This is a genomic window from Mesorhizobium sp. M0139, assembly GCF_040322455.1.
Lineage (GTDB): Bacteria > Pseudomonadota > Alphaproteobacteria > Rhizobiales > Rhizobiaceae > Mesorhizobium.
The window spans coordinates 111,500-167,820 of record NZ_JAMYTN010000011.1 but is presented as its reverse complement, the minus strand read 5'-3'; the positions used below and the strand labels follow the sequence as shown (position 1 = coordinate 167,820).

General features: G+C 62.6%; 52 protein-coding genes and 1 tRNA gene (2 of these 53 running past the window's edge). 28 read left to right on the top strand and 25 right to left on the bottom strand.

The genetic code is table 11. From position 1 onward, the window contains the following. Positions 1-151: the 3' portion of a GNAT family N-acetyltransferase gene (locus tag NKJ58_RS20160; RefSeq protein WP_023715014.1), read on the top strand. The gene continues 149 nt to the left of window position 1, outside the view; 151 of the gene's 300 nt are visible here — the last part of the coding sequence; its start codon lies off the left edge, out of view; its stop codon occupies positions 149-151. Positions 152-400: 249 nt separating this feature from the next. Beyond that, positions 401-1,459: a dipeptidase gene (locus tag NKJ58_RS20155; protein ID WP_023715013.1), complete on the top strand. Its 1,059-nt coding sequence runs from the start codon at positions 401-403 to the stop codon at positions 1,457-1,459. A gap of 3 nt (positions 1,460-1,462) precedes the next feature. On the opposite strand, the gene NKJ58_RS20150 is transcribed toward NKJ58_RS20155, so the two are convergent. From NKJ58_RS20150 to NKJ58_RS20135, 4 genes are read right to left on the bottom strand one after another with little or no spacing between them, the layout of a single operon-like run. Further along, a complete protein-coding gene (locus NKJ58_RS20150) occupies positions 1,463-1,708 on the bottom strand; it encodes a hypothetical protein (RefSeq protein ID WP_023715012.1) in 246 nt (81 codons plus the stop codon). 2 nt (positions 1,709-1,710) lie between these two features. Further along, positions 1,711-2,937 (bottom strand): aminomethyl transferase family protein, encoded by a 1,227-nt coding sequence (locus NKJ58_RS20145; protein ID WP_352520064.1) that lies wholly within the window; start codon positions 2,935-2,937, stop codon positions 1,711-1,713. 51 nt (positions 2,938-2,988) lie between these two features. After that, the gene (locus NKJ58_RS20140) at positions 2,989-4,554 is read right to left on the bottom strand and encodes a phytoene desaturase family protein (RefSeq protein ID WP_023715010.1); all 1,566 of its coding nucleotides are present in this window, start codon (positions 4,552-4,554) and stop codon (positions 2,989-2,991) included. Next, entirely contained in the window at positions 4,541-6,160 is a 1,620-nt protein-coding gene (locus tag NKJ58_RS20135) for a phytoene desaturase family protein (protein WP_023715009.1), read from the bottom strand. Before NKJ58_RS20135 ends, NKJ58_RS20140 begins: the two co-directional genes overlap by 14 nt. A 201-nt stretch (positions 6,161-6,361) precedes the next feature. Here NKJ58_RS20135 and NKJ58_RS20130 point away from each other — a divergent pair, with 201 nt between their 5' ends. The 5 genes from NKJ58_RS20130 (at position 6,362) to NKJ58_RS20110 (ending at position 11,496) form a co-directional block, all read left to right on the top strand. Beyond that, positions 6,362-7,162, top strand: coding sequence for a class I SAM-dependent methyltransferase (locus NKJ58_RS20130; RefSeq protein ID WP_352520065.1), 801 nt, complete (start codon positions 6,362-6,364; stop codon positions 7,160-7,162). Positions 7,163-7,189: 27 nt separating this feature from the next. After that, entirely contained in the window at positions 7,190-7,870 is a 681-nt protein-coding gene (gene betI, locus NKJ58_RS20125; RefSeq protein ID WP_023715006.1) for a transcriptional regulator BetI, read from the top strand. A gap of 58 nt (positions 7,871-7,928) precedes the next feature. Then, positions 7,929-9,011, top strand: a complete 1,083-nt coding sequence (locus tag NKJ58_RS20120) for an ABC transporter substrate-binding protein (protein ID WP_023696413.1) — start codon at positions 7,929-7,931, stop codon at positions 9,009-9,011. Between the two features lie 116 nt (positions 9,012-9,127). Then, positions 9,128-10,204, top strand: a complete 1,077-nt coding sequence (locus NKJ58_RS20115) for an extracellular solute-binding protein (RefSeq protein WP_023715005.1) — start codon at positions 9,128-9,130, stop codon at positions 10,202-10,204. Continuing rightward, positions 10,201-11,496 carry a flavin monoamine oxidase family protein gene (locus NKJ58_RS20110; RefSeq protein WP_023715004.1) on the top strand — a complete coding sequence of 432 codons (1,296 nt, stop codon included), beginning with the start codon at positions 10,201-10,203 and terminating at the stop codon, positions 11,494-11,496. The genes NKJ58_RS20115 and NKJ58_RS20110 overlap by 4 nt, the downstream gene beginning before the upstream one ends. 40 nt (positions 11,497-11,536) lie before the next feature. Here the strand turns inward: NKJ58_RS20110 and NKJ58_RS20105 are convergent, their stop codons facing one another. The 3 genes from NKJ58_RS20105 to NKJ58_RS20095 all read right to left on the bottom strand — a co-directional run bounded on the left by NKJ58_RS20105 (position 11,537) and on the right by NKJ58_RS20095 (position 14,440). After that, positions 11,537-12,610 carry an ABC transporter ATP-binding protein gene (locus tag NKJ58_RS20105; RefSeq protein ID WP_352520066.1) on the bottom strand — a complete coding sequence of 358 codons (1,074 nt, stop codon included), beginning with the start codon at positions 12,608-12,610 and terminating at the stop codon, positions 11,537-11,539. Positions 12,611-12,701: 91 nt separating this feature from the next. Continuing rightward, positions 12,702-13,526 carry an ABC transporter permease gene (locus NKJ58_RS20100; protein ID WP_352520067.1) on the bottom strand — a complete coding sequence of 275 codons (825 nt, stop codon included), beginning with the start codon at positions 13,524-13,526 and terminating at the stop codon, positions 12,702-12,704. Continuing rightward, positions 13,523-14,440 carry an ABC transporter permease gene (locus NKJ58_RS20095; RefSeq protein ID WP_023816431.1) on the bottom strand — a complete coding sequence of 306 codons (918 nt, stop codon included), beginning with the start codon at positions 14,438-14,440 and terminating at the stop codon, positions 13,523-13,525. The genes NKJ58_RS20100 and NKJ58_RS20095 overlap by 4 nt, the downstream gene beginning before the upstream one ends. A gap of 292 nt (positions 14,441-14,732) precedes the next feature. Here NKJ58_RS20095 and NKJ58_RS20090 point away from each other — a divergent pair, with 292 nt between their 5' ends. Beyond that, positions 14,733-16,145: an aminotransferase gene (locus NKJ58_RS20090; protein WP_023670068.1), complete on the top strand. Its 1,413-nt coding sequence runs from the start codon at positions 14,733-14,735 to the stop codon at positions 16,143-16,145. Positions 16,146-16,160: 15 nt separating this feature from the next. On the opposite strand, the gene NKJ58_RS20085 is transcribed toward NKJ58_RS20090, so the two are convergent. Continuing rightward, positions 16,161-17,363: an aromatic ring-hydroxylating oxygenase subunit alpha gene (locus NKJ58_RS20085; RefSeq protein ID WP_023696407.1), complete on the bottom strand. Its 1,203-nt coding sequence runs from the start codon at positions 17,361-17,363 to the stop codon at positions 16,161-16,163. Between the two features lie 503 nt (positions 17,364-17,866). Here NKJ58_RS20085 and NKJ58_RS20080 point away from each other — a divergent pair. After that, positions 17,867-18,247 (top strand): hypothetical protein, encoded by a 381-nt coding sequence (locus tag NKJ58_RS20080; RefSeq protein WP_023670066.1) that lies wholly within the window; start codon positions 17,867-17,869, stop codon positions 18,245-18,247. Between the two features lie 235 nt (positions 18,248-18,482). Here NKJ58_RS20080 and NKJ58_RS20075 read toward each other — a convergent pair whose 3' ends face one another. After that, positions 18,483-20,573 (bottom strand): hybrid sensor histidine kinase/response regulator, encoded by a 2,091-nt coding sequence (locus NKJ58_RS20075; protein WP_023670065.1) that lies wholly within the window; start codon positions 20,571-20,573, stop codon positions 18,483-18,485. 222 nt (positions 20,574-20,795) lie between these two features. Further along, positions 20,796-21,524 (bottom strand): response regulator, encoded by a 729-nt coding sequence (locus NKJ58_RS20070; protein ID WP_352520068.1) that lies wholly within the window; start codon positions 21,522-21,524, stop codon positions 20,796-20,798. Positions 21,525-21,618: 94 nt separating this feature from the next. Between NKJ58_RS20070 and NKJ58_RS20065 the strand changes: the two genes are divergently transcribed. After that, positions 21,619-22,323, top strand: coding sequence for a response regulator transcription factor (locus tag NKJ58_RS20065; protein ID WP_352520069.1), 705 nt, complete (start codon positions 21,619-21,621; stop codon positions 22,321-22,323). Between the two features lie 71 nt (positions 22,324-22,394). On the opposite strand, the gene NKJ58_RS20060 is transcribed toward NKJ58_RS20065, so the two are convergent. After that, complete coding sequence (locus NKJ58_RS20060) at positions 22,395-22,565, bottom strand: hypothetical protein (RefSeq protein ID WP_023670062.1); 171 nt, start codon at positions 22,563-22,565, stop codon at positions 22,395-22,397. Positions 22,566-22,598: 33 nt separating this feature from the next. Next, positions 22,599-22,931 carry a hypothetical protein gene (locus tag NKJ58_RS20055; RefSeq protein ID WP_023670061.1) on the bottom strand — a complete coding sequence of 111 codons (333 nt, stop codon included), beginning with the start codon at positions 22,929-22,931 and terminating at the stop codon, positions 22,599-22,601. A 330-nt stretch (positions 22,932-23,261) separates the two neighbouring features. On the opposite strand from NKJ58_RS20055, the gene NKJ58_RS20050 reads away from it, so the two are divergent. After that, the gene (locus tag NKJ58_RS20050) at positions 23,262-23,723 is read left to right on the top strand and encodes a L,D-transpeptidase (protein ID WP_023683946.1); all 462 of its coding nucleotides are present in this window, start codon (positions 23,262-23,264) and stop codon (positions 23,721-23,723) included. Between the two features lie 164 nt (positions 23,724-23,887). On the opposite strand, the gene NKJ58_RS20045 is transcribed toward NKJ58_RS20050, so the two are convergent. Both NKJ58_RS20045 and NKJ58_RS20040 read right to left on the bottom strand, forming a co-directional pair. Continuing rightward, the gene (locus tag NKJ58_RS20045; RefSeq protein ID WP_023696405.1) at positions 23,888-26,971 is read right to left on the bottom strand and encodes an efflux RND transporter permease subunit; all 3,084 of its coding nucleotides are present in this window, start codon (positions 26,969-26,971) and stop codon (positions 23,888-23,890) included. Further along, on the bottom strand, positions 26,968-28,272 hold the full coding sequence (locus NKJ58_RS20040; RefSeq protein WP_023683944.1) for an efflux RND transporter periplasmic adaptor subunit: 1,305 nt from the start codon (positions 28,270-28,272) through the stop codon (positions 26,968-26,970). Before NKJ58_RS20040 ends, NKJ58_RS20045 begins: the two co-directional genes overlap by 4 nt. 148 nt (positions 28,273-28,420) lie before the next feature. On the opposite strand from NKJ58_RS20040, the gene NKJ58_RS20035 reads away from it, so the two are divergent. The 8 genes from NKJ58_RS20035 to NKJ58_RS20000 all read left to right on the top strand — a co-directional run bounded on the left by NKJ58_RS20035 (position 28,421) and on the right by NKJ58_RS20000 (position 36,091). Then, positions 28,421-28,957 carry a TetR/AcrR family transcriptional regulator gene (locus NKJ58_RS20035; protein WP_023683943.1) on the top strand — a complete coding sequence of 179 codons (537 nt, stop codon included), beginning with the start codon at positions 28,421-28,423 and terminating at the stop codon, positions 28,955-28,957. A gap of 332 nt (positions 28,958-29,289) precedes the next feature. Beyond that, complete coding sequence (locus NKJ58_RS20030; protein WP_023683942.1) at positions 29,290-30,078, top strand: 3-hydroxybutyrate dehydrogenase; 789 nt, start codon at positions 29,290-29,292, stop codon at positions 30,076-30,078. A gap of 140 nt (positions 30,079-30,218) precedes the next feature. Beyond that, entirely contained in the window at positions 30,219-31,037 is an 819-nt protein-coding gene (locus tag NKJ58_RS20025) for a chromate resistance protein ChrB domain-containing protein (RefSeq protein ID WP_023683941.1), read from the top strand. Beyond that, entirely contained in the window at positions 31,034-32,425 is a 1,392-nt protein-coding gene (gene chrA / locus NKJ58_RS20020; protein WP_023683940.1) for a chromate efflux transporter, read from the top strand. The genes NKJ58_RS20025 and chrA overlap by 4 nt, the downstream gene beginning before the upstream one ends. Before the next feature lie 288 nt (positions 32,426-32,713). Beyond that, positions 32,714-33,649: a methyltransferase gene (locus NKJ58_RS20015; protein ID WP_502902318.1), complete on the top strand. Its 936-nt coding sequence runs from the start codon at positions 32,714-32,716 to the stop codon at positions 33,647-33,649. A 379-nt stretch (positions 33,650-34,028) separates the two neighbouring features. Beyond that, positions 34,029-35,234, top strand: coding sequence for a pilus assembly protein TadG-related protein (locus tag NKJ58_RS20010; RefSeq protein ID WP_352853675.1), 1,206 nt, complete (start codon positions 34,029-34,031; stop codon positions 35,232-35,234). Positions 35,235-35,238: 4 nt separating this feature from the next. Further along, on the top strand, positions 35,239-35,691 hold the full coding sequence (locus NKJ58_RS20005; RefSeq protein ID WP_031209425.1) for a TadE/TadG family type IV pilus assembly protein: 453 nt from the start codon (positions 35,239-35,241) through the stop codon (positions 35,689-35,691). A gap of 58 nt (positions 35,692-35,749) precedes the next feature. After that, the gene (locus tag NKJ58_RS20000) at positions 35,750-36,091 is read left to right on the top strand and encodes a TadE/TadG family type IV pilus assembly protein (RefSeq protein ID WP_245275403.1); all 342 of its coding nucleotides are present in this window, start codon (positions 35,750-35,752) and stop codon (positions 36,089-36,091) included. A 280-nt stretch (positions 36,092-36,371) separates the two neighbouring features. On the opposite strand, the gene NKJ58_RS19995 is transcribed toward NKJ58_RS20000, so the two are convergent. Both NKJ58_RS19995 and NKJ58_RS19990 read right to left on the bottom strand, forming a co-directional pair. Continuing rightward, a tRNA-Arg gene (locus NKJ58_RS19995) sits at positions 36,372-36,448 on the bottom strand. A 106-nt stretch (positions 36,449-36,554) separates the two neighbouring features. After that, positions 36,555-37,718 (bottom strand): M20 aminoacylase family protein, encoded by a 1,164-nt coding sequence (locus NKJ58_RS19990; RefSeq protein WP_023745796.1) that lies wholly within the window; start codon positions 37,716-37,718, stop codon positions 36,555-36,557. Between the two features lie 233 nt (positions 37,719-37,951). Here NKJ58_RS19990 and NKJ58_RS19985 point away from each other — a divergent pair, with 233 nt between their 5' ends. Together NKJ58_RS19985 and NKJ58_RS19980 are read left to right on the top strand one after the other, a co-directional pair. Continuing rightward, on the top strand, positions 37,952-39,130 hold the full coding sequence (locus NKJ58_RS19985; protein ID WP_023685373.1) for a D-alanyl-D-alanine carboxypeptidase family protein: 1,179 nt from the start codon (positions 37,952-37,954) through the stop codon (positions 39,128-39,130). Positions 39,131-39,133: 3 nt separating this feature from the next. Further along, positions 39,134-40,237, top strand: coding sequence for a CobW family GTP-binding protein (locus NKJ58_RS19980; protein WP_023686739.1), 1,104 nt, complete (start codon positions 39,134-39,136; stop codon positions 40,235-40,237). A 3-nt stretch (positions 40,238-40,240) separates the two neighbouring features. On the opposite strand, the gene NKJ58_RS19975 is transcribed toward NKJ58_RS19980, so the two are convergent. The 5 genes from NKJ58_RS19975 to NKJ58_RS19955 form a co-directional block, all read right to left on the bottom strand. After that, positions 40,241-40,498 carry a sulfurtransferase TusA family protein gene (locus NKJ58_RS19975; RefSeq protein WP_031193210.1) on the bottom strand — a complete coding sequence of 86 codons (258 nt, stop codon included), beginning with the start codon at positions 40,496-40,498 and terminating at the stop codon, positions 40,241-40,243. Between the two features lie 59 nt (positions 40,499-40,557). Then, positions 40,558-41,853, bottom strand: coding sequence for a L,D-transpeptidase family protein (locus tag NKJ58_RS19970; RefSeq protein ID WP_352443961.1), 1,296 nt, complete (start codon positions 41,851-41,853; stop codon positions 40,558-40,560). A gap of 234 nt (positions 41,854-42,087) precedes the next feature. Then, positions 42,088-43,038, bottom strand: coding sequence for an acetyl-CoA carboxylase carboxyltransferase subunit alpha (locus NKJ58_RS19965; protein ID WP_023685389.1), 951 nt, complete (start codon positions 43,036-43,038; stop codon positions 42,088-42,090). Positions 43,039-43,126: 88 nt separating this feature from the next. Then, on the bottom strand, positions 43,127-44,038 hold the full coding sequence (locus NKJ58_RS19960; protein ID WP_352518513.1) for a site-specific tyrosine recombinase XerD: 912 nt from the start codon (positions 44,036-44,038) through the stop codon (positions 43,127-43,129). A gap of 21 nt (positions 44,039-44,059) precedes the next feature. After that, positions 44,060-44,212 carry a hypothetical protein gene (locus tag NKJ58_RS19955; protein WP_023670666.1) on the bottom strand — a complete coding sequence of 51 codons (153 nt, stop codon included), beginning with the start codon at positions 44,210-44,212 and terminating at the stop codon, positions 44,060-44,062. 172 nt (positions 44,213-44,384) lie between these two features. Here NKJ58_RS19955 and NKJ58_RS19950 point away from each other — a divergent pair, with 172 nt between their 5' ends. Genes NKJ58_RS19950 through NKJ58_RS19940 form a run of 3 tightly spaced genes read left to right on the top strand, consistent with a single transcriptional unit; the run spans position 44,385 to position 47,019 of the window. Then, positions 44,385-44,996: a shikimate kinase gene (locus NKJ58_RS19950; protein WP_023670667.1), complete on the top strand. Its 612-nt coding sequence runs from the start codon at positions 44,385-44,387 to the stop codon at positions 44,994-44,996. Further along, positions 44,993-46,126 (top strand): 3-dehydroquinate synthase, encoded by a 1,134-nt coding sequence (aroB, locus tag NKJ58_RS19945; RefSeq protein WP_352518512.1) that lies wholly within the window; start codon positions 44,993-44,995, stop codon positions 46,124-46,126. The genes NKJ58_RS19950 and aroB overlap by 4 nt, the downstream gene beginning before the upstream one ends. Beyond that, positions 46,123-47,019: an HlyC/CorC family transporter gene (locus NKJ58_RS19940; protein ID WP_352518511.1), complete on the top strand. Its 897-nt coding sequence runs from the start codon at positions 46,123-46,125 to the stop codon at positions 47,017-47,019. Before aroB ends, NKJ58_RS19940 begins: the two co-directional genes overlap by 4 nt. 41 nt (positions 47,020-47,060) lie before the next feature. Here NKJ58_RS19940 and NKJ58_RS19935 read toward each other — a convergent pair whose 3' ends face one another. From NKJ58_RS19935 to NKJ58_RS19925, 3 genes are read right to left on the bottom strand one after another with little or no spacing between them, the layout of a single operon-like run. Then, a complete protein-coding gene (locus NKJ58_RS19935; protein ID WP_352518510.1) occupies positions 47,061-48,611 on the bottom strand; it encodes a SpoVR family protein in 1,551 nt (516 codons plus the stop codon). Between the two features lie 9 nt (positions 48,612-48,620). Beyond that, a complete protein-coding gene (locus tag NKJ58_RS19930; RefSeq protein ID WP_023686733.1) occupies positions 48,621-49,928 on the bottom strand; it encodes a YeaH/YhbH family protein in 1,308 nt (435 codons plus the stop codon). Positions 49,929-49,945: 17 nt separating this feature from the next. After that, positions 49,946-51,895 (bottom strand): PrkA family serine protein kinase, encoded by a 1,950-nt coding sequence (locus NKJ58_RS19925; protein WP_352518509.1) that lies wholly within the window; start codon positions 51,893-51,895, stop codon positions 49,946-49,948. Between the two features lie 536 nt (positions 51,896-52,431). Here NKJ58_RS19925 and NKJ58_RS19920 point away from each other — a divergent pair. Further along, positions 52,432-53,985, top strand: a complete 1,554-nt coding sequence (locus NKJ58_RS19920) for an acetolactate synthase large subunit (protein WP_023701378.1) — start codon at positions 52,432-52,434, stop codon at positions 53,983-53,985. A gap of 11 nt (positions 53,986-53,996) precedes the next feature. On the opposite strand, the gene NKJ58_RS19915 is transcribed toward NKJ58_RS19920, so the two are convergent. Next, on the bottom strand, positions 53,997-54,299 hold the full coding sequence (locus NKJ58_RS19915) for a BolA family protein (RefSeq protein ID WP_023670675.1): 303 nt from the start codon (positions 54,297-54,299) through the stop codon (positions 53,997-53,999). 167 nt (positions 54,300-54,466) lie between these two features. Between NKJ58_RS19915 and NKJ58_RS19910 the strand changes: the two genes are divergently transcribed. The 3 genes from NKJ58_RS19910 to cobT form a co-directional block, all read left to right on the top strand. Beyond that, positions 54,467-55,096 carry a J domain-containing protein gene (locus tag NKJ58_RS19910; RefSeq protein WP_032887126.1) on the top strand — a complete coding sequence of 210 codons (630 nt, stop codon included), beginning with the start codon at positions 54,467-54,469 and terminating at the stop codon, positions 55,094-55,096. 123 nt (positions 55,097-55,219) lie between these two features. Further along, positions 55,220-56,206: a cobaltochelatase subunit CobS gene (gene cobS / locus NKJ58_RS19905; protein ID WP_023670677.1), complete on the top strand. Its 987-nt coding sequence runs from the start codon at positions 55,220-55,222 to the stop codon at positions 56,204-56,206. Positions 56,207-56,217: 11 nt separating this feature from the next. Next, positions 56,218-56,321, top strand: partial view of a cobaltochelatase subunit CobT gene (gene cobT / locus NKJ58_RS19900; RefSeq protein WP_023735203.1) — the 5' end (the start) only. It continues 1,795 nt past the right edge of the window; 104 of the gene's 1,899 nt are visible here — the first part of the coding sequence; the start codon lies at positions 56,218-56,220; its stop codon lies off the right edge, out of view.

Here is a 56,321-nt window from a genome sequence, read left to right as displayed (position 1 = left end):
CGTGTTTCGCGGCCAGGGCGCCGGCCTTCGGCTTGTCACACGCGCCGTCGAGGACGCGCGGGCAGTGGGCAAGAAGATCATCCCGCTCTGCCCCTTCGCCAACGCCCAGTTCCGCCGCCATCCGGAATGGGCGGATGTGCTGAAGCAATAGACCTTTTTCCCTTCTCCCCTTGTGGGGTGAGTTGCCGGTCGCCGAAGGCGAATTCATCGTGCCGGTGGCACGATGAAAGGCCGGCGAACGCCGGGACGCTGCGAAGCAGCGGGGACCCGGCAGGTGGTCGGAGTCGCTCAGCCACAAGAGCGAACACCTCTCTGGCATTTGCGCAGTTCGGCCTTCTTGCCTAAGTACACAGTTCGCTGCGGTTCGTCCGCTCCTGCCAACTGACCGAATGGCTTCCTGATGACCGAATCCGATCTCGTCCCCGTCTTCGACGGCCACAACGACACGCTGCTGCGACTGTACCAGTCGAAAGACACCGACGTCGAAAAGCTGTTCATCGAGGGGACGCAGGGCGGTCATATAGATCTGCCGCGCGCCAAGAAGGGCGGCTTTGCCGGCGGCATGTTCGCGATCTTCCCGCCGCCGGTAGAGAAGAGCAAACGCTCTGCGGTGCCGCCGGCGCCGAGCGACAATGAGCCATTGCCGCCGGAACTGCCACGCGCTGATGCGCTCAATTCCACCATCGGCATGGCCTCGATCCTGTTTCGGCTGGAGCGAGCGGGGGCGCTGACCGTCTGCCGCAGTGCCGGTGACATTCGCGAGGCGATGGCGAAAGGTTCGATCGCGGCGGTGTTTCACATCGAAGGCGTCGAGGCGATCGATCCCGAACTTACCTTGCTCGACGTGCTCTACGAAGCCGGCCTGCGCTCGCTCGGCATTGTCTGGAGCCGACCCAACGCCTTCGGCCATGGCGTCCCGTTCCGCTTTCCGTCGTCGCCCGATACCGGACCGGGGCTGACCGATGCCGGCAAGGCGCTGGTCAAGGCCTGCAATCAGCTCAAGATCATGGTCGACCTGTCACATCTCAACGAAAAAGGCTTTCGCGATGTCGCCGCACTCAGCGATGCGCCGCTGGTCGCCACCCATTCCAACGTGCATGCGCTGTGCACCCATTCGCGCAACCTGACGGACTGGCAGCTCGGCGCTATCCGCGAGACCGGCGGCATGGTCGGGCTCAACTTCGCCACCGGCTTCCTGCGTGAAGACGGACGGATGAATTCGGACACCAGCCTCGACATCATGGTGCGCCATGTCGACTCGCTGCTGCAGGCGCTGGGCGAGGACGGCGTCGGTCTCGGCTCCGATTTCGACGGGGCGATGATTCCGGCCGTCATCGGCGACGTTGCCGGCTTGCCGAAGCTGATAGATGCGCTGGCCGCGCGCGGTTTCGGACGCGCGTTGATCGAGAAGATCGCCTATCGCAACTGGCTGAGCGTTCTCGAAAGAACCATAGGCTGAGGCTTAAGCGCCCATGCGCTTCAGCCAATCCTGGCCGCCGCGATCCCTGATCATCGGCAACGGGTTCTCCCAGTCCAGCCGCGCGCAGATGCGGTAGACTTCGAGCGTCTCGGCGCTCATCTCGCCGCGCTTGTAGAAGTACATGGCGGCGGCATAGCGGGCGCGACCCGACCATTTTTCGCCGAGCGGCGTGTTGACCAGCTGCCACTGTTCGGCGGCTTCCGCCCCATCATCCGGTTCGTCGGCCATGATCAGAAATCCGCCGGCGGATTGGCGGTGCGGCGGTCGAGCTTGATGAAGGGACGGGCCACCACCTTGGCCCGCTTCATCAGCTTCTGGTACTGCAACTCGCGCATGGCGTAGATCTCGACCCAGAGGTCTTCCACCATCCTATCACCATAGGGACGCGTCAGCGAGGCGATGGCGATATTGCGCTTGGCCATCGGCGACCACATGGCGGCGCTGACCAGCCCGACCTCCTGATGCTTCTTGTGATAGACGATGGCGTGTTCGGCCGGGATGTTGCCTTCGATCTCCAGCCCGACCAGCACGTAAAGCAGCTTGCGTTTGGCACGGGCTTCGAGGATGGCGCGGCGGCCATTGAAATGGCCTTTTCCCAGGTCGACCATAAAGCCGAGACCGATCTCGTCCGGCATGCGCAGACGGTCGGCGCGAATGGCATGGTCTGCGGTGGTGAAGTCGGCATTGGCGACGATCAGGCCGGCTTCCAGCCGGGCGCGATTGAGGGCGGCGTAGCCGATGGCGCGGATGCCGCGCAGCTCGCCTGCCGTCATCAGGCGGTCCCAGAGGCTGAGCGCTTTTTCGGCCGGCATGAACAGTTCGTAGCCGAGATCGCCGGTGAAGCCGGTGCGCGAGATGGTGATAGTGCCGCCATCGTGCGGGAATTCGGCGAGATCGAACACTTTGAGTTTTTCAACGCCGGCGAAACCCGCCTCGTGCAGCACGGCGAAGGAGGTTGGGCCTTGCAGAGCGAGACCAGCGACGCTTTCAGTCTCTTCCTCGACGGTCACTTCGAAACCGATGGCGCTGTCGAGCAGCCAGGGCAGGTGCCGCTCCTGCGAACACAGGCGGAAGCGGGTCGGCGACAGCCGGAACAGCGTGCCGTCATCGAGGACAAAACCTTCGTCGTCGCACCATGCGGTGTAGTGGACGCGGCCCGGTTTCAGCTTGGTGACATCGCGCAGCGTGACGCGATCGAGGAAGGCTTCGGCATCCGGCCCCTCGATGCGGTATTTGGTCATCGGCGAGATGTCGAACAAAGCCGCCTGGCTGCGGATGGCGAAATATTCGAGTTCCTCGTCCCACAGCGAATGCGGCGCGCGATAGCCGGCCCAATTGTACCAGTCCTGAGTTTTGGCCAGCGCATCGATGCGCGGCTGGAACGGCGTGCCGAGACGCAGTGTGCGGAAATGCGACTGCGCTGTGGTGCGGGCGGCGTTGTTGATCGGACTCGTCATGACGGCATTCCTTCGCCGTAAAGTGCGGCGTTGACTGGCTGAAACATCCGATCATCCCTTCATCGCGCTGATGCGCCGCGCCGCATTCAAACCGGGAGCACCCGAAACGCCGCCGCCCGGATGCGAACCGGCGCCGGCCAGGAACAGCCCCTCGATCGGCGTGTCGTAGCCCGACCAGCCGGAGACGGGCCGCGACATCAACATCTGGTCGGCCTGCAATTCGCCGTGGTGCCAATGGCCCCCCGGCATGCGGTAGTTGGCTTCGATATCGGCTGGCGTCAAAAGCTCGGCATGCAGCACGGACTTGCCGATACCGGGGGCGTAGGCTTCGAGCTGCGCCATAACAGCCTTGAGGAATTTCGGCTTGCCGGCATCCCAACCCTCTTTCAGCGCATAAGGCGCGTATTGCACGATCGCCGAGAGCACGCAGGCGCCGCTTGGCGCGAGCGACGGGTCGGAGAGCGAGGGTAGTGTGATCTCCATCACCGGTTCGGCTGAGAACTCGCCATATTTTGACGGGTTGAACGCGCGCTCGACATGGTCGGCCGAGGGCGCGATGACCAGACGGCCCTTGTGATTATCGGCGCCGACGCCGGAAAATTGCGGTTGCCGTTCGAGCGCCAGATGGAGCTTCGCCGCGTCGCCCCTCATGCGGATGTTCTTTACCTTGCGCACGAAACCCGTGTCGATCTCGCGCGGGCCGACGAGATCGAGCATGGTCGTCGCCGGGTTGATGGCGGAGACGATCGTTCTGGCGTGCAGCACCTCGCCGCCGTCGAGGGTCACGCCGAGGGCGCGCCCTTTTTCGACGACTATTCTGGCCACGGGCGCTGCCGTGCGGATGGTGACGCCGGCTTTCTCCGCCGCCGCGCCGATCGCGGCGACGACTGCACCCATCCCACCTTTCGGCAGCATCTGCGCGCCGGTTTTGCCGCCGGTCTCGCCGGCCAGCCGATAGTAGAGGCCGAGCAGGGAGGTCGGCGAACGCGGGCCGAGGTGGCTACCAAGCGTGGCGTCGAAGGCAAGCAGGCCCTTCAGCCTGATATCGGCAAGCTGCTCGTCGAGCAGGTCGGCGACGTTCATCAGGAGAACGCGCAGGAAGTCGCGCATGTCTTCCTTGCCGAGCTTTTTCAGCGCCACGGCCGTCTGGCCGAGCGCTGCGGTTTCAAGCAGGGACATGCCACCGAGATCGGGCGGGCGCCGCGACAGGAACGGTTTCAGGATGCCGGCGTAGCGCATGAGTTGCGCGCGCAATTCCTTCCAGTCGGACTGCTCGGACGGAGTGGAGCCGGTCAGCACTTCGCCATAGGCGCCATGCAGGACAAGCGGCGGGCCGTCCTTCGCCAAGGCGACCGACGGCATGAAGTCTGCGCGGGTGACCTGCAGCCCGTGTTTCTCCAGCTCCAATGTCTTTACCACGTCGGGATGCAGACGGTTCAGCACATGGGCGATCGAGGAGACGCGAAAGCCAGGGGCGAACTCTTCGGTGCGCGCGGCCCCGCCGACTTCGGTCCCGGCTTCCAACACCAGCACCTTGCGGCCGGCCTTGGCCAGAGTGGCGGCAGCGACAAGGCCGTTATGGCCGCCGCCTATGATGATGGCATCAAATGACGTCATGGGCCGCGCTCATATGGGAGGTCGATTTGGCGAGGTCGCGCAGGATCTCGGCTGCTGCATTGCGGCCGGGTGCGCCCATGACGCCGCCGCCGGGATGGGTCGAGGAGCCGCACATATAGAGCCCGCCGACCGGCGAGCGGTATTGTGCGTAGCCCGGCACCGGCCGGTTGAACAGCAACTGGTCGAAGGTCAGCTCGCCCTGAAAGATGTTGCCTTCGGTGAGGCCGACCTCGGCTTCGATCTCGCGCGGCGTGCGAACCTCCATGTGGACGATGCGGTCGCGGAAGCCCGGCGAGTATTCCGCGATCTGCGCGACCACGCTTTCAGCGAAACCGTCGCGGTCGGCATCGGTCCAGTCCTGGCCATTCACCTTGGGCGGCGCGTACTGCACGAAGCAGCTCATAAAATGCTTGCCCGGCGGCGCCATGGTCGGGTCGAGCGTCGTTGGGATGACCATGTCGAGGAATGGGTCGGCCGACCAGCGACCGGCCTTCCAGTCGTCATAGGCGCGCTCCATGCGCTCCATGGAATCGGTGAAATGCATGTCGCCGCGATAAACGGGTGAATCCTTCGGCAGTGCCGGGAATTCCGGCAGAGAATCCAACGCGATGTTGACCTTGCCGGAGGAGCCGCGGATCTTGAAGTTCCTGACCCGCCGCAGGAAAATGTCGGGCAGTTCCTTCTCCTCGACCAGTTTCAGGAATGTGCGTTTGACGTCGGCGTTGGAGACGACGAGCTTGCCGTAAATCTCCTCGCCGCCAGCCAGCACCACGCCCTTGGCCTTGCCTCGGCTCACCAGCACATGGTCGACCTCGGCGCCGGTACGGATGGTGCCGCCGGACGCCTTGAAGGAACCGGCGAGCGCCTTGGCGACGGCGCCCATGCCGCCGCGCGCATAGCCCCAGGCGCCGACCGAGCCGTCGACCTCACCCATATAATGGTGCAGCAGCACGTAGGCTGTGCCGGGCGACATCGGCCCGAGCGCGGTACCGATGATGCCGGACAAAGCGAAGTTCGCCTTGATGACATCGGTCTCAAAATATTCGTCGAGGAATTCCGAGATCGACATGGTCCAGAAGCGCAGCGTCAGCGCCATTTCTTCTGATGACAGGCCGGCGAATTTCTTGCCGAGATAGAGAAGCTCTCCGAGGTCACGCGGCTTGAGACTGGTCGGGTCCGGTGCGGTGCGCATCAGCAGCGGCTGGATGAAGCGGCACTGCCGCGTCACGTCGCGCGAATAACGGTCATAGGCCTCGGCGTCGCGCCTGGAGAAGCGGGCAAATTCGCGCCGGTGCGCATCGTGGTCACGGTAGTTGGCGAGGTAGTCGCCATCGCGCGTGAACACGGCGCCGCCCTCATAGGAAATCACCTGCAAGCCGAAGCGCGGCAGTTCGAGGTCGCGCATGATTTCGGGGCGAAACAGCGAGCAGACATAGGAGCAGTTGGAGTACAGGAAGCCCGGCGTTAGCTCGCGGCTGGTAGCGGCGCCGCCGACCCAGTCGTTCTTTTCCACCACCAGCACGTCGAGCCCGGCGCGTTGCAAATAGCTGGCGTTGACCAGGCCGTTGTGTCCGCCGCCGATGACGATCGCATCCCAAGCTTTCATTCGCGCCCAGCCTTCATGGTGCTCGACCCTTCATTTTCGCGTGATTTGTCGCCGAATGCGCGGAATTTGGCACGGCAGCGGCTATTCTGTCCAGCCATTCTGAATGAATGTTCAACAAATGATATTGCGTTTTCCTGTTAATACGCTACGCTTTGCCGGCATTCGAACCTGCGCAATTCGGCTGATGGGACTTAAGGTCTGATGATCGAAACGGCAGATGGCGAGCCGGAATATGACGCTGCCGCGATCCGCTTCCTCGAGGCGCTGTGGGGCGAGGGTTATCTGTCGCCGGGCGGACCCGACGAGGTCGACCGGGTGGTCGAAGGGCTGTCGCTCAGGGGCAAGACGATCCTCGACATCGGCTGCGGCTCCGGCGGCATCGCGCTGCATCTGGTGGAGCGCCACGGTGCTGCTCATGCCACCGGCTTCGACATCGAGCGGCCGGTGATCGAGGCGGCCAGAAAGCATGCCGCTGCACGAGGGCTTTCAGACCGCGCCAGCTTCGTCCAGGCGCCGCCGGGGCCGCTGCCTTTTGCCGACGCTTCGTTCGATGTCGTCTTCTCCAAGGATGCGCTGGTGCACGTGTCCGACAAGGACGCGCTGTTTGTGGAAATCTTCCGCGTGCTGAAGCCGGGCGGCGTCCTTGCCGCCTCCGACTGGCTGATCGGCCATGACGGCGAGCCGTCATCTGAGATGAAGGCCTATGTCGCGGCCGAAGGCCTGTCCTTCGCCATGGCCTCGCCGGCACGCTATGCGCGAGCGATGCGCAGCGCCGGCTTTGCCGATGTCACTGTGAAGGACCGCAATTCTTGGTACCGCGAGGTCGCACGCGGCGAGCTGGAAAGGCTGAAAGGCCCGCTCTACGAGACGGCGGCAGTCGCGGTCGGAGCGGCCTATGTCGACAAGAACATCAAGACCTGGGAAGCCATGCAGAAGGTGCTTGACAGTGGCGAGCACCGTCCCACTCATCTTCGCGGGTGGAAGCCGGCTGTGGTGGGATAGCCGGCAATGTGGAGCATGACGGCACCGATGAAAGCTGCAGCGCGCGAAGAGCGATCCTCCGACACGTCTGGAAAAACCGAGCCGGAAAAACGCGGCCGCAAGGCGTCGAAGGAGGTCAGGCAACAGCAGCTGATCGAAGCGACCATCGATTCGCTGGCCAAGCGCGGTTATTCGGAAACGACGATGGCCGATGTCGCTGACGGCGCCGGCCTGTCGCGCGGCATCGTCAACTTCCATTTCGAGAGCAAGGAGAAGCTGCTCGTCGCCACGCTGGCCTATATGGCCGACGAATATGCGGCGCATTGGCGCGTCGCGCTGACCAAGGCCGGCGAGGATCCAGCCCGGCAGCTGCGGGCGCTGGTCGCCGCCGATTTCGACCGTTCGATCTGCAACAAGCGCAAGCTCGCGGCGTGGTGCGCGTTCTGGGGCGAGGCCAAGTCGCGGCCGACCTACCAGGCGCTGTGCGGCGCGCGCGACGCGGCCTACCAGAAGATCTTCATCGACCTCTGTGCCACGCTCAAGCAGGGCGGTGGTTACGCCTATGAGCCGCAGGGCATGGCGCTGGCGCTCAGCGCCATGCTGGAGGGCTTGTGGCTGCGGCTGATGATGGGGACCGAGGACGTCACCCGTGAAAGCGCGCTACAGGCGGCAAACGAATTCCTGTCGGCCGCCTTTCCGAAGCACTACCCGCCGGACAGCGGACGTTGACAACAACCGGCGGATCCAAGCCGGAGCGAACAATCAGAAACAAAGAGGATGGAACAGCATGAAAAGAATAGCCCGACGCCTGACACTGACATTGGCGCTGACGGCGACGCTGGCTGGTTCGGCCGCGGCGATTGCGGTCGCCGCCGACAAGGACCTGATCGTGTTCGACTGGTCCGGCTATGAGGACCCGAGCTTCCACCCCAAATATGTCGAGAAGAACGGCGACTCGCCGACCTTCGCCTTCTTCGGCGACGAGGACGAAGCCTTCGAAAAAGTGCGCTCCGGCTTCAAGGCCGATCTTGGTCATCCCTGCTCGCAGAGCGTGACAAAGTGGCGCGAGGCGGGGCTGCTGCAGCCGCTCGACACCTCGAAGATCACCGGCTGGAAGGATCTCAATCCCGGCATCATGGCGATGAAGGATCTGGCCACCACTTCGGACGGCAAGGCCTGGTTCATGCCGTGGGACTGGGGCAACACCCAGCTCACCTACAACTCCGACAAGATCGACGCGAAGGATGTGCAGTCGCTGAAGGCCTTCGCCGATCCCAAGTTCAAGGGGCGGGTCTCGATCGGCGACAATGTCGACGACGCCTATGCGCTGGCCAGCCTTGCCATGGGGCTCAAGGACTGGACCAAGATGACGGACGACCAGTTCAAGCAGGCGTCCGACTTCCTGCGCCAGGTGCACAAGAATGTCCGCTCCTACTGGACCGATACCACGGACGTCGTCCAGTTGCTGAGCGGCGGCGAGGTCGATCTCGCCTGGGCATGGAACGATGCCACGGTACAATCCGTCGCTGCCGGTGTGCCGATCAAGTCCAAGAAGGATACGGACGAAGGCATCTCGACCTGGGTCTGCGGCTACGTGCTGTTCAAGGACGCACCCGGCAATGTCGACAAGGCCTATGACTACCTCAACGCGATCAACGATCCCGAGACCGCCAAGGTGCTGGTCAAGGACTGGGGTTATGGCCAGGCCAACGCCAAGGGCATGGCCGGCGTCGACCCGGCGATCCTGAAAGAAAAGGGCTATGACGATGTGCAGAGATTCGTCGACAAGACCCTGTTCCAATCGCCCGTGCCGTCGTCGCTCAAGCTCAAGATGATCGCCGAATTCGAGAAGATCAAGGCGGGGTACTAAAGCTCTGTCCGGCTTCCTCCGTCTGCCTGTCAGTGCGCCGGGCAGACGGTCTCGCCAAGGCCGCTGAAATTCCGTAACGTCGCCCGGCCGCTTTTCGCGATGAGGAGTTTCGCGCCATGAATTCCATGCTTCGCCGCCTTGCTCTTGCTGCCGCCCTTACGGTCGGCGCAGGCGCCGTGCTTGCTTATGCCGAAGGCGGCGGAGACCTCGTCGTGTTCGACTGGTCGGGTTATGAGGATCCGTTGCTGCACCCCGACTACACCGCCAAATACGGCGCCGAGCCGACCTTTGCTTTCTTCGGCGACGAGGAGGAAGCGTTCCAGAAGATGCGCGCCGGCTTCAAGGCCGACATCGCCCACCCCTGCTCGCAAAGCGTGACCAAGTGGCGCGCGGCCGGCATTCTGCAGCCGCTCGACACCTCCCGGATCGCCGGCTGGCAGGATCTCAATCCCGGCATCATGGCGATGAAGGATCTCGCCGTCACCGCCGACGGCAAGGCCTGGTTCATGCCGTTCGACTGGGGCAACACTTCGCTGCTCTACCGCACCGACAAGGTCACGGCGGAGGAAGCGCAGTCGCTGAAGATTTTCGCCGATCCCAAATTCAAGGGCCGCGTCACCATCGGCGACAATGTCGATGACGCCTATGCGCTGGCCAGCCTGGTCATCGGCCTCAAGGACTGGACCAAGATGACCGACGCGCAGTTCCAGGAGGCGTCCGCGTTCCTGCGTGACGTCCACAAGAACATCCGCTTTTACTGGACCGACGACACCGACCTCAACCAGGCCTTTACCGGCAATGAGGTCGACCTCGTCTGGGGCTGGAATGAGACCTTCGTGACGCTCAAGGGCCAAGGCATGCCGATCGCCATGAACCGCGACACCAGGGAAGGCATATCCACCTGGGTGTGCGGCTATGTGCTGATGAAGGATGCGCCGGGCAAGCTCGATCAGGCCTATGATTTCCTCAGTGCGGTCAACGCGCATGCCGTTTCCGATTACTTGGTCAAGACCTTCGGCTACGGCCACGGCAACAGCGCCGGGATGGCCGCGGTAGACCATCAGGTGCTGAGCGACCGTGGCTTCGACAATCTCGACAAGTTTTTGGACAAGACGCTGTTCCAGCAGCCGGTGCCGCCTGAGCTCAAGCAGCGCATGGTCACGGAATTCGAGAAGATCAAGGCCGGCTATTGAGCGACAGGACTGAAAGAACCGATGTCGTCATCGTCGGCGCCGGTTTCACGGGCCTGTCGGCTGCGCTTGAGCTGAGAAAGGCCGGCATCGATGTCGTGCTGCTCGAAGCACGCGACCGCGTCGGCGGCAGGGTCGAGGCTATTCGCAACGGGCTTGGCGAGCGCATCGACAGCGGCGGCCAGTTTTTCTGCGAAGACATGCCGGAGGTGACGGCGCTGGCCGCGTCCCGTGGCAAGGCCTTCGTCGAAACCTATGTGAATGGCGATTTCATCACCCATCCATCGCTGTCGGTCGAAGAGGCCGAACGGACCTATCATGGCGCGATGGCAATCCGCGAGCGGATGAATGCGATCGAGCCGGACGATCCCTCGATCGCCGGCATGAGCGCTGCCGCCTGGCTCGAATGCCAGCATGATCCCACTGACGCCAAGACGGCTTTCCGCTCGATGATCGAAGGCCTGTGGTGCCTGGCGATGGACAAGGTGCCGCTGTGGTACCTCATCGACAATGACCGCCGCATCACCAACGAGGTGCCCGAGCTGCAATATTCGCTGCTCGAAACCATGCAGTCGCTGGCCGAGGACATGGCGGGAGATCTCGGCGATAGCGTTCGGCTGAACGAGCCGGTTACGCGCATCGAGCACGGGCCGCAAGGGGTTCGTGCCGTCTCGGCAGGCAGCGCCATCGAAGCGCGAAGAGTGCTGGTCGCGCTGCCGCCGGCGAGGGCCGCGAAGCTGGATTTCGCGCCCGCTCTGCCGCCCGCTCTCGCAAAGGCGCTCGGCGTCTGGGAAAGCGGTGCGGTGATCAAGATCCTGGTGCGCTATCCCACGCCGTTCTGGCGCAAGCGCGACCTGTGCGGCATGGTGATGTGGCGCGACCTGCCGGGCCTGTTCGCCTGTGACGCCAGCAAGGATGCGCAACATGCTGCGCTGGTCGTCTTCGTCGGCGGACCGCTGGCCTTGCATTGGCGTCCGCTCGCGGACGCGGCGTTGCGTGCGGAGGTCACGGCAAGGCTCGTTGATGCCCTTGGCCCGGAGGCGGCCGACATTGTCGATTTCAGCCAGCGCGACTGGATCGATGACCGCTGGAGCGGCGGCGCCTACAGCGACCTTATTGTCGATGTGACGGCACGGGATGCCGAGCGCACGATCCGTGCCGGCGCAGATCCTGTTCATTTCGCATCGTCGGAACTGTCGCCGTCATTCCCGGGCTATGTCGAAGGCGCCATCGTGATGGGGCGGATCGCAGCCAAACAGATCGCGACGGAACTTAAAATTCTTAGTGGAGCATGATCTTATTCCGAAAATCGGTTCCCACTTTTCGGGATCATGCTCAGTCCGCCATCGCCACCAGGGCCTCCGGATCGTAGCCGAGGCGGATCGAAGTGCCGACGGGGATATCGTCGGCGCCGAAGTCGTTGGTCTCGGTGACCGACAGTGGCTTTTCCAATCCGGGTATCTCGACGATGAGATGGGTGATCTCGCCAAAATAGTGGCGTTCGACCACCTTGCCAGCCACTTCGAATTTCGCCGTCGCATTGTCCCACAGCACGCGCAATCGCTCCGGCCTGATGCCCAGCGTGGCGCCGCCGCCATTGCGCACGAAAGCTTTCGGCTTGTCGGTCCGGACGCGGCCGAAGCCCAGCGTGTCGACGACCAGCGAGGCGGCATTCTCCTCGACGATCTCAGCTTTTACGAAATTCATGCCGCCGAGGAAGTCGGCGACCTGGCGGTTGACCGGCCGCTGGTAAATTTCCTTGGGCGAGGCGACCTGGGCGATCTTGCCGCCGAACATTACGGCGATGCGATCGGACATAGCGAGCGCCTCATACTGGTCATGGGTGACCAGCACGAAGGTGATGCCGACCGCCTGCTGCAGGCGGCGCAGTTCGACCTGCATCTGCTCGCGCAATTTCTTGTCGAGAGCCGACAGCGGCTCGTCGAGCAGCAGCACCTTGGGCCGCATCACCAAGGCGCGGGCGAGCGCCACGCGCTGGCGCTGGCCTCCGGAAAGCTCGGTGGCGAGGCGTTTGCCGAGGCCGGTGAGCGACACCTGCGCCAGCCCTTCCTCGACGCGGCGCTTTTCTTCCCTTCCTCCCAGCCTGAGCCGTTTCAGCCCATAGGCGACATTCTGCTCGACATTGAGATGCGGGAAGATGGCATAACTCTGGAATACCATGTTAGTCGGCCGGCGGTTGGCGGGGATGCCTTCCATCGACTGGCCGCCGACCGAGATCGAGCCGCTGGTCGGGTTGTCGAAACCGGCAATCATGCGCAGCAGCGTGGTCTTGCCGCAGCCGGAAGGGCCGAGCAGCGAAAAGAACTCGCCCTCCTTGATTGTCAGCGAGGCGTCGTCGAGCGCCTTGAACGCCCCATAGCTGCGGGAAACGCTGCGGATTTCGATCATTGCTCGGTCGGTTTGGGGTCGATCAGATTGGGCCCGCTCGGACTTATCTTGCTTGGATGGCTCATCCTGAGGCCGTTCGGCCCGGGACTGCTCAGGCATAGAGGCCTCCCTCGCTCTGGGTGCGTCTGGCCGCATGGCGGCGCAGGATCTCGGCAACAGTCATCAAACCGAAAGAGGCAACCAGCAGCAGCGTGCCCAGCGCCAACACACCCGGCAGCTTGGCGGCAAAGCGCAACTGGCCCCAGATATAGATCGGCAGCGTCGTCTCGGTGCCGGTCAGGAAGAAAGCGATGACGAACTCGTCGAGCGAGATGGTGAAGCAGACCAGGAGGCTGGAAATGATCGCCGGCGCCACCATCGGCAGCGTCACCCGCCGTAAGGTGCCGAAGGCACTCTCGCCGAGATCGGCGGAGGCTTCTTCGAGGCTGCGGTCGAAGCCCTCGAAGCCGGCGGTCAGCACCGTCATCGAATAGGGAATGCAGATCAGGACATGGCCGAGCACGACGGTGAACAGCGACAGGCTCAGGCCTAACTGCAGCATGACCAGCAGCATGGAGATGGCGAGGATGATTTCCGGCAGCACCAGCGGCGCCATGATCAGGCCATTGATTGTGCGGCGGCCGGGATAGCGGTAGCGGGTGATCGAGCGGGCGGCGAGGATGCCGAGCAGCGTCGACAGCACCGATGCCGAGATACCGACGATCAGGCTGTTCCAGGCGGCGTCAAGCAGCGCCGGCGTCTTCGGCAGGTCTTGGTACCATTTCAGCGTATAGCCGGTGAGAGGAAATTTTGGCGTCGGCGCGGTGTTGATCGAGAAGATCGGCAGGAAGATCACCGGCAGATAGAGAAAGACGACGTAGAGGAGGGCGTAGGCGGACAGCCAGCCGCCGGGGAAAAGGCGCCGCCTCGCCGTCATCGCGCCAGCCTCTGCAGCGCGCGGATGATGAGCACGGTGGCGCCCGCCATCAGCGTCACGACCAGCATGGTGGTCACGGACAATGCCGCGCCGAGTGGCCAGTTGGAGGCCTTATGGAACTGCGACTCGATGGCATTGGCGATCATCACGCCATCCTTGCCGCCGACCAGCTTTGGGGTGACGTAGTCGCCGACAGTGGGGATCATGACGATGAGAGCGGCCGAGATGACGCCCGGCGCCGACAGCGGCAGCGTCACGCGCAGGAAGGAGCGCAGCGGGCCGTCGCCAAGATCGGTGGCAGCCTCGACCAAGGTGCGGTCGACCTTCTCGAGCGAAACGAAGATCGGCAGGATGGCGAAGGCCGCCCAGGCGTGTGTGAGCGTGATGATGACGGCGCTGGAATTGTAGAGTAGCGCGGTCGATGGTTCGTCGATGATGCCGAGGCCCATCAGGCCGGAATTCAGCACGCCATTATAGCCGAGGATGACTTTCCATGACATCACGCGCAGGAGATAGCTGGTCCAGAACGGGATGGTAATCAGGAACAGCCACAGGCTCTTGTGGCGACCGCCATGGAACGAGATGAAATAGGCGATCGGATAGGCGAGGATGACGGTGAAAAAGCTCACCGTCAGGGAAATGTAGAGCGAGCGCCACAGAAGATCGCGGTAGATCGGCTCGGTCAGCGCGATGCGATAGTTCTCCAGCGTGAATGTGTGGTCGATGGTGAGGTAGTTCTGCGTCCAGAAGGAGTGGGCGAAGACCACCAGGATCGGCACCAGCAGCAGGATCAAAGCGTAGACCAAGGTCGGGCTGATCAGGGCAAGGCCCTGGACGGATTCGGACTGCAGAAGGGCGTTTCGCCTTGCTCGCGTCATGCGTCGCGTGGGCACCCCTTCGGCAGCTACCGTCATTGCAGCGACCCGGGCGTGATCTCGGTTGCTGGCTCGAACTGTTCCGCCATGATGCTCCCATTGACCGGGCCGGCTGCCTGTTCCCAATTTTTGCGGAGCGCGCTTTGCTGGTTGCGCTCCAAGCTTGCCGGCTTTCTTTCATCATGAGCGCATCCGTGCATTGAAATCAAGCGCTATTTCTGCAATATTGATTGAACGGACATTCAAAATGAAGTGAAGAAAGCCGGCTTTCCTGCCCTTGGCGCTTCGCTTTCTGTCCGGTGAAATTACGCTCAGACGATGCGAGGCAATGATGGCGGCTGCAAGAGACCTAAGAGCGATGGAAATGGCTGACGGTGGCGATGCGGTCGAGCTGGCCAAGCGCCATCTCATCCAGCCCTGGCCTTATGCCGGCTCGGTCGGCAATGAAGCGCGTGCGCTGATTGGCGAGGGCGATGGCATCTACATCACCGATGTAACAGGCAAGCGACTGATCGACGGGCCGGCCGGCATGTGGTGCATCAATGTCGGCCACCGCCGCGAGGAGCTGGCCAGGGTGATGTACGACCAGGCGATGATGCTGTCCTACAACACGCCCTGGTATACGATGAATGCGCCGTCGGCCGAGCTCGCCAAGCGCCTCGCCGATCATGCGCCGGGCGATCTCAGCCATACCTTCTTCACCACCGGCGGATCGTCGGCTGTCGAGACGGCGCTGCGCTTCATGCAGTTCTACAACAATGTGCGCGGGCGGCCGGAAAAGAAGCTGATCCTCAGCCGCGGCGGCGCCTATCACGGCTCGACCTATCTGTCGGCCTCGCTCAACGGCCGGCCGCGCGACCGCGACTGGATGGACGGCGCCGACGATCTGGTCGTCAAACTGTCCTCGCCAGACCCGTTCCGGCGGCCGAAAGGCATTGACATCGCCGCCTTCTGCGATTTCCTGGTCGATCAGTTTCGCGATACGGTCGCCCGCGTCGGCGCAGAGAAGATCGGTGCTTTCGTCGGCGAACCGGTGCAGGCATCCGGCGGCGTCGTCGTGCCGCCGGATGGCTATCTCAAGCGCATTCGCGAAATCTGCAGGGACAACGATATCCTCTATATCTCCGATGAGGTGGTGACCGGCTTCGGGCGGCTCGGCCATGTCTTTGCCTCCGGCGATGGCTTCGGCATCGACCCCGACATGATCACCTTCGCCAAGGGCGTTACATCAGGCTATTTCCCGCTTGGCGGCGTCATCATCTCGGAGCGGCTGCTTCAGGAAATGCGCCGTTCCAACCATCCCGATGCGATGTTCGGCCATGGCCTGACCTATACCAGTCATCCCATCGGCTGCGCGGTGGCGCTGAAGAACCTCGATATCCTGGAAGACAGCGTGCTGGCCCACACGCGCGATGTCGCGCCCTATTTCCAGGCGCAGTTGAAGACGCTGGAGGAACTGCCGCTGGTTGGCGAAGTCCGCGGCATGGGCCTGATGGGCTGCGTCGAGTGCGTAGCCGACCGCGAAAGCAAGGATCCGCTGCAGCTCGACAAGGATGTCGGCAAGCGCATCGACGCGCATTGCCACGAACTCGGCCTCCTGGTCCGGCCGCTGATCAACATGTGCGTGATGTCGCCGCCGCTGATCATCACGCGAGAGCAGATCGACGACATGGTGGCGATCCTGCGCGAAGGCATTTCGCGGACCATGGATGATCTGCGCAAAGAGGGCGTGTGGCAGGGGTGACTGGCAGTTCCGCCCCTACACCTGCGAGCGCATAGCCTCATTGAGGTTCCACATGTCCTTCTCCTCCGGCGCCGTCTCCAGGCCCAGCACCGGGATCTGCTTGCGCAGATGGTCGTGGTGGGTCCGCACACCGTATTCGAGGTCGGAGAGATAAAAACCCTCGAAGGCCTCCGAGATCATGGACTCGTTTGACCAGACGGAAAGCTGCACGTCCTCGTTCATGGTATCGCGGTCGATGCGGTAGGCGAGATAGCGGGCGGCCGCCTGTTCCCGGGTCTCGTCGGGGTAGCGGTAGATGGCGCCGCGCAGCAGCGTCTCGCCGGTCGACAGCGGGAACTCCTGATAGAACTGCACCGATTCCGGCATGATCGACAGCGCGTTGTTGGGGAAGATGCCGTAATAGATCCAGGCCCTGCGCAGATGCTCCGGCAGGTGTGAGGCATCGGGCGTGAGCTTGATGTATTCGCGCACGCTCCAGCGCCGGCCGGCATGCGGATTGTAGGTGGCAAACGAGCGCGACACGCCGTTGATGAACGGCTCGTCGAAATAGGTCGAGCCGTAGAGATCCTGCAGCGCCGGATGCGCCATGGCGACGTGGTAGCCTTCATTGTCGACGTCGCGCACCGACTTCCAGTTGACCGGCGTTTTCTGTGTCCAGATGCCCCAGGACGGCACCATCTCGGCCACGTTGTAGTGTGCCATCTCGGCCTCGATCGGCTTCAACAGTTCGGCCACCGAAGGCTGCGGGCCGCCCTTGCGAAAGCGGACAAAGATGAAGCCCATCCATATCTCAAGGTCGAGCGGCATCAGGCCGAATTCGGTCTTGTCGAGCTCGGGGAAGGAGCGCGGCCGGGCGGCGCCGCGCAGCGTGCCGTCGAGATTGTAGACCCAGCCATGGAACGGGCAGACCAGCGCGTTCTTGCAGGTGCCCTGGCTGTCGGCGACGACGCGGCTGCCGCGATGCCGGCACATGTTGTTGAAGGCGCGCACGACGCCGTCCTTGCCGCGCACGATGAGCGCCCGCTCGCCGACCACGTCCATAGTCAGATAGTCGCCGGCATTCGGCACGTCGCAGACATGGCCGGCGATCTGCCAATGGTTGCGGAAGACGTATTCCTTCTCAAGTTCGAGAAGCGCGTCGGAGTGATAACTCCAGCCCGGCAGACCCCGCCGGTCCCAATCATTGGGGATCGCCACGTCACGGAGATGCGGGTTCATAAAAAAGCTCTTCTTTTATTGAATACTCATTCAATAAAACCATATTTTACATTGAAATGCAATGGCTTGTAGAAATCACAACTTTTCAAGTCGGCACAACAGGACCAGCTGAAAGCCAGAAAATCCCGGAATATCCGGGCGTTAACCGGGGGCGTGAAATAGCTGTCCGGCATGCGGATTTGGCCGTGCCGAGCTTGCAAACACGGCCCGCTCCGAGACGAAAATACCTGGCGTCCGCAAATTCGATCCGCAGTGTGAGCTTGTTCATAGTGCGGCCGACAGGAAGCGGGCTTGGTGCGTTCGCGGCCCGCCTGTCGTCAACATTTGATTGCCCGGATGAAACAGCTTCGCAAACGCATCTTGCCGTCGGCACATGACCGGATCTGTCCGGATATGCCCGAATTTCTTGTTTCAAACCTGTTACGCGGGCAAGCCAAGCGCATCATTCGCCCGTTACCAGGCGCGCTTAGGTTCGTTTCATAAGAAAACGAAGGGGAGCAGCAATGCATACGAAAGTCGAGATCACTAGCAACGAACGACGCGCCAAACTGGCACTGCGTCAGCGCGCCAGCGACCATCCGGTTGCGATGTTCTCCATGCTGGGCGCCTGCGCTCTGGCCGTCATGTTCCTGACACCGGCTTCCGGTCCGGCTTTTGCTTCGCTCAACCCGCCGGCCAATGTTGTCCAGGGCGCGCCGACCACCATCAAGACCGCCCGGCTGCCGGAGCCGGAAATCGATTTTGCCTGCCAGGGTCAGGCCTGGGGCGCCGAGAGCGCGGAGTGCCTGCGCGTCATCGCCGCCCAGTCCGGCGTGCACAAGGCGCGTTCCGTCCGCATGATCGCCAACGCAGCGCCGCTGACCACGACACCCAACGTTTTCTGAACCTCCCGAGCGCTTCCTCCCGCGCTCGTTCTTGGCTCCCGCCGCTTCCCTCGGTCGGGAGCCTCTTTTTTAGGGCCTATCGATATTCGGGTGAGGCCGGCCTGCGCATGGAGGTTCCCTGCGCTTCCGGTGCTCGCGTACTTCAAGTACGCTCCGCTCCGGTTCTCGGGAACCACCATTCTCGACTCGGCCTGACCCGAATCTCGATAGACCCTACATGGGTGCTTCCGAAAACTTAGCCGGCGGCGGCGACCTGGTCGGCTATTGCCGAGAGTACGCCGCGGACGTCCAGCGTCGAGAACGGCTTTTCCAGGATTTGCGGGCGCTGCGGCGCCGGCAAGGCTTCGATCTCGGCCTTGGCGCCGATCAGGTCGCCGGTGACCAGCACGAAGCGTTTGGCCAGCGCCAGGTTGTCGGCGAGCAATTCGCGGTAGATGGCAATGCCGCTGGTGCCGGGCATGCGCAAGTCGGAAAAGACGATGTCTGGCGGCATGTGGCCGGTCAAGGTCGCCGCCGCCGACGTCCAGGCCGGCACGACCCGCGACTTGATACCCATCAGTTCCAGGATGTCGGAGAGGGAGCCGGCGACGTCGGGTTCGTCGTCGATGATCAGCGCATGGCGCAAGCCGCTGGAACGAGCCGGGCTGTCGCCGGCTGCTGCCGCGCCGCCGGTGATTACCGGCAGCTGGACGACGAAGCGCGCGCCACGCGGCAGCACCTCCTCGAACCAGATATTGCCGTTGTGGCGCTCGACGATCGATTTCGAGATCGACAGGCCGATGCCGGTGCCGACGCCGACCGGCTTGGTGGTGAAATAGGATTCGAAGATGCGGCTGCGGATCGCCTCGGGAATGCCCGGTCCGTTGTCCTCGACCGAAAACCCGGGGTTGCCGCGATCGCTGCGGAATGTCCGCACCTTGATCAGGCGGTCGCCGCCGATACCGGCCAGAGCGTGTTGGCTGTTGATCAGGAAATTGGCGGCCACCTGCGTGACGTGGTCGGCATCGGCCATCGCCAGCAGCGGGCCGGGCGCGAAATCGGTGTCGATGATGATGCCGCTCGAGCGTGCGCCATAGGCGGTTACTTCGAGTGCGGCGCGGATCACCTGGTTGAGATCGGTCTCGGCCTGCGCCGCCGGATGCAGGCGCACCATCGACAGGAAGCTTTTGACGATGCGGCCGCAGCGCTCGGCAGCGGCGCGCACTTTCTCGGCGCGAACCTTGGTCTGCGGGTCGGTGGCGAATTCATGCAGCAGCGTCGACTGCGCAACGACCACGGCGAGCGGGTTGTTGAGCTCGTGCGAAACACCGGCCAGCAGTGAACCCATCGCCGCCATCTTCTCGTTCTGGTGCAGTTTTTCGCGCTGGCGGTTGATCTCTTCTTCGGCGCGCAGCTTATCGCGCAGATCGCGGATCGAACCGAAGATGAGCTGACGGTCAGCCACCCGCATCTCGGTCGCCGTCAATTCGATGGGAAACACCTCGCCGGCCGCATTCTGTGTCACGGTCTCAAGCCGTTGGCCAACCATCGGCGCGCCGCGGCCAGACATGTATTCGGCGCCCGAGACATAGCCCTTGCGGTAATATTCCGGCACCACGGTATCGAGCAGGTCCTTGCCGAGGATGTCGCTGCGCTGATAGCCGAACATCTTTTCGGCGGCCGGATTGAATTCGATGATCGAGCCGGTCTCGTCGATGACGATGATGGCGTCGAGCGACGCCTGCAGCATGGTGCGGCGGATGACTTCGCTGGCATGGGCGTCGGACGGCGAGTGCTCGATGGCGTCGCCGATGGCGAGCGCGATGATGTGCATCGTCGCCTCTTCCTCTTCGGTCCATTCGCGCTCGTTTAGGCAGTCATTGACCGCGAACGTGCCCCACAGATGACCGTGCGCGAACACCGATACCGACAGGAACGACTTGATGTGCTGCTTTTCGAAATCGGCCCTGAGGAACCCGTCGAGATCGCGCGTATGGCCGGCGAAGATCTTGCCTTGCCGCTCGTCCTCTCCAATCCGCTCCAGCAGCGGATCGGTATCGACGATCGACTGCATGATCACCGTCGGCGAAGCCAGTTCGCCGCCGAAGCGAGGATCGATCCAGTAGGCGGCGACCGATTGGGCGAAGCCCTGGCCGGGCAATTCGCGCAGCCTGAACAGGATGCCGCGCTGGCAATTCATGGCGCTGCAGAGCGTTTCGAGGATGGTTTCCATCTCGCGCTGCCAGTCGCCGGCATCGCGCAACCGGCGGACGACGCGCACAGCCGCCATCGCGGCGCTCTGGCGAGCGCCTTGCGGGTCCATGCGTGGTGCTGGTTCAGCGGTCATGTCAGCCATCAGTAAAGGGCCGTCGAATTAGGCAGCTATGGAGCATTTCACGAAAAAGGTGAAACGCTCCATGTTTCAATGCAATCCCGAACGGAAAATCGCTACGCACTGTTCCTGGAATTGCTAAAGCGCTTCACCGTTTCACGGAAACGGAGAAGCCTCTATCTCTTTGTTTTCACACAATTCCGGGCGGAAACCGCGTACACTTTTCCTGTAATTGCTCTAGTGCCCGTCACCGGTCGGCAGCGAGAAGATATAGCCTTCGCCGCGCACTGTGCGCAAAAATTTCGGATTGGCCGGATCGGTTTCGATCTTCTTGCGCAGCCGCATGATGCGAATGTCGACGGCGCGCGACGATTCAGGATCCTCGACAAAACCAATCGCCTCGGAGATCGCCGATCGCGTCAACAGCCGGTTGGCGCGGGTCAGGAAAACCTCCAGCACATCGAACTCGCTCTTGGCCATGTCGATGACGGCGCCGTTGGCGCCGGTGACAAGCCTGCCGTCGAGGTCGGCCTGGAACGGGCCGAAGGTCAGGCGGCGGCCGCCCTCGGCTTGTGTCTTCGCCGCCTGGGGCGGGCTCGGCTGCGGAACGCGGCGCAGCACGCTGCGCACACGAGCCAGCACCTCACGCAACTCGTAGGGCTTGACGATGTAGTCGTCGGCGCCAAGCTCCAGCCCGACAATGCGGTCGAGTGCGGTGCCGGCGGCCGTGGCATAGATGATGCCGACCGGTATTTTCGAGCGCAGCCAGCGGCCGAGCGACAGTCCGTCCTCGCCCGGCATGGCGATGTCGAGAATGGCCAAATGAAACGATTCCGTCTCCAGCAAGGCGCGCGCCTCGGCCGCGCTTCCGGCCTGGGTCACATCGTAGCCGTTGGCGCCGAGATACTCGGCGACCGCGTCCCGGAGATCGGGCTCGTCCTCGACGATGACAATCCGTGCCCGCACTATGGCCTCGCTCCCGCTTTCAGCGGAAAGTAGATTGGGTATAAACATGATGTCCAGCACTCATATCCGGTTGCGGGGGAACGGGAAGAAAAACATGGCTGCACGATCCGTCATCGCGCTGGTTTGCGTCGCCGATGTGGTGGCCGGCGATCTTGCCGATCATCTCGACCGGCGCGGCCATGACGTGCGCGAGGCGCGGCAGCCCTGGGAAGCTGAATCCCTGCTTTCGGCCGGAGGCATCGATATCGTCATCGTCGGCGACAGCCTCAGCCAGGCGGAGGGGCGGGACCTGCTCAGGCGTTATGGCGGCGGCCAGAGCGCGGACGGGAAGGCGGCGCCGGATTTCATCCTGATCTGCCGGCCGGCCGATCTGGTCGACAAGGTGCTGGCGCTCGAGCTTGGCGCCGCAGATGTCGTCGAAAGTCCGCTCAATGTCAGGGAGCTTGCCGCGCGCATCGGCGGCCTGCTGACGCGGCGCGGCAGGTCCGCCCAGGAACTGATCGTGCTGGAAAATGCCACCGTCGATTTGCGGTCGGCCATCGTCATGCACCGTTCGGGTACGGAAGAACAGCTGTCGCCGGGCCAGGTGGCGCTGCTCAGGCTGTTTCTGGCCAGTCCGCGCAAGGTGCTGACGCGCGACGACATCATTGCGGCGGCGCCCGCCGAAAATGCCGATGCCTTCGACCGCTCGATCGATTCGCGCATCGTGCGGCTGCGCCGGAAGCTCGACACCGAAACCATCACCACCATACGTGGCACCGGCTACCGGTTCGACCCGCCGACGCAGCGCGCCGACTGAGGGTCGGGAGGCTGGATTGTTTCTCGGCTCGCCCAAAAAAGCTGCGCAATCTCGGGCGCCATGCATAGGCGTCAGCGCACCACCAGAAGCGATGGTCCCGACGGCAATTCGCTGGCAACTACGATTTCGCTGGCGGCATGGGCGCGGTCCTTCAGGAGAACCGTGGCGAGACCGGCAAAGCCGAGCAGGCCTTGTGCATAGAGCAGTACCGAAAGCACGGAGGCTGCAGATTTCGTCTTCATCGGTTGTCCCCAAAAATCAGAACCGCGGGTGCTTCAGGATAAACCCGAAGTGCCCGCGTCGCCCACGGAGCCCCCCGTTGCGACGCGGGCCTTCGGTCCTCTCGGCAGCAAGTTGCCGGAGGGGCCGCGCATCCACTTCAACCCGAGGCCGACCCGCCAGAGGGCCCTGAGACGGTTGATGCGCAGACTGGAGACAATCCAGACCAAGGCTATGAACAGCGCGGCATGCAGCGTCGAAATCTCACCCGAATTCATCACCGCCAGTTTCGTCATCGGGGTGCCGGCTACTGTGCCGATGCCGCCGACGACAAATGCGGCGATGCTTATCCTGAAGAGCCAGGACAGGGTGGTCGATTTGATGCTCATTTTCGTTGGCGCCGGCTGTTCTCGTTGGGATGACTGTGCCGCGAGCCTGTAACCAGATCATGCCGCCCAGGCCGCGCTTTGTTGCAAGTCGGTTTCGAGCGAAGCCAATCTTCTTTCATATAAGGACATCAGCACTTTCGTTTGGGGCGCGGTGCGTGATCGGGAGTGCGCAGCGAAGGCGGAGCACGCTTCCCTTGTCCACCTTGCTTGTTAACCAGAGGAAACAGATTCGAAACACAAACGAGCCTCAGCGAAGTCAGTCTGAAACATGGCGCGGGGATAAGGCGGCCACCGAATTGACGCCGGCAGGACCGGCAAAGAGGAGCCATCATGTACAAAGCCATTTCCGCCAAACTCATCAACGTCACCGCCGCAGCCGGCGGCGCCGCGCTTCTGCTTGGCACCGCCAACAGCACCGCCCATGCCGCGGCAAACCAGATCGTGGCGCGTGTTTCGCTGTCGCAGCAGACCATGGAAGTGCTGGTCGATGGCCGGCCGACTTTCGCCTGGAAGGTCTCGACCGGCGACAGTGCGCATGTCACGCCGACCGGCTCGTTCAAGCCGACCCGCATGCACGAGATGTGGCATTCGAAGAAATACGACAACGCGCCGATGCCGCATTCGGTCTTCTTCAGCGGCGGCTACGCCGTGCATGCGACCAACGCCATCAAGCGGCTGGGACGGCCGGCGTCGCATGGCTGCGTGCGGCTGCATCCCGACAATGCCGCCGACTTCTACCAGTTGGTCGAAACCTTCGGCCCGACCAACACCAGCATCGTCATCGTCAAGTAGCAGACTGCGTTTGGAGCGATGGTGCAGCGCAGCCGGCCAGGTCATGCCGCACCGCAAGTTCCCGCCTGAAGCTCCATCAGAGCTTCGCGGTAAATCAATCCAGTCAAAAAAGAGGCCGGAAATTTCCGGCCTCTTTTCGTTTGTTCGCTAACGCCGTTCGCAGCTCAGTCCGCGTGCACCGGCATCAGCTTCGGGTCTGGCTTTTCGGCGTGGTGCGGCAGGTCCTTGCTGGCGATGAAGGTGTAGAACATCGGCACCACGAACAGGGTGAACATGGTTCCGACCAGGATGCCGGTGAAGATCACGAGGCCCATCGAATAGCGCGCCGCCGCACCAGCACCACTGGACACGATCAGCGGCACGACGCCGAGCGCCATCGCCGCTGTCGTCATCAGGATCGGCCGCAAGCGCACCTTGGCCGAGGCGACGATCGCATCGCGCCGCCTCATGCCATGCAGCTCGCGCTGCTGGTTGGCGAACTCGACCAGAAGAATGCCATGCTTGGTGATCAGACCTATCAGTGTGATCAGGCCGACCTGCGTGTAGATATTGAGCGTTCCAAGCCCCAGATTGAGCGGCACGATGGCGCCAAAGATCGACAGTGGCACCGCCATCATGATGATCAGCGGGTCGCGGAAGCTTTCGAACTGCGCCGCCAGCACCAGATAGATGACGATTACGGCGGCTGCGAACGCGATAAGGATCGTGTTGCCCTGCTCCTTCTCCTGCCGGGACTGGCCGGAATAATCGATGAAGAAGGTATCGGGCAGGCTCTCCTTGGCAAGGTTCTCCAGGGTCTGCAGCCCGTCGCCCGTGGTGACGCCGGGAAGCGGCAGCGCTGATATCGTCGCCGAGTTCAGCTGGTTGAACTGCTCGATCGCGGCCGGCGCGGCGTTGGTCGAAATCTTCACTACCGCTGAAAGCGGCACCATTTCGCCGGTCACGCTACGCACGAAATATTCGCCGAGCTTCTCGGGATTGTCGCGGAATTCCTTCGGCACCTGCGGGATGATGTCGTAGCTGTTGGAGTCGCGGTCGAACTGAGCCACTTCGGCGCCGCCGACCAGCAGCGTCAGCGTCTGGCCGATGTCGGCGATCGGCAGGTTGAGAGCCGCCGCGCGGTCGCGGTCGATGGTCACCGTCACCTGCGGAGCGTCAAAGGACATCGAGTTTTGCACGACGATGAAGCGGCCGGAGGCCTGCGCCTTGTTCTTAATCTGCTCGGCCGCCTCGTAGACCTCGGCGGAACCACCGGTCGAGCGCACCACCATGGAGATCGGCAGGCCGCCGCCGGAGCCCGGCAGCGTCGGCGGCGCGAAGACGAAGGCCTCGACGCCGGCCACCTTGCCGAGGCGTCCCTGGATATCGGCTTGAAGCTCCTTTGAGTTGCGCTGGCGCTCGGCCCAATCCTTGAAGGCGAAGCCGACAAAGGCGCCGTTGGTGGCGCCGCCAAAGGCAACGGCGGAGAATTGCGCCCTGGTTTCGGGAATGTCCTTCACCAAGCCGAGGATCTGGTTGACGTAGGTCTCGGTGTAGTCCGAGGTCGCGTAGCGCGGTGCCGTCACGATCGACAACAGGAAGCCCTGGTCCTCTTCCGGCGCCAGTTCGCTCGAGGTCTTGGTGAACATGAAGCCGGTGAGCGCAACCAGCGCCACGACCATCAGCAGCGTCACCGGTCGATTTCTCAAGGAGGCGGTTACCGCCCGCTCATAGACATGCTCGACACGGCTGAAGGTTCCGTCGACGACGCGCTGGAAGCGACTGTGCGATCCCGCCTTGAGCAGACGCGCCGCCATCATCGGCGTGATGGTGACGGCTATGAGGCCGGACAGCACCACCGAACCGGCGAGCGTCACCGCGAACTCGCGGAACAGCGCACCGGTCAGGCCGCCGGTGAAGGCCAGCGGCGCGAACACGGCGGCGAGCGTGATGGTCATGGCCACGATGGCGGAGAAAATCTCGCGCATGCCGTTGAAGGCCGCCTGCATCGGCGACATGTGGTCCTCCTCCATGTGGCGATGGATGTTCTCCACCACCACGATAGCGTCGTCGACGACAAGGCCGATGGCCAGCACCATGGCCAGCAGCGACAGAAGGTTGATCGAATAGCCGACCGCAAACAAAAGGAAGCAGACGCCGACCAGCGACAGCGGGATGGTCACGATCGGCATCATCACCGAGCGGAATGAGCCGAGGAACAACAGGATGACCACGACGACGATGGCGACGGCTTCGGCGATGGTCTTGAACACTTCATCGATCGAGGCGCTGATCTGTTCGGTGGAATCGTAGACGATTTCGATGGTCATGCCTTTCGGCAGCGTCTCTTGAATCAAAGGCACGATCTTGTGGATCGCCTCCGCCGTTGTCAGCGGGTTGGCGGCCGGCGTCGGGAAGATGGCGAGGAAGGTGCCGGGCTTGCCATTGAAGCTCACCCTCGTGTCGGTGCTCTCGGCGGCAAGCTCGACTCGCGCCACGTCGCGCAAGCGCACCACCTGGCCGTCCGTCGAGCGCAGCGGAAGCTCGGCAAAGGCCTCAGGCGTCTGCAGCGTCGAGCGAACCGTGATCGAGGAGACGACATATTCGTTCTCGGTGTTGCCGGGCGCCGACAGGAAGTTGGAGTTGTTGATCGCCGCCAGCACTTCGGCGGCGGTGACGCCACGCGCAGCAAGCTTGACCGGGTCGATCCAGACCCGCATCGAATATTCCTCGGCGCCGAAGATCTGCACGTCGGCGACACCTTCGACCGTCGACATGCGGGGCCGCACGACGCGCTCGATATATTCGGTGAGCTGCTCCTTGCTCATGTTCGGATTCTGCATCGAGATGTACATCATCGCGAACTCTTGGCCGGTGCCCTTGACGATGACCGGGTCCTTGGATGCATCCGGCAAGGTGCCGCGTACGCCCTGCACCTTCGACAGGACCTCGGTGAGCGCGACATCCGGATTGGAGCCGAGCTTCATCTGGACGACCACAGTGCTCGAAGACGGCCGGCTGGACGAGGTGACGTAGTCGATGTTCTCGGTCGAGGCGACGGCCCGCGCGATCGGGGCGGAGATAAAGCCCTGGATCAGGTCGGCGCTGGCGCCGGGATAGGCGGTGGTGATGGTGATCGCCGTCTCGTCAACCTTGGGATACTGCCGGATCGACAGGTTGAAGATGCCCTGGAAACCCAGGAGCAGGATCATACAGGCGAGGACGGTGGAGAGGACCGGCCGGCGAATGAAGATGTCGGAAAAGTTCATTGCTGAGCCTGCTGGTTCGCCGACTTGCTGGGGTCAATGGTGTTGTCGACAGCGACGGACATGCCGTTGAAGAGACGGTTTTGGCCGGCGGTGACGACCTCGTCTCCAGCCTTGATGCCCTCGACGATCTCGACCATGCCGTCGTTGCGGCGGCCGGGCTTCACGAACACCTGCGACAGCACGAGCGCCGGCTTTTCCGGTTCTGCCGCGGGCTTCGCCGGGTCGACAGCCGGCTTGTCCGCGGGCTTCGCCGCGGCGTCTTCGGCAGCCGGTTTCGCGTCTGCCGGCTTTGCATCTGCCGCCGGCTTTGCCGCGTCGGCCCCTGCAGCAGGCTTTTCCTCGGGTTTCGCGGCTGGGGCGCCTTCCGCCGGCTTCGCCGGAACGACGACGAAGACGAAGTCGCCATAGAGGCTCGACGTCAATGCCGTCTGCGGCAAGGACAGAATGTTTTTCTCCTGCGGCAGCTCGACGCGAACCTGGACGAACTGGCCGGGCGTCAGCTTGCCGTCAGGGTTGGCGACCTCGCCGCGGACGGACACCAGGCGGCTTGAAGCGTCGATCTTGGGATCGATGCCGCGAATGGAGCCGGCAAACGGCATGTCGGCGCCGCCGCCGGTGCCGCCGAGGCCGAGCCGCACCGCCTGGCCTATCTTGAGCAGCGGCAGCTGCTGTTCGGGTACCGAGAAATCGACCCGCATGGTGTCCAGATCCTGCAAGGTCACCACTGCGTTGCCGGGCGAGAGATATTGGCCGAGGTCGATCTTGGGGATGCCCACGGTGCCGGCGAACGGCGCCGTCAGCTGCTTCTGATCAAGCACGGCCTGCAGCTTGTTGACCTGCGCGGCGGAGGCCGATGCAGCGGCTTGAGCGGTGTCGAGCGTGGCATCCGTTCCGACGCCGCGCCGCTGCAGCTCCAGCGCGCGTTCGAGCGCCGTCTTGTCGGACACGGACTGCGCCTTGGCCGCGACCAGATCCGCGCGTTCGACGGCATCGTCGAGCTGCAGCAGGACCGAATCGACCGGCACCTTCTGGTTGGCATGGAAAAGGATGTCCTTGACGATGCCGCTGGTCTCGACGGTAAGGTCGACACCGCGCACGGCGCGTACCGTGCCGATCGCCTCGACCCCCGGCGTCCAGTCGGAAGGCTTGACGACAACCGTCGATACGGTCGTCGCCGGCGGCTTCATGGTGGCGAAATACTGTTTGATAGCGTTGTCGCGGAACAGGTTGAAGCCGACAACGCCGACGCACACCAGAGCGAGCAGAAGCAGAATTGCGGTGATAGAGATGAAGCGCTTCACGAACTGTCCCCTCGGCCGATGTCCGGCAAAATAGCCGAATAGCGGGACACTTATCGACGCCAGGTCCCGATTACAAATGACGGCGGACTTACTGTACCGTCTGGACGGTCTTGTCAATTCCGCCTAGGCTGGTGCGGGGAAGGGATCGATGAAGACCCAAAGGGCAAATTCGCGCGACAAGATACTCGCCGCCGCCGCCGATGTCGCACGCGAGGCCGGTCCCGGCAGCCTGTCGCTTGACGCCGTCGCCAGCCGCGCCGGCGTGTCGAAAGGCGGCCTGTTATATAACTTTCCGACCAAGGCCAAACTGATGCAGGGCCTGGTGGAGAATTACCTGCGCGCGTTCGAGCTGGCGCTGGAATCGGGCCGTGTCGCCGGCGCCAGCGGCGAGAGCCTGCTCGCCACCTATATCCGGCTCTCGGCGGATGATTGCGAGGAGCCGAAGCCGACGGCTTCGTGGATATTCTCGGCGATCGCCGAGGATCCGGATTTCCTGACGCCGATAAAAGCCTTCAAGTCGCAGCTGCTGCAGCGGCTGAAGAGCGAGACGCCGGACCTCAAGACGCTGCTGGTCTGCTTTCTGGCCATCGAAGGGCTGCGCAGCATGAACCTCTTCGATTCCGACGTGCTGTCCGCCGACGAACGCCACTTGCTGGTATCGGCCCTGCTGGAGATTGCAGGATAGCTCAGGGCGTCGGATCGAAGAAGCGATACGGGCCGGGCGGAAAGGACGGTTGGTGAGCGGCATGGCATAGGCACGCATCACGACATCGGCGATTTCAAGCTACAGCCCCCTGATTCGTTGGATCGATGGTTCAGGAATGACTGCGCGAATGCGCGGTCGACTATGTTGCGCCGCACCATAACACTGCCGTGTCAGCCTTGAGACGGCGCTCGGCGAGGCCGGCAAAGCGCGTTTTAGGGCTGTGATGGCGCCGACATATGGTTATGGCATTGTCATGTTGCGGCGCACAAACTATGTGCCTTTGTAGTCCTCCTAACAGTCGCGAGATCTCCATGGGTTCCCTTTCTTCGAAGAATGCGCTCGTCACCGGATCGACCAGCGGCATTGGCCTGGCCATTGCCCGCGCCCTTGCCGCCGAGGGCGCCAACGTCACGATCAACGGCCTTGGCGAAGCCGCGGCGATCGAACAGGAGCGCGCCGGCATCGAGAAGGATTTTGGCGTCCAGTGCCGCTACTCCGGCGCCAACATGATGGACGGCGCAGCGGTGACCGCCATGGTGCGCGAAGCCGAGCAGGCCTTGGGCAGCCTCGACATTCTGGTCAACAATGCCGGGATACAGCATGTCGCGCCAATCGAGGAGTTTCCCGACGACAAGTGGGAAGCCATCATCCGCATCAATCTGCTTGCCGCCTTTTACGCGATCAAGGCCGTGGTGCCCGGCATGAAGGCGCGCAAATGGGGCCGCATCATCAACACCGCGTCGGCGCATGCACTGGTCGCCTCGCCGTTCAAGTCGGCTTACGTCTCGGCCAAGCACGGCATAGCGGGTCTGACCAAGACGGTAGCGCTGGAAGTCGCGCAGGACGGCATCACCGTCAACGCCATCGCGCCCGGCTATGTCTGGACGTCACTGGTCGAAAAGCAGATCCCCGACACGATGAAGGCGCGCGGCATGACCGAGGAACAGGTCAAGCGCGACGTGCTCCTGGCGGCACAGCCGACGAAGCAATTCGTCACCGTCGAGGAGCTCGCCGCGCTGACGCTGTTTCTGTGCTCGGACTCGGCCAGGCAGATTACCGGCACGACTTTGCCGATGGATGGCGGCTGGACGGCGCAGTAGGCGCGCTCCCCCGGCGCCGCTCTTTCCTTGACAAAGACGAAAGATCAATCCAGCATTGTGGCAAGGGGTTCCTTCGCGACGACCCCGTGAGGCGTCAGCCCAATGATCGCGTCCAAACTCTCACTCTGGAGGTGGACGCCATGCCGTCAACAACCGCAATCACCGTAGCGCAGCTTTCCCGCCTTGTCGGTCTGTCCGACGCGCCTGTTCTTGTCGATGTCCGCATCGACGAAGACTACGACGTCGATCCGCGGCTGCTTCCGGCCTCGTGCCGGCGCGACTTCAAGTCTGTTTCGAGCTGGGCGGCCGAGTTCACGGGGGCTCATGCTGTCGTCATCTGCCAGAAGGGGCTGAAGCTCTCGCAAGGCGTTGCCGCGTGGCTGCGCCATGAGGGCATTGCTGCCGAATCCCTTGAAGGCGGCTTCGAGGCGTGGCAGGCGGCCAAGGGACTTCTGGTCAAGGCCGACAAGATACCGCCCCGCGACGACAAGGGCCGCACGGTCTGGGTGACGCGTGCCCGCCCCAAGGTCGACCGCATCGCCTGTCCTTGGCTGATCCGCCGCTTCGTCGATCCCTCGGCGGTGTTCCTGTTTGTCGAGCCGTCTGAAGTGCTGGCGGCCGCCGATCGGTTTGGGGCGGTTGCCTTCGACATCGACGACGTGTTCTGGAGCCATCGCGGCGAGCGCTGCACCTTCGACACGATGATCGAAGAGTTCGGGTTGCGGTCCGAAGCGCTCGATCGCCTTGCGCTGATCGTGCGTGCAGCCGATACGGCGCGCCTCGATCTCGTACCGCAGGCGGCCGGGTTCCTCGCTGCATCGCTCGGGCTGTCGCGCATGTTCCGCGACGATCTCGAACAGCTTGATGCCGGCATGCTGCTCTACGATGCGTTCTTCAGATGGTGCCGCGATGCCACTGACGAAACCCACAATTGGCCCAGCGCGGGCAAAGCGCCATGAGCGCCCTCGCCGCGGACGACGATGCACAGGCTACCGAGGCTCCGATCGTCCCGACCTTCCGCCAAGCCGCGAAACTGTGGGCAAGGATCGGCCTGCTCTCCTTCGGCGGGCCGGCCGGACAGATCGCGCTGATGCACAAGGAATTGGTCGAGGATCGCCGCTGGATCGGCGAGCAGCGGTTCCTGCATGCGCTCAACTACTGCATGCTTCTGCCAGGCCCCGAGGCACAGCAGCTCGCCATCTATATCGGCTGGCTGCTGCACCGGACCGCCGGCGGCCTCGTTGCCGGCATCCTGTTCGTGCTGCCCGGTGCGTTTGTCATGCTGGGCCTCAGCATCTTCTACGTGCTTTACAATGATGCGCCCGTCATCGAGGCGCTGTTTTTCGGCATCAAGGCGGCGGTGCTGGCCGTCGTCGTCGAGGCGGTCCTCCGCATCGGCAAACGGGCGCTCAAGAACCGGGTGATGATGGCGATCGCGGTGGCCGCGTTCCTTGCCATCTATGTCATCAGGCTGCCGTTTCCGCTGATCATCCTGGTTGCAGGGCTGACCGGCTGGATCGGCAACCGCTTGGCACCGGCGCGTTTTTCCGGAGCCGCACGCGGCAAGGACAATTTGCCCGATGTCAGGGGCGCCGTCGACGTCATGTTCGAACGCGGCGACCTCGCTCACACCAAGCCGACGAAATGGCACGCGCCGCGCACCATCGCGATCTGGCTGCCGATCTGGCTCGGGCCGGTCGTACTGATCCTGGCGCTGACCGGCCCTGCCAGTGTTTGGGCACAGCTTGGCGGCTTCTTCAGCCTGATGGCGGTGGTCACATTCGGCGGCGCCTACGCTGCGCTCTCCTATGTCGCGCAGGCAGCGGTGACCTCGTTCGGCTGGCTGGCGCCGGGTGAAATGGTCGATGGGCTTGGTCTGGCCGAGACGACGCCGGGACCATTGATCCTGGTGCTGCAGTTCGTCGGCTTCGTCGCCGCCTATCGTCACGCCGGTGCGATGGGACCGCTTGTGGCCGGATCGCTCGGCGCATTGCTGACGCTCTGGGTGACGTTCGTGCCGTGCTTCTTCTGGATCTTTCTGGGTGCCCCCTACATCGAGGCGCTGCGCGGCAACAAGGCGCTGTCGGCGGCGCTGAGTGCGATCACGGCGGCTGTGGTCGGCGTGGTGATGAACCTTGCGCTGTGGTTCGCACTGCATGTCGTCTTCGGCGCGGTGCACCGTTTTGGTCTTGGGATGGAGCTACCGGTGCTGTCGTCGCTGGATTGGCGCGCCGCGCTGCTGGCGGCGGCCGCCATGGTCGCCATGCTGAAACTGAGGATCGGCATGCTGCCGACATTGGCCGGCTCGGCGCTGGCCGGACTGGCGCTGCTGGCCTTGCCTGCGTAGCGTCCGAAGGCGCGACCAGCCATTATCACAGCCGGATTTTTGAGGTATGCCGGGCCGGCGCACAACGGTCGCGGGCGCTGGTAGGATCAGCGCTGGCCCCGGAGATACGCTTTACGTCGAACCCGATACCGCCAAGCTGAACCTGCTCGACGCGGAGAGCGGCGCGCTGGCGAACTGATTTGACGAGGTTGGCCGAGCTGTTCAAAGTCGATCCTGGATCGCACAACGGGATATGACATGGTGGATTCCGATCGGATCGACAAGCTGATCGCAGGGGTGCCCCCCGCCTTGGCGCTTCGTGCCGGGCTGGACCTTGGCATCTTCACCTGGCTCGGCGGCGATGCTGCGACTGCCGACAGCCTTGGGGCAGCGCTCAAAGTCGAGCCCGCTCGTCTGTCGCGGTTCCTCTACGCGCTCGCCAGCATCGGTCTCCTCGACGTCGAGGATGGTCAGTTTCGCAACGGAGCCGAAGCGTCGGAGTTCCTCGACGCGTCCAAGCCGACCTATCGCGGCGGCGATCATGTGCTGCTGCGCGAACTCTGGGGAGCCGACCTTTTGACCGCAGAGTCGCTGCGGCAGAATCGGCCGGCCGCGCTGCACGACTTTTCCGAAGCGGGGCCAGAATCCGCAGCGGCCTTCAGCCGCATGCTCGCACCGGGAGGGGTGATTTTCGGCCGAAATCTCGCCCGTGAACTGGACTTCTCGGCGGTCAGTTCGGTGATCGACATCGGCGGCGGCGCCGGGACCATTCTGGTCGGTCTTCGCGAGCGATGGCCGCATGTTGCGGCGACTTTGATGGAACTCCCGACGGTCGCGGCGGTCGCACCAGCGATCCTGTCGGAATACGGTGCCGGCGATGTGGTTGTCGAAGAAGGCGACATAACGGTCGCGCCATCGACCGGCCGGCATGACTTGGCAATCCTGAAGGCTGTCGTCCAGGTCCTGCCGCCGGACCAGGCGCGCAGTTCGATCCTGAACGCGGCGCGTTGCCTCACCCAAGGAGGCGAGATCGCAATTGCGGGGTGGGGTGTCGTCGATGACGACCGTCTCGGCCCGCCTGAGGGTGTCTTTCTCAATCTCACCTTCCTGAACCTTTACCGCGCAGGCGAATCGTACACGGAAGGTCAGTATCGCGGGTGGATGGCCGAAGCTGGGTTCCGGGATATCTCCAGGTCGCAGCTGACCGACGGCACCACGTTGTTTCGTGGGCGCCTCACGGACTGATTGTGGCTGGAGTAGTTGGTTTCGGGCGTGCGTGGCCCTCAGAGCCAGCCCCGGACGGATTGCACAAAGTTCCTGAGGCGGCGTGAGCCGATCTTTCCCCTTACCGGCAGCGCGGTGTCCCCTGTCTTCTCGATAGCTTCTTCGCAGAGGGGGCATTTAAATGTCACTTGGTCGACAACAAAGTTCGGGATAGCGGCATATTTCGCATTCGTCGATTGGGGCGGAACCTCCGACAGGATGTTGCGCGGTCGCTGCAACTTGCGCCTAGCTAGCCCGTTCGACTACGTCGAATCGGAATGGAGTTTTTAGACATTCGTTTATCTATTCGTGGTTTCTAATACATATGGCATCCAACGCGTTCACCCGGATTTGGTTTGCTTTGAGCCGCCTAAGGCGCGCCACGAACGGTAACGTTGCCGTCATCTTCGCCTTCACCTTGCCGGTCGTGGTCGGCGGCGCCGGCCTAGGTATCGAGACGTCCTTCTGGTACTACAGCAGCCTTAAGCTGCAGGCCGTTGCCGATGCCGCGGCCTATGCCGGTGCGCTCGAGAAAGTCGCGGGTTCCGACAACCCGACCATCATCGCCGCCGCCACGCAGTCCGCAACTTCGAACAATTTCGCCACGCCGGGCACGATCCAGGTCAACACGCCGCCATTGTCTGGCCCGAACACCGCAAAGAAGGCGGTGGAGGTCATCGTCAAGCAGAACCTCGATCGCTACTTCACGGCGATTTTCAACAGCACGCCGGTTCCGGAACAGGCGAGGGCGGTGGCACTGATCACCGATGGCGCCTATGCCTGCAACACGGCGCTCAATCCGTCGGCCTCGCAGGCGGTGAGCATTTCTGGCAACACCAGCCTCAAGCAGATCGGCTGCGTCATCAATACGAATTCGATCGCCGCCGATGCCATCAAGCTTCAAGGCTCGGCGACCCTCCAGACTGACTGCCTGATAGCGGTCGGCGGCGTTTCGCTTAGCAGCACACCCACGATGGTTTGCAAGGCCCCGATCACGCATGCTCTGCCGGTGGCCGATCCGTACGCCGATCTGCCGACGCCCACCGGCGGCAACCCGTGCAAGAATGTCAACGGCAACAAAACCTCGCAAACGCTCCAGCCTGGCACCTATTGCAGCGGCATGAGCCTCAACGGCAACGTCACGCTTTCTCCCGGCGTCTATGTCGTGCAGGGCAGTATGAAGGTCAACGCCAACGCGGTCGTCGCGGGCAGCGGGGTAACCATCTTCATGGCCGGCAGCAACACCGTCAGCATGAATGGCAACGCCACGGTGACGTTAAGCGCGCCGACATCCGGAGCCTATTCCGGCGTGCTGTTCTACGGCGACAGGACTGGGACCGCAGCGCAGAGCACCTTCAACGGCACGGCGAACTCGCTTCTGACCGGCGCCATCTATTTCCCCAGGCAGCAGGTCAACTACCTTGGCAACTTCTCGGGGAACGGCGGCTGCACCCAGGTCGTCGCCGACACCATCCAGTGGTCTGGCAGTACGACCATCAAGCAGGACTGCACCAGCCTCGGGATGAAGAACATCCCGGCGGCGCTGTCCGTTCAGCTCGTCGAGTAGCGGGATGGGTAAGCGGGCCTTGCGCATTGTCCGGGACAAAGCCGGGTTGGCCGCCGTGGAATTTGCCATGTTGCTGCCCATCCTGTGCTTGGTCTGCCTCGGCATCGCCGACGGCTGGTCCTACGTGACGAGTTACCTGCAGATGCGGGCCGGCGTCAAAACCGCGGCCAATCTGGTGATGGCCGGCGCGGGCAGTGACGCGGCCAAAGACACGGGAACGCAGGCGGTCGCGCTTTCGAGCTGGGACAACAAGCCCGATGACGCCGCGGTCGTGCTGGTCCGCTCCTATTTGTGCGGCACCACGGTCGTGGATGAGACCACCATCTGCGGCGGAAAGAAGCTGCCGACCGTCTTCATCCAGATAACGGCGACGGGCACCTGGGTGCCCCCGTTCAACTTCGGTGTCTTCCCGGACCCGCGCGCGATCAGTCATCAGCAGGTGATCCGTGTCCGCTGAAAGGATCGGGTCCAGATGGCGCCGTGACTGCTCCGGCGGAACAGGGCTGGAATTCGCCTTGATCGCGCCTTTCCTGGTTATGCTTTTGTTCGGAATCTTCGCCTTCGGCTGGGCCATGAATGCCGTGTCGACCGTCCGCTATACGCTGGAGACCTCTTCTCGGGCGCTGCAGCTGAACAACACGCTTTCGCAGAGCGACATCCAGGCCATCGCCACGCAGAAATTGGTGAACCTGGGTCTGCAGAACGTCATTGTGACGATCGCGATCGACCCTGCCAGCGGCGGCTTCAAGATGGCGCATCTGACCGCGAGCTATGCCTTCGTCATCGCTTTCCCGTATTTCGACCAGTATCCGATAAATTACGCCACGACCGTCACGGTGCCCCTGGTTGCTAGCTAGGCGTACGACCGGCTTTCGTTGAGTTGGCGGCGCCGAACTCAGACCGTAACGGATCAACTGGGAACCATCGCTCGATCTGGAATTGTACTTGCAAGAGGTCGATTCTCTTCGCCGCTGTAGATGCTTAAAGCTCGCTCCTGAGACCTCAGGGATGGACTTTTTCTATGGCACTAAAGTTAGGCTGCTTGCTTGGTCGCCTCCGTGAAAATCACCGAAGACCAGTCCATCAGTGCTGCAACATGCCGACAGGCTATCTCAGTCACCAAGCCTTTGATCTTGCTGGTGATCCCGACAGGAATCGAACCTGTGACCTACAGATTAGGAATCTGCCGCTCTATCCTACTGAGCTACGGGACCACGCGGCCCGACACATAGCCGCTTCCGATCGTTTCGCCAAGAGGCTCGCCGAAGGCAATGAAGAGGCCGGCCGAAGGCTAATCGGCCGGCCTTTCGTCGGGGCAGGTCAGGCTGCCAGCGCCGTTTCGGCCAGTTTCACCCAGTAGCTCATGCCGTGCGGTATGACTTCGTCGTTGAAGTCGTAGGCCGGATGATGGAGGCCGGCGGTCTCGCCATTGCCGATGAAGATGAAGGCGCCAGGTCGGGCTTCCAGCATGTAGGAGAAGTCTTCGCCGCCCATCACCGGCTGGATGGCGCGGTGGACCTGGGTGTCGCCGGCGACATGTGCCGCGACATCGCCGGCAAAGACCGTTTCTTCCGGATGATTGAAGGTCACGGGATAGTTGGCGTCATAGTCGACAGTGATCGTCGCGCCGAAGGCGGTGGCTATTCCTTCGCAGATGGTGCGGATGCGCTCTTCCGACTTCTTGGCGATCTCTTTCTTCAGTGTGCGCACCGTGCCGGCAATCTCGGCGGTCTCGGGAATGACGTTGTAGGCGTCGCCGGCGTGGAACTTCGTCACCGAAACCACCACCGCCTCGACCGGATCGGTGCTGCGCGAAGCGACCGTCTGAAGGGCGCCGACCAACTGGCTGGTGATGACGATCGGGTCGATCGTGCCGTGCGGCATCGCCGCATGGCCGCCGCGGCCCTTGACCGTGATGGTGAACTCGGCGGTCGCCGCCATGATGGGACCCGGCCGGATGGCGAACTGGCCCACCGGCAGGCCCGGCATGTTGTGCATGCCAAAGACGCGCGAAATGTCGAAACGCTCCATCATGCCGTCCTTGACCATCTCGTTGCCGCCGCCGCCGCCCTCTTCGGCCGGCTGGAAGATAACCGCGACCGAACCGGCGAAATTGCGCGTTTCGGTCAGATATTTGGCGGCGCCCAAAAGCATCGCCGTATGGCCGTCATGGCCACAGGCGTGCATTTTGCCGGGAACGGTCGAGGCATAGGCCTTGCCGGTGATCTCGTTGATCGGCAGCGCGTCCATGTCGGCGCGCAAGCCGATGGTCGCGCCTTGCCCCTTGCGGCCATGGATGATGCCGACCACGCCGGTCTTGCCGAGGCCCGTCACCACGTCGTCGCAGCCGAATTCCTTCAGCTTCTCGGTGACGAAGGCGGCGGTCTTGAAGACATCGAAATTCAGTTCTGGCGTCTGGTGCAGATGGCGTCGCCAGCCGGCAACTTCATCCTGCATCTCGGCGGCGCGGTTGAGAATCGGCATAATGGTTCCATCTCGCTGTTGGAGCAGACGATCTGGCCTGCTTGATTGCAATTGTGATTGCCATGCTTGTTGCCATCTTGGCACTTTGCCATCTTGGCGTCACATAGGGTAAATAGCACCCCAGACAATGTGATCCGGAAATTGAGGGCCGGATCAGGTCATGCTGGCCATCGCGTAACGAAATCTTACGGAGCCAGGGGCGACTACGGCAAGAGGCGATTTCGGATTCCATGATGCGGCACAGCCATATCCTCAAATTACTGCTAACGGGCGGCTTGGCGCTACCCATGCTGGCTGGGCCAGCTTTGGCCAATCCGGTGATCCTGTTCGACCTCAACAGCGGCAAGGTTCTGCAGCACCAGGACGCATTCAAGCGCTGGTATCCCGCTTCGCTGAGCAAGCTGATGACCGCCTATGTCACCTTCCGGGCGATTGCCGCCGGCGAGGTCCAGCTCGATTCACCGATCAAGGTGACCAAGCATTCGGCGGGCGAACCGCCGAGCAAGATGGGCTTCAAGCCGGGCTCGGTGATGCGGCTCGACAATGCGTTGAAGATGATGCTGGTCAAATCGGCCAACGATATCGCCATGGCCATCGGCGAAAACATAGGCGGCTCGCAGGCCGGATTCGCCGTTCGCATGAATGCGGAGGCGGCGCGGCTCGGCATGACCGGAACGCATTTCGTCAATCCGAACGGACTGTTTTCGCCGGAGCAGTATACGACGGCGCGCGATCTTGCCCTGCTGGTGATGGCGATCCGCAAGGAATTCCCGCAATACGCCCCCTGGTTCTCGATCGAAGGCCTTGCCGTCGGCAAGAAGGCGATCTCCAACTACAATCTCTTGATCGGGCGCTATCCCGGCGCCGACGGCATGAAAACCGGGTTCGTTTGTCCCTCGGGCTTCAACATGATCGGCTCGGCGACACGCAATGGCCGCACGCTGGTCGCGGTCGTGCTCGGCGAAAAATCGGCGATCAGCCGTGCCGAGACCGCCGCCAGGCTGCTTGACCAGGGCTTTGCCATGCCCGACCCGAACTGGCTCACGGTCGCGGCCATGCCTTCCTATGGCGATACCATGTCACCCAACGACATGCATGATGAGATCTGCAAGAAGAAGGCGCCGCACGAGCAGTCCGAGGCGGCTCCGCCGGTGGCCGCGAAGGGCGCCGACGTGCCGAAATCGCCCTATCAGGAAAAGCTCGACCACGTGCCGACGCTGGTTGCCGTGGGCCTCGGCGGCGCCACCGGGCCGGCGCCGAAGGCGATGCTCGACCAGGGCGGCCAGGAATACGCCGATGTGCCGCTGCCGAGCTGGCGGCCAGACATTCCGGCGCCAAAGGGCGCCGAACCGGCCGTGGTGGGCCAGGCAACCGCGGTGCAGGGCGACCAGCTGGTCAAAGCCGCGAACTAGGCGATGGCTGGCTTTCCGATACCCGTCACGGTGGTCACCGGCTTCCTCGGCGCCGGCAAGACGACATTGCTCAACCGGCTGCTCAAAGATCCGGCACTGGTCGACACGGCCGTCATCATCAACGAATTCGGTGAGGTGGCGATCGACCACCTTCTGGTCGAGCAGGCCTCGGACGGCATCATCCAGCTGTCCGACGGGTGTCTATGCTGCACGGTGCGCGGCGAACTGGTCGACACGCTGGCTGACCTCGTCGACCGGCTGCAGACGGGCCGTATCGCCCGTCTCGCCCGCGTCGTCGTCGAAACCACCGGGCTCGCCGATCCGGCGCCGGTGCTGCAGTCGATCATGGCGCATCCCGCCCTGGTGCAGGCCTTCCGACTTGATGGCGTCATCACGCTGGTCGACGCGGTCAACGGCAACGCGACGCTCGACGGCCATGTCGAGGCGGTCAAGCAGGTGGCAGTCGCCGATCGCATCGTGCTGACCAAGGTCGATCTGGCCAGCGATCCCGGCGACGTCGATGCTTTGCGAACGCGACTCCATCAGCTCAATCCAGGCGCCGTGGTGCTGGACGCCGGCGACGGCCGAACCGGCGTCACGGCGCTGTTCGATTGCGGCCTCTACAATCCGGCGACCAAATCCGCCGATGTCCGGCGCTGGCTCGGCGAAGAAGCCGCCCATGAGCACCACCATCATCATGATCATGACCACGGCGAGCATGAGCACCACCACCGCCACGATTCCCGCGTGCGCTCCTACTCGCTGGTCCATGACGGCCCGGTGCCGTTTTCGGCGATCGAGATGTTCCTCGACCTGCTGCGTTCTGCGCATGGCGACAAGCTTTTGCGGATGAAGGGCATCATCGAGCTTGCGGAGGACCCGTCGCGGCCGCTTGTCGTCCACGGGGTGCAGAAGATCCTGCATCCGCCGGCGCGGCTGCTGGCCTGGCCGGACGGCCAACGCGGCACCAGGCTGGTGCTGATCACGCTCGATATGCCGGAAGATTATGTGCGCCGGCTGTTTTCCGCCTTCACCAACCGGCCGTCGATCGACACGCCGGATCGCGCGGCGCTGGAGAGCAATCCGCTGGCGATAGCCGGGGGCTGATTCTCAGGCTCGCTCTGCGCCGCGTTCGACCAGGAAGCGGTGGCCGCCGGTGACGGCTGACGTTTCAACCAGTTGGTGACCAGCGTCGGCGCAAAAGGCGGGGATGTCGATGACCGCCAGCGGGTCGGTGGTCTCCAGCCAAAGCCGGCTGCCCGGCTGCATTGCCGCCAGGCGTTTTTTCGCCTTGAGAACGGGCAGGGGGCAGTTCAGACCCTTGAGGTCATAGATTGCGGTGTGATTTGTTTGTTTGTTTTCATGCATGTCTTTGTCCCAAAACCGCTGCGCACTTTTGGGCGGCATGCATCGGCAAGGCGAAAACCTCAGCCGCCGAACATGCCTAGCAGCTTGTTCTTGATCTTCGACATCCGGCTTTCGTCCGCCGGCGGTTCCGCAGGCGCCGCCTCGACGCTCGCAGTGGCGACCGGCTGCTGGGGGGCCTGCTTGGCTGCTTCCTTTTCGGCCAGCGCTTGGGCCTTTGCCGCTTGCTTTTCAGCCAGTGCCTGGGCCTTGGCGGCTTTCGCAGCCTCGATGGCAGCAACCCGCTGTTCCTCGGCCTTGCGCTTGGCTTCCTTCTCTGCGTCCAGCGCCGCCATTTTGCGGCCGGCCGGCGAATCGATGCGGCCCATGCGCGCCGTCTCGGTCAGCGTGCCGTCGGAATTCAGCGACGGCGGTTCGATCGGCACGCGCTCGCCCCGGGCGCGGCGCTTCGACCAGTCGGAAACGATGCTGGCTTCCTTGATGCCGGCAATGGTCGGCTTGGGCGCCGGCACGCTGGCTTTGACCGCGCCGGTGAAGGCCGCGTCATAGCTGCTTTGATAGGCGTTGAGTGCGCTCTTCAGCGAATCCGGCTGCGTGGTCGCCGGGCAGGCGCCGGTCGGATCGAATGTCGTGCCCTCGGGCGCCACCTGGTTGAAGACATAGCGCTTGTCGCAGACATCGACTTTCGGCGGCACCTTGGTGATCTCGAAATTGTCGTAACCGACCTTCAGCATCTTCCAGAACTCATAGTTCGGGTCGTTGCGGTAGCGCGCCATGTTGGCGGCGGTCATGCGGAATGGAAAGGCCTGGATCTGGAACTCGGTCTGGCCGCCCTGGAAGGCATCGCGACCAAAAGCGTAGATCTGCTCGATCTGAGGGTCGGTCATCGAATAACAGCCCGACGACGAGCAGGCGCCATGCACCATCAGATTGGCGCCGGTGCGGCCATTGGCACGGTCATAGGCGTTGGGATAGCCGATGTTGAAGGACAGATGATAGTTCGAGCGCGGATTCATCTGCGACGGGCGGACCGTATAGAAACCTTCCGGCGCCTGGCGGTCGCCCTCGGTGTATTTTGGGCCGAGCTTGCCCGACCATTTGCAGATGTCGTAGCTGGCGACCATCTCGTAGCGGCCGGTGGTCTTGGCCTTCCAGATTTCGAGCTTGCCTTCTTCCTTGAAGATGCGAGCCATCACCGACGAGGTGCGGATCATGCCCTTGGCTTTCATGTCGGCCAGGATCTTGTCCGGCAGCGGCTTGCTGGCTTCCGGCGCAAAATTCTTCATCGAGGAATCGTTGCAGCCGGCAACGCCAAGCGCGGCGATCAGGAGTCCAGTGCGGGCAAGCTTGGTAAACATGGATACGGCTATGTCTTTTTCTCGCGGCACGGCCGGATAGCGCCCGGGCCTGCATGCTGAACACTGACGGACCCTAAGCCCGTTAACCTTGAAAATTCCTTACCGCAAGCGTCGGACGGCGTCCCCCACGGCAATTCGCCCGGTGTCACGGATTTTTTATTGAGCCGAATGCGGCGGCATTTTTATGGCGAAATTGCTCCTTGACGCCACATTGCGGTGCGCTGCCGGCCAAAATCAGAGGCTGCGGCCCATCGCCAGATATTTTTCGCGGCGCTGTTCGCGAAAATCGGTGTTGGCGCCGGCAAAATCCTTCATCGTCTTGGCGATGAGGTCGCCGGTGGCGGCGATCACCGTTTCGGGCGCGCGCTGGGCGCCGCCGAGCGGCTCGGCAATGATGGCGTCGATGATCTTCATTTCCAGAAGGTCCTGGGCGGTGATCTTCATGTTGGTCGCCGCATCTTTCGAGCGCGTGGTGTCGCGCCACAGGATCGAGGCAGCGCCTTCCGGCGAGATCACCGAATAGATGGCGTGTTCCAGCATGTAGACGCGGTTGGCGGTGGCGATCGCAATGGCGCCGCCCGAACCGCCTTCACCGATGACGACCGAAATCGATGGCACTTTGAGGCCGAGGCAGGCCGAGGTTGAACGGGCGATGGCTTCAGCCTGGCCGCGTTCCTCGGCGCCAACGCCGGGGTAGGCGCCGGCGGTGTCGACCAGCGTCAGAAGTGGAATCTGGAAGCGGTCGGCAAGTTCCATCAGCCGCACGGCCTTACGGTAGCCTTCAGGGCGCACCGAGCCGAAATTGTGCTTGAGCCGGCTCGCCGTGTCGGAGCCCTTTTCCTGGCCGATGACGGCCACCGGTTCGCCGCGGAAGCGGGCGAAGCCGCCGATGATCGCCTGGTCCTCGCCGAAATTGCGGTCGCCGGCGAGCGGCGTGAAATCGCTGAACAGACCCTTGATGTAGTCGAGGCAATGCGGCCTGTCGGTGTGGCGCGCGACCTGCACCTTCTGCCACGGCGTGAGCGCCTTGTAGATGTCGCGCAGCGCGTCGCGCACGCGCTTCTCGAGCCGGCTGATTTCGTCGCCGACATCGACCGCCTCGCCATTCTCGGCAAGCTTCTTCAGCTCGAGGATCTTGAGTTCAAGGTCCTGCACCGGCTTTTCGAAATCGAGGTAATTGTACATTCTTGAGCGGACCGATGCGTCGGAAGGCAAACATCGCGCAGATGTAGGCTCCGCGCGGGCACGTTGCCCTCACATAGCGATATGAGGCCTAGTCGGCAAGCGGATGATGATCGTTGACCAGCCGCACCAACCGCTCTTCCAGCACATGCGTGTAAATCTGCGTGGTCGAGATATCGGCGTGGCCGAGCAACTGCTGCACCGCCCTGAGATCAGCGCCGTTCTGCAGGAGATGGCTGGCAAAAGCATGGCGGAGCACATGCGGCGAAATTTTGGCCGCTGATATGCCGGCCCGCGCGGCAAGGCCTTTGAGGTCGCGGGCAAAGACCTGCCGGGAGAGAAAGCCGCTGTCGCCGGCGGCCGGGAACAGAAACGGGCTGTCGGCGAAAGCCGGCACCGACGCCCGGGCCGTGAGCCATGCCCGCATCGCCATGCGGGCCTTGGCCGACAGCGGCACCATGCGCTCCTTGTCGCCCTTGCCGCGCACCATGAAGAAGCGGTCGGCGCGCTGGGCGACGGTCACCGGCAGGCCGACAAGTTCGGACACACGCAGACCGGTGGCATAGAGCACCTCGACCAAAGCGTGCAGGCGCAGTGCCGCCACCCGGTCGCCATTGACGCCATCGCCTGTCTCAAGCGCCGCACGGTCGAGCAGCCGACCGGTATCGGCCTCGCTCATCGTCTTGGGCAGCGGCCGGCCCTTTTTCGGGCTGTCCAGCGTGCCGGTCGGGTCGTCGCCGCGCAAGCCCTCGGCGTAGAGAAACTTGAAGAACTGGCGGATCGCCGACAGTTTGCGCGCCTGCGACGTCGACGCAAAGCCGCGCGCCGCGATATCGTCGAGATAGGCGCGGATGTCGGCTGCGGCGGCAGCGGCAAGCCCGCCGGCAATCTGCTGCGAAGCGTCTTCGAGATCACGGCGGTAGGAAGACAGCGTGTTTGCAGCGGCACCGCGTTCGGCGCTCATCATCTCGAGAAAGGCTTCGATGCGAGCCGCGCTGTTCATGTTCCAGGGGTCAGTTTTGGGTCAGTTTTTCTTGGGGTTCAGCTTTTCCGGTGGAATGCGCACGGTGATTTCGGCTTTTTTCGGCTCGACGAACATCGCCAACGCCACCATCGTACCATAGGCAATGCCGGCAAGAATCATCATCGTCACGACAAAGCGGAACAGTGTCGGCATCAATCTTCGCCCGTCTTTTTGCTCTGCGATTCCAAGCCCTGTGTCCTTATGGGACGCTAATTCCGTCAATTCAAGGACGAAGGGCTCTGCGTGCGAAAGGCGCTATGCTTGACGCAAACGGGCTTTTGATGTCGATACGCCGGCAAAGACGGCTTAGAAACAGCATGGTCTCATGAACGCGTTACCAGCAAATCCTCCCGGCGATAGCCATGCCGCGCTGCTCGACAGGCTGGGCAGCCGCTCGATCGTCTTTGTCGGCCTGATGGGCGCCGGCAAGACGGCGATCGGCCGCAAGGTGGCGACGATGCTGTCGCTGCCCTTCGTCGACAGCGACCAGGAGATCGAAACCGTGTCGCGCATGACGGTGCCGGAACTGTTCGAACGCTATGGCGAGACCGAATTCCGGGCATTGGAGCAGCGCGTCATCCTGCGCGTGCTGGAGAGTGGGCCGCAGGTGCTGTCGACCGGCGGCGGCGCGTTCATGAATGCGCAGACGCGGGAAGCGATCGCCGGGCATGGCGTGTCGGTGTGGCTGAAGGCCGAGATCGACCTGTTGATGGAACGCGTGTCCAAGAAGCAGAACCGGCCGTTGCTCAAAAGCGCCGATCCGCGCGCCGTGCTCGAGCGGCTGATGGGCGAGCGCTACCCGGTCTATGCCACGTCCAACATCACCGTGCCGACACGCGACGACCGCAAGGAGGTCATTGCGACCGAGGTTGTCGACGCGCTGTGCGGGCATTTCGGCATTCCGGCTCCGACTGCGCCGGGCGAGGTGCGGCTGTGAGCGAACCGGTCACTGTCGAGGTCGGCCTTGGCGAGCGTGCCTATGACATCCTGATCGGCCCCGGCCTTTTGGCGCGCGCCGGCGCCGAGATTTCGCGCCGCCTGCCCGGCACGAGAGCGGCGGTGGTCACCGACGATAATGTCGCGGCGGCACATCTCGACGCGCTGAAGGCCGGTCTGGAAACACGCGGCATCCAGCCTGCCGTCATCACTTTGCCGGCCGGCGAAAAGACCAAGAGCTTTGGCCATCTCGAAGAGGTGGTCGACGGCGTGCTCGCCGCCAAGCTGGAGCGCGGCGATGTCGTCATTGCGCTCGGCGGTGGCGTCATCGGCGACCTCACCGGCTTTGCCGCCGGCATCGTGCGCCGCGGCATGAATTTCGTCCAGATTCCAACCTCGCTGCTGGCGCAGGTCGATTCCTCGGTCGGTGGCAAAACCGGCATCAACAGTCCGCGCGGCAAGAATCTGCTCGGTGTCTTCCACCAGCCGAAACTGGTGCTGGCCGATACCGAAGTGCTCGACACGCTGCCGATCCGCGAATTTCGCGCCGGCTATGCCGAGCTTGCCAAATACGGGTTGATCGACCGACCGGCGTTTTTCGCCTGGCTGGAAGCGAACTGGGAAAAGGTGTTCGCTGGCGGACCGGAGCGGGCCGAGGCCATCGCCGAGGCGTGCCGCGCCAAGGCCGATGTCGTCGCCCGCGACGAGTTCGAAACCGGCGACCGCGCACTGCTCAATCTTGGCCACACGTTCGGCCATGCGCTGGAAGGCGCCACACAGTATGACGGCGCCCGCCTCGTCCATGGCGAAGGCGTCGCCATCGGCATGGCGCTGGCGCACCGCTTTTCCGCAAGGCTCAATCTGGCCAGCCCCGACGACGCGGCGCGGGTCGAGGCGCATCTTCGCGCCGTCGGTCTACCTTGGCGGATGGCCGACATCCCTGGTGAGTTGCCCGATGCCGAGGCGCTGCTTGGCTTCATCACCCAGGACAAGAAAGTGTCGCGCGGCGCGCTGACATTCATCCTGACGCGCGGCGTTGGCCAAGCTTTTATTGCCAAGGATGTACCGGCGTCGGAAGTGCTTTCGTTCCTCAGGGAGAACCACCCGGGCCAGGAAAGCCGGCAGCGATGATCAACGAGCCCGGCTGGACCGTCGTCGCCGTCCTTGCCATCCTCATCCTGCTTGTCCTGGCCGTGCGCACGCGCCTGCTTGCCATATTCGGCTATGAGCTGTCGCGCATCGAGCCGCAGCGCTCGACACAGGACGAGTTGCGCGGCGCGGTCGACGATTTCCGCCGCGACGGCCAGATGGTGCGTGAGGACCGCGACCGCGTCGGCGGGCTGTTCGATCTCGCCGAGCTCGAAGTCTCCGACATCATGGTCCACCGCACCAATATGCGCTCGGTCAATGCCGACAATGGGCCGGAAGCGGTGGTGCGCGAGATCCTGCAAAGCCCGCACACCCGCATGCCGTTGTGGAAAGGCTCGCTCGACAACATTGTCGGCGTGCTGCACGCCAAGGACCTGCTGCGAGCGCTGAACGAGGTCGGCAACGACTTTTCCCGGATCGACGTGATGAAGATCGCGTCGAAGCCTTGGTTCGTGCCCGACACCACCACGCTGCAGGAACAGCTCAACGCCTTCCTGCGTGCCAAGGCGCATTTCGCCATCGTCGTCGACGAATATGGCGAGGTCGAAGGGCTGGTGACGCTGGAGGACATTATCGAGGAGATCGTTGGCGAGATCGCCGACGAGCACGACGTCGACATTCAGGGCGTCAAGCAGGAGGCGGACGGTTCCGTGGTCGTCGACGGCACCGTGCCGATCCGCGATCTCAACCGGGCGCTCGACTGGAACCTGCCTGACGAGGAAGCGACCACCATTGCCGGGCTGGTCATCCACGAGACGCAGTCGATCCCCGAGGAAAAGCAGGCTTTCACCTTCCACGGCAAGCGCTTCGTGGTGATGAAACGCGACAAGAACCGGATCGCCAGGATCAGGATCAGGCCGGCGGGCGAATCCTAAAGGTACCGAGCAGGTCCGCCACATGACGCTCTTTGCCGAGCTTATGCCGCGATCTGGCTCGTAGACCGTTCGTGGATTGTCGCACCGGTTTGAGCGTCAACTGCGACCAGGCTGACCTCGTAGCCCCAGAGGCTGCGGACATGGCGGAGCGTCGCGTCACGGCTGGCCCCTTCGAGCACAACACCATCCTTTACCCTGTGTTGCAGCCGCAACTGCCGGTCGCCGAGCAGGTCGACATCAATCACCTGGATGTCCGGCCGATTCGCTCCAAGGTCGTAACCGTGGGCAAGCTGGGCGCGTATCTTGTGATAGCCACGTTCGTTGTGGATCGACGCGACTTCGAAATGCGGTTTGTCGGCTCCATCGCCAAGCACGAAGAACCGCCATTTTCGGATCAAGCTCGGGCTGAGGTACTGGCGGATAAAGGATTCGTCGCGGTGGTTGGCCCAGGCCTCAAGCAGGACCTCGCGCCAGTTGCCATGTCCTGCAATGTCCGGGAACCAGTCGCGGTCCTCCGCCGTCGGCTCGGTCGAAATGCGCTGTATGTCCTGCATCATGTCGAGGCCGAGGGCATAGGGATTGATGCCTGAAAACCGGGGATCGTCAAAGGCCGGCTGGAAGATCACGTTCGAATGGTTGCGCAGGATTTCGAGCATGGCACCTTCGCCGATCCGGCCACGATCGAATAGCATGTTCATGAGCGTATAATGCACGAAGGTGGCGCAGCCTTCATTCATCACTTGAGTCTGTCGCTGCGGGTAGAAATATTGCGCGATAACGCGGACGATCCTGATGATCTCGCGCTGCCAGGGTTCCAGGATCAGGCTGTTCTTCTCGAGGAAATACAGGAGGTTTTCCTCGGGAAGGTTGAGCGATCTCTTGCGCTCCGCCATCCCTTGATCCTCATTGCCGGACTTGTTTTTGTTCTGCGATGGCGGCAGCGTGCGCCACAGATCGTTGTAGGAGCGCTCTTCGTATTCGAGGCGCTCGCGAAGCCCTTCGCGCTGTCGCTCCGACGAGAGCTTTGGCGGCCGGTGGTAGCGGAACACCCCTTGTTCCATCAGCGCATGGGCGGAATCGAGAATGGCCTCCACTGCTTCAAGGCCGTGCCGCTCCTCGCACCGGGCGATGTAGCCCTTGGCGAAGTCCAGATAACCCAGGATTGCCCCGGCGTCGGTCCATTGCTGAAACAGATGATTGTTCTTGAAGAAATGATTGTGGCCAAGCGCCGCGTGGGCCGTCACAAGGGCCTGCAACGCCATGGTGTTTTCCTCCATGAGGTAGACGATGCAGGGATTGGAGTTGATGACCAGTTCATAGGCCAGCCCCCGGCCACCCTTGCGGTAAAGAAGCTCCTGGTGAAGGAAATGTTTGCCGAACGACCAATGCCGATACATCAGTGGCATGCCGATAGATGAGTAGGCGTCGAGCATCTGCTGGGAGGAGATTATCTCCATCTGGACCGGGTAAGTATCGAGATACAACTCGTCGACCGCGATCGCCTCGATCTCTTCAAAAGCCCGCGATAATTTCTCGAAATTCCAGTCGGAACCGGAAAACAACAAATTCGTTTCGTTGGCTCGCCTGACCATCTCTCTCTCTCAAGCGCTCTTGATGGCCGCCGGCTGCCTGGCGAAGAGCCGGTGGAAGACCGGGTAAATATCCGCGGGAGCAGCGATGCGGCTCATCTGGAAGTTGGGCCATTTCAGCTCGATCGTACTGTAGGCGCGCCAAAGCGACGTCCCGTTTTCGGTAGCACCGAATATGTGGCTCTCGCGTTCGTCGATGATCTCGACATAGGCGAAATACTGGCACAGGCGCATGAGCTTGCCGTTCATGAGTTCTATGCATCGCTCGGAATCGGTGGTGAAATTGTCCCCGTCAGAGGCCTGCGCGGCGTAAATGTTCCACTCGCTGGCAGGATAGCGCTGGCCGATAATGCGGTGCATTTCGTCGAGCGCGGTGGAGACGATCGTACCGCCGCTCTGCGTGTTATAGAAGAACGTGTCCTCATCCACTTCGTGCGCCTCATGGGTATGGCGGATGAAGACGATCTCCGTGCGTTCGTAGCGCCGTTTCAAGAACAGGTGCAGCAGCACGAAGAAGCGTTTGGCCAAGTCCTTTTCGCGTTGGCCCATCGATCCGGACACGTCCATAAGGCAGAACATGACGGCATTGGCATTCGGCACCGGCCGGGCGTCGAAGCGGTTGAATCGGATATCGACCGGATCGACAAAGGCAATTCGCCTGCGCCGTCGCTCCAGCCGGTCAAGCTCGTCGCGTAATTCCGCGATGCGCTGGCGCACCGCCGCGCCGGCCGGGGCCGACTCAAGCGTGACGATTTCCCGGAGGATCGCCTCCAGTTCCTGCTGCGTGGGGCGCCTCAGCGCAATGCGCCGGCCTAGGCTGTTGCGCATGGTGCGGCCGGCATTGATGTTGGTCGGGGAACCGGTTGCCGCGAAGCCGGCCCGGCGCGGCTTGAAGGCAAGGATTTCCTTGAGATTGAGCTTAACCAGGTCGGGCAGTTCGAGATCCTCAAAAAAGAGTTCGAGCACCTCCTCGCGTGACAGCACGAAACGAAAATCGTCTTCCGACGCCGTGTTTCCTGGCGACGACGCCGCGCCGCCCCCATGCGGCTTCGGGAGCAGGTCTCCAGGGGAAAAATGCCTGTTGCCCGGAAGGATGTGTCGGCGCCGTCCGCTGGCCCTGTCATCGTTGAAGCTCGGCTCGGCTGTTTTCCTTTCAGGCATGGGCACGGCGTGCTCGGTATCCACGTCGGCGATCCTGCCAGTGCGGATTTGATCGCGAATGCTCCGCTTCAACTCCTCGCGAGCACGCCTGAGGAAGCGCTGTCGATTGCCAAGGCTCTTGTCCTTGGGGTTCAGGCGACGGTCGATGAAGATCGGCATGGAACCATCCGGCTCTGTCAACCCGCCTTGTTCACCCGCATGTACCAGTCCACCAGCCGGCGTACCTGCCGTTCTGTGTAGCCACGCTCGATCATGCGCTGCACGAATTCGTTGTGGCGCTTTTCCGTAACGCTGTCTTGCTTGGAGCCGAAGCTGATCACCGGCAAGAGGTCCTCGACCTGTCCGAACATCCGCTTCTCGATGACCTCGCGCAGTTTTTCATAGCTGGTCCATGACGGGTTGCGGCCGTGGTTTCTTGCGCGAGCGCGCAGAGTGAACTTCACCACCTCGTTACGGAAGTCCTTGGGATTGGCGATGCCTGCCGGTTTCTCGACCTGCGAAAGTTCGTTGTCCAGGATCTCCCGGTTGAGGATCTGGCCGGTGTCGGGGTCCTTGTAGTCCTGGTCCTCAATCCAGGCATCCGCATAGGCGATGTAGCGGTCGAAGAGGTTCTGGCCGTATTCGCTATAGGACTCCAGATAGGCCTTCTGGATTTCGTGGCCGATGAACTCGGCGTAGCGCGCCGCAAGCTCCGACTTGATGAATTCAAGATAGGCCGCTTCCGTTTCCTTCGGGAACTGCTCCCGCTTGATCGCCTCCTCCAGAATGTACATCAGATGCACAGGATCGGCGGCCACCTCCTCATTATCGAAGTTGAATGTCTGCGAAAGGATCTTAAAGGCAAAGCGCGTGCTGACGCCCGTCATGCCTTCATCGACGCCGGCGGCGTCGCGATATTCCTGGACCGACTTTGCCCTGGGATCGACTTCCTTCAGATTTTCGCCGTCATAGGCGCGCATCTTGGTGTAGAGCGGCGAGTTGTCGTGCTCGGCCAAGCGCGTCGAAACTGCAAAGCGGCTGAGGATGTCCAAAACTTCAGGGGCACAGGGGCTGGCGGCCAACTCGCTCTCACGCAGCAATTTCTCATAGATCTGCCTCTCTTCGGTGATCCGCAGGCAATAGGGTACCTTGACCACCAGGATGCGATCGAGAAACGCCTCGTTGTTCTTGTTGCTCTTGAACTGTTGCCATTCCGACTCGTTGGAATGGGCGACGATGATCCCCTGGTAGGGAAAGGCGCCGAAATTTTCAGTGCCGTTGTAGCTGCCTTCCTGTGTCGCGGTCAGCAGCGGATGCAGAACCTTGATGGGTGCCTTGAACATCTCGACGAATTCAAGCAGACCTTGCGTGGTCCGGTTCAGGCCACCGCTATAGGAATAGGCATCGGGGTCGGACTGGCTAAAATTTTCCAATTGCCTGATGTCGACCTTGCCGACCAGGGCCGAGACATCCTGATTGTTCTCATCGCCAGGTTCGGTCTTGGCAATGCCGATCTGGCGCAGCCGCGAAGGCATCAGCTTGACAACGCTGAATTTGGAAATGTCGCCAGACAATTCGTCGAGGCGCTTGGCCGCCCATGGCGAAATCAATCCGTTCAGCCGGCGCCGGGCTATGCCGTATTTATCCTCTAGCAGATCACCCATGTGATCGGGATGGAACAGCCCAAGCGGCGACTCGAAAACCGGGCTGATCTGGTTGCCGACCTTCAGCGTGTAGATCGGGCGCTGCTCCATCAGTTTCTTCAGGCGCTCGGCCAGAGAGGATTTGCCGCCGCCGACCGGGCCGAGGAGATAGAGGATCTGCTTGCGTTCTTCGAGCCCCTGCGAGGCATAGCGGAAATATCCAGCTATGCGCTCGATCGTATCCTCCATTCCATAGAAGTCAGAAAAATGAGGGTAGATCTTGAGGGTCCGATTCGAGAAAATGCGGCCGAGGCGCTCGTCTTTGCTGGTGTCAACCAGTTTTGGTTCGCCGATTGCGTCGACCATCCTTTCGGGCGCCGAAGCGTACATCGATTTGTCTTCCCGACAGGCAAGAAGATACTGTTGGATGCTGACCTCTTCGTCCGCCGCATTGGCATAAATTTCCGAAAAAAGATCGAAGACGTCGGATTGGGTTGCACGCATGATGTTCTGCCCTCGGAGCCGATCTGGATTCCAATCGCCTCATCACCTTCAACTGTCGGAAAGCATTGTTGGTTCCCTTCACATGAAGGAGAGTGGCTGCAATCCGGGTAGAAGGCTTGGGAGGAAACATTCGGAGTGGCTGGAATGGCGGGTTGCCCGGTGCTGCGGCGCTGATGGGCGGCGTTGTCGCCGGCCAGCTATCTCGATGGACACAAGCATCCGCCGACCTTCATCGCCTATTCGCGCGCCGAAGGCCGCGACGACCAATCGAAGGCTTTGCCAAACGCCTGCGCGCCATCGGCACTGAAGTGACGCTGTTCGACGGCAACGCCTACACGCATATGTCGATCAATCACGACTTCGGCGAGGACGGCGACGCGTTGACCGCCGCGATGCTGGCCTTCCTGAATGGACCGTCGGTTGATCGCCGGATCCCGCGAGGCGTCCTGGATCAGACCAAAAGCCCCGGCGGGACATTGCCGACCCGGCGCCTACAGGTGCAATTGTTCCTGAATTGTCGATTGGGAAAGAAAATCATGAATGGCGCCGATCTGCTGTGCGACGTGCTCCTGGCCAATGACGTCACGGTCTGCTTCGCCAATCCTGGCACATCCGAAATGCATTTCGTTGCCGCACTGGACCGCAAACCTCAGATGCGTTGCGTGCTCGGCCTGTTCGAGGGCGTGGTGACCGGCGCCGCGGACGGCTATGCGCGCATGACCGACCGCCCGGCAGCAACGTTGCTGCATACCGGACCGGGTCTCGCCAACGGTTTGGCCAACATGCACAACGCAAGGCGTGCGCGCAGCCCGATGATCAACATTGTCGGCGACCATGCTTCTTACCATCTGCCGCTCGATGCCCCGCTGACCAGCGACATAGAAGGCCTGGCGTCGCCGATGTCGAACTGGGTTGGCCGCGTCAAGGGGCCGGCCGATATTGTGCCGGCCGCAGAGGCGGCTTTCCGCGCCTCACTCACGCCGCCTGGCGTCACGACGCTGATCCTGCCTGCGGATGCCGCCTGGGGCGAAGTTGCTGCGATTTCACCTGGCAAGGTGAAGCTGGAGCCGCCGCCCGCCGTCGACATGGCTGTTGTGCGCACGATCGCCGAAGCAATCCGCGCCGCGCCGGGCCGTGTCGGCATGGTGGTGCGTGGGCAGGCGGCGCGCGCCGATGGACTTGAAATCGCAGGGAGAATGTCATCGGGAAGCGATGTCAGGCTGTTCAGTGAGGTTCTGATCGCCCGCATGCAGCGCGGCCGCGGGCGGTTCGCCCCGACCCGCATTCCCTATCCGGTCGATGCGGCGACGGCCATGCTCCGGGATATCGACTTGCTGGTGCTGGTCGGCGCCAAGGAGCCGGTTGCCTTCTTCGCCTATCCCGGCAAGCCCGGGCGGCTGGTTCGGGACGATTGCAAGGTGCTTTCGCTGGCGGCGCATGGCCAGGATCTGAAAGCGGCGCTGGAGGCGCTGGCTGCCGAGGTCGGCATCAAGCCGACGCAGCAATTCGCCGCCGCAACCGCCTTTCCAGACGAACCGACGCTGAGCGGCAGACTGACGGACGATGCCATCGCGCTGTCGGTGGCGCGCAAACTTCCGGCCAATGCCATCGTCTGCGACGAAGCGGTCACCTCGGCGAGACGGTTCTTCGCGCTATCCGCCTTTGCGGCGCCGCACGACTACATGATGGGTACGGGCGGATCGATCGGCGGCGGCATTCCGATGGCGACAGGAGCAGCGATCGCCTGCCCGGACCGCAAGGTGATCAATCTCGAGGCCGACGGCAGCGGCATGTACACGGTGCAGGGACTGTGGACCCAGGCCAGGGAAAAGCTTGACGTCGTGACCATCATCTTTTCCAACCGGACCTACGCCATCCTGCATGGCGAAATGAAGAATGTCGGGGTCAATGAGATCGGCGAGAACGCTAGGCGCATGCTCGATCTCGACCATCCGGCGCTGGACTGGGTTGCGCTGGCCAAAGGCATGGGCGTCGAGGCGGCCCGCGCCGACACGTGCGAGCGGTTCGACGCGCTGCTCGACAGTGCCCTGTCGCGTCCGGGACCGTTTCTCATCGAAGCGGTGATCTGAGGCGGAGAGACTTACCAACGGGTCTTTTCGCCGGGTGCAGCCGGTTCGATTGCCAGCGCATGGACGCCGGCTTGCAGCTCCGCTGCGAGCAATTCGTTGACGGCGCGGTGGCGATCGATGCGGCTCATGCCGGCAAAGACGGATGAGACGATGCGGACGCGAAAATGCGTCTCGCCGGTGCCGTCATAGGCACCGTGATCGTCGGAGCCGTGGTGGTGATGACCGGCATGAAGGTGGCTTTCATTGACGATCGCCAGCCGCTCCGGCGAAAACGCCTTGTTCAGCTTGTCTTCCATCGTCGCCTGTATGGACATCGCCATCTCCCTTCACCATATCTGCAAGGCGTGATCGGGAAATCGGATCGATCCCGCCGGGCCGCCACAAAAATCGCCATTCGCCCTGCTTTATGCCGCGATTCAGCGGTTAGGGCGATGATCGCGAAAATGTCAATTCTTGTTTCGCACGTGCGAACAGCCCATAAATGGGTGAGATGAAACCGTACCCCAAATATTTCGAGAAAATTCGGGTCCGTCCCGACAAGGATGCGGAGCTGAAGTCGCACTCGCCGATCTGCCAGTGGGACGGCTGCAAGGAGGCCGGTACCCACCGGGCGCCGGTCGGACGCATGAAGGAAGGCGAGTATTTTCAGTTCTGCTTCGATCATGTGCGCGAATACAACAAGGGTTTCAACTACTTCTCCGGCGTGCCGGACACCGAGATAGCCCGCTTCCAGAAGGAAGCGATGACCGGCCACCGGCCGACATGGAAGATGGGCGTCGCCGGCGCCTCGACGCGCTCCTCGCCCGATTTCGCCCAGCAGCGTTCCGGTCGCGCCGGCTATTACAACCGCATGCGCGATCCCTTCGATCTGTTCAAAGGGCCGAAGGACCCGCGCGAGGCGCGCGAACGCAAGGCCAAGCCGCTTGAGGCCAAGGCGCTGGAAACGCTTGGCCTTGATACAAAGGCGACTGGCAAGGACATCAAGGCGCGCTATAAGGAACTTGTGAAGCGCCACCATCCGGATGCGAATGGCGGCGATAGAGGTTCGGAAGACCGGTTCCGCGATGTGCTGCAGGCCTATCGCGTGCTCAAGCAGGCGGGTTTGTGCTGAGCAACCTAACGGTTCGTGTCGTTTTCCAACTTTCATAAGGGTGGAAAAGGCTCTAAGACCGCCCCCGGACAAAATCGATTGCCGGCGAAATCAGGCATTTCGCCCGTGGAGACTTGGATAGAGATGAACAAGGTCGATCGCGACATCGCCAATTTGCCCGACACGACGGTGTCGGTGAAAGACAAATTCGGCTTCGAGTCCAAGATGGTAGTGCCGGCCTATTCGGTGACCTCGGAACATGTGCCGGACATCGATCCGGATTATCTGTTCGACAAGGCGACGACGCTGGCGATCCTTGCCGGCTTTGCCTACAACCGCCGCGTCATGGTGTCTGGCTATCACGGCACCGGCAAATCGACCCATATCGAACAGGTCGCCGCCCGCCTTAACTGGCCCTGCGTGCGCGTCAACCTCGACAGCCATGTCAGCCGTATCGACCTCGTCGGCAAGGACGCCATCGTCGTCAAGGATGGCCTGCAGATCACCGAATTCCGCGACGGCATCCTGCCCTGGGCCTACCAGCACAATGTCGCGCTCTGCTTTGACGAGTACGATGCCGGCCGTCCGGACGTGATGTTCGTCATCCAGCGCGTGCTGGAATCGTCGGGCCGCCTGACGCTACTCGACCAGAGCCGGGTCATCCGCCCGCATCCGGCGTTCCGCTTGTTTTCGACCGCCAACACCGTTGGCCTCGGCGACACCACCGGCCTCTATCACGGCACGCAGCAGATCAACCAGGCGCAGATGGATCGCTGGTCGATCGTCACCACGCTGAACTACCTGCCGCACGACAATGAGGTGAACATCGTGCTGGCCAAGGCCAAGCACTATCGCGACGGCAAGGGCAAGGACATCGTCAACAAGATGGTGCGCGTCGCCGACATGACGCGCTCGGCCTTCATCAATGGCGATCTGTCGACCGTGATGAGCCCGCGTACCGTCATCACCTGGGCCGAAAATGCCGAGATCTTCGGCAATATCGGCATGGCGTTCCGGCTGACCTTCCTCAACAAGTGCGACGAGCTGGAGCGTTCGGTGGTGGCCGAGTTCTACCAGCGCGCCTTCGGCGAGGATTTGCCCGAGAGCGCCGCCAACGTGGTGCTGGGCTGAGCAGAGCCTCGATGGCGGGTCCGGGCGACAACACGCGCAACAAGTCGAAGACGGGGTCTGAAGCCGACAGCTTCAAGCGTGCCGTCACCGTCTGCATGCGCGCCATCGCCGGCGA

Bases quoted from the DNA above. Each gene is read 5' to 3' on its own strand.
- NKJ58_RS19920 (WP_023701378.1), top strand. From the start codon at position 52,432: ATGAATGGCGCCGATCTGCTGTGCGACGTGCTCCTGGCCAATGACGTC.
- NKJ58_RS20140 (WP_023715010.1), bottom strand. From the start codon at position 4,554: ATGACGTCATTTGATGCCATCATCATAGGCGGCGGCCATAACGGCCTT.
- NKJ58_RS19980 (WP_023686739.1), top strand. From the start codon at position 39,134: ATGGCTGGCTTTCCGATACCCGTCACGGTGGTCACCGGCTTCCTCGGC.
- betI (WP_023715006.1), top strand. From the start codon at position 7,190: ATGAAAGCTGCAGCGCGCGAAGAGCGATCCTCCGACACGTCTGGAAAA.
- NKJ58_RS19965 (WP_023685389.1), bottom strand. From the start codon at position 43,038: ATGTACAATTACCTCGATTTCGAAAAGCCGGTGCAGGACCTTGAACTC.
- NKJ58_RS20090 (WP_023670068.1), top strand. From the start codon at position 14,733: ATGGCGGCTGCAAGAGACCTAAGAGCGATGGAAATGGCTGACGGTGGC.
- NKJ58_RS19985 (WP_023685373.1), top strand. From the start codon at position 37,952: ATGCGGCACAGCCATATCCTCAAATTACTGCTAACGGGCGGCTTGGCG.
- NKJ58_RS20100 (WP_352520067.1), bottom strand. From the start codon at position 13,526: ATGACGGCGAGGCGGCGCCTTTTCCCCGGCGGCTGGCTGTCCGCCTAC.
- NKJ58_RS19955 (WP_023670666.1), bottom strand. From the start codon at position 44,212: ATGCCGACACTGTTCCGCTTTGTCGTGACGATGATGATTCTTGCCGGC.
- NKJ58_RS19960 (WP_352518513.1), bottom strand. From the start codon at position 44,038: ATGAACAGCGCGGCTCGCATCGAAGCCTTTCTCGAGATGATGAGCGCC.
- NKJ58_RS20080 (WP_023670066.1), top strand. From the start codon at position 17,867: ATGCATACGAAAGTCGAGATCACTAGCAACGAACGACGCGCCAAACTG.
- NKJ58_RS19990 (WP_023745796.1), bottom strand. From the start codon at position 37,718: ATGCCGATTCTCAACCGCGCCGCCGAGATGCAGGATGAAGTTGCCGGC.
- NKJ58_RS19930 (WP_023686733.1), bottom strand. From the start codon at position 49,928: ATGCCGATCTTCATCGACCGTCGCCTGAACCCCAAGGACAAGAGCCTT.
- chrA (WP_023683940.1), top strand. From the start codon at position 31,034: ATGAGCGCCCTCGCCGCGGACGACGATGCACAGGCTACCGAGGCTCCG.
- NKJ58_RS20075 (WP_023670065.1), bottom strand. From the start codon at position 20,573: ATGACCGCTGAACCAGCACCACGCATGGACCCGCAAGGCGCTCGCCAG.
- NKJ58_RS20055 (WP_023670061.1), bottom strand. From the start codon at position 22,931: ATGAGCATCAAATCGACCACCCTGTCCTGGCTCTTCAGGATAAGCATC.
- NKJ58_RS20085 (WP_023696407.1), bottom strand. From the start codon at position 17,363: ATGAACCCGCATCTCCGTGACGTGGCGATCCCCAATGATTGGGACCGG.
- NKJ58_RS19940 (WP_352518511.1), top strand. From the start codon at position 46,123: ATGATCAACGAGCCCGGCTGGACCGTCGTCGCCGTCCTTGCCATCCTC.
- NKJ58_RS19950 (WP_023670667.1), top strand. From the start codon at position 44,385: ATGAACGCGTTACCAGCAAATCCTCCCGGCGATAGCCATGCCGCGCTG.
- NKJ58_RS19970 (WP_352443961.1), bottom strand. From the start codon at position 41,853: ATGTTTACCAAGCTTGCCCGCACTGGACTCCTGATCGCCGCGCTTGGC.
- NKJ58_RS20005 (WP_031209425.1), top strand. From the start codon at position 35,239: ATGGGTAAGCGGGCCTTGCGCATTGTCCGGGACAAAGCCGGGTTGGCC.
- NKJ58_RS20150 (WP_023715012.1), bottom strand. From the start codon at position 1,708: ATGGCCGACGAACCGGATGATGGGGCGGAAGCCGCCGAACAGTGGCAG.
- NKJ58_RS20120 (WP_023696413.1), top strand. From the start codon at position 7,929: ATGAAAAGAATAGCCCGACGCCTGACACTGACATTGGCGCTGACGGCG.
- NKJ58_RS20130 (WP_352520065.1), top strand. From the start codon at position 6,362: ATGATCGAAACGGCAGATGGCGAGCCGGAATATGACGCTGCCGCGATC.
- NKJ58_RS20060 (WP_023670062.1), bottom strand. From the start codon at position 22,565: ATGAAGACGAAATCTGCAGCCTCCGTGCTTTCGGTACTGCTCTATGCA.
- NKJ58_RS20115 (WP_023715005.1), top strand. From the start codon at position 9,128: ATGAATTCCATGCTTCGCCGCCTTGCTCTTGCTGCCGCCCTTACGGTC.
- NKJ58_RS19915 (WP_023670675.1), bottom strand. From the start codon at position 54,299: ATGTCCATACAGGCGACGATGGAAGACAAGCTGAACAAGGCGTTTTCG.
- NKJ58_RS20025 (WP_023683941.1), top strand. From the start codon at position 30,219: ATGCCGTCAACAACCGCAATCACCGTAGCGCAGCTTTCCCGCCTTGTC.
- NKJ58_RS19975 (WP_031193210.1), bottom strand. From the start codon at position 40,498: ATGCATGAAAACAAACAAACAAATCACACCGCAATCTATGACCTCAAG.
- NKJ58_RS20035 (WP_023683943.1), top strand. From the start codon at position 28,421: ATGAAGACCCAAAGGGCAAATTCGCGCGACAAGATACTCGCCGCCGCC.
- NKJ58_RS19925 (WP_352518509.1), bottom strand. From the start codon at position 51,895: ATGCGTGCAACCCAATCCGACGTCTTCGATCTTTTTTCGGAAATTTAT.
- NKJ58_RS20145 (WP_352520064.1), bottom strand. From the start codon at position 2,937: ATGACGAGTCCGATCAACAACGCCGCCCGCACCACAGCGCAGTCGCAT.
- cobS (WP_023670677.1), top strand. From the start codon at position 55,220: ATGAACAAGGTCGATCGCGACATCGCCAATTTGCCCGACACGACGGTG.
- NKJ58_RS19935 (WP_352518510.1), bottom strand. From the start codon at position 48,611: ATGGTCAGGCGAGCCAACGAAACGAATTTGTTGTTTTCCGGTTCCGAC.
- NKJ58_RS20045 (WP_023696405.1), bottom strand. From the start codon at position 26,971: ATGAACTTTTCCGACATCTTCATTCGCCGGCCGGTCCTCTCCACCGTC.
- NKJ58_RS20105 (WP_352520066.1), bottom strand. From the start codon at position 12,610: ATGATCGAAATCCGCAGCGTTTCCCGCAGCTATGGGGCGTTCAAGGCG.
- NKJ58_RS19910 (WP_032887126.1), top strand. From the start codon at position 54,467: ATGGGTGAGATGAAACCGTACCCCAAATATTTCGAGAAAATTCGGGTC.
- NKJ58_RS20050 (WP_023683946.1), top strand. From the start codon at position 23,262: ATGTACAAAGCCATTTCCGCCAAACTCATCAACGTCACCGCCGCAGCC.
- NKJ58_RS20155 (WP_023715013.1), top strand. From the start codon at position 401: ATGACCGAATCCGATCTCGTCCCCGTCTTCGACGGCCACAACGACACG.
- NKJ58_RS20030 (WP_023683942.1), top strand. From the start codon at position 29,290: ATGGGTTCCCTTTCTTCGAAGAATGCGCTCGTCACCGGATCGACCAGC.
- NKJ58_RS20095 (WP_023816431.1), bottom strand. From the start codon at position 14,440: ATGACGGTAGCTGCCGAAGGGGTGCCCACGCGACGCATGACGCGAGCA.
- NKJ58_RS20065 (WP_352520069.1), top strand. From the start codon at position 21,619: ATGGCTGCACGATCCGTCATCGCGCTGGTTTGCGTCGCCGATGTGGTG.
- NKJ58_RS20135 (WP_023715009.1), bottom strand. From the start codon at position 6,160: ATGAAAGCTTGGGATGCGATCGTCATCGGCGGCGGACACAACGGCCTG.